Raw genomic sequence first — 57,671 nt, 5'->3', positions numbered from 1 at the left:
GTTAAAACAGTTCAAGTTCCAGGTTTCCGTAAAGGTAAAATGCCTCGTGCAATGTTTGAAAAACGTTTTGGTATAGAATCATTATATCAAGATGCAGTTGATATCGTACTTCCTAATGCCTATGTAAAAGCAGTTGAAGAATCTGGTATTGAGCCAATTGATCAACCGAGCATTGATATTGAAGAAATTGAAAGAGGTAAGGCTATCGTATTTACTGCAGATGTAACAGTTAAGCCCGAAGTAAAACTAGGTGAATACAAGGATCTAGAAGTTGAAGAACAAGACGTAACGGTAACTGATGAAGATGTAGATAATGAATTAAACCAATTAAGAGAGCGTCATGCTGAATTAGTTGTAAAAGAAGAGGGATCTGTAGAAGAAGGCGACACTGTTGTAATGGACTTTGAAGGCTTCTTAGATGGTGAAGCATTCGATGGTGGAAAAGGTGAAAATCATTCACTTGAAATTGGTTCAGGTCAATTTATTCCTGGATTTGAAGAAAAATTAGTTGGTAAAGAAGTGGGAGTTGAAACTGACATCCAAGTTACTTTCCCAGAAGATTATCATGCAGAAGAATTAGCTGGAAAAGAAGCTACTTTCAAAGTTACTATCCATGAAATTAAATCAAAAGAGCTACCTGAGCTTGATGATGAATTTGCAAAAGATGTGGATGATGAAGTAGAAACTCTAGATGCACTAAAAACTAAAAAGCGTGAGCAACTAGAATCTGAGAAAAAACAAAGTGCAGAAAATGCAAAGCGTGAAGAATTAATTAATAAAGCTACTGATAATGCTGAAGTTGAAGTTCCAGAAGTTATGGTTGATACAGAACTTGATCGCATGATGCGTGAATTCGAACAACGTTTACAAATGCAAGGAATGACTTTAGATCTTTACTACCAATTCTCTGGTCAAGACGAAGAAGCATTAAAGGAACAAATGCGTGAAGATGCAGGTAAGCGTGTGAAAACTAATCTTACTTTAGAAGCTATTGTTAAAGCAGAAAACCTTGACGTAACTGATGAGGATGTAAATGCTGAATTAGAAACAATGGCTGGTATGTATGGAACGGATACAGAACAATTAAAACAAATGCTTGGCGGTAATTTAGATGCTGTTAAAGAAGATCTATTATTCCGTAAAGCTATTGATTTCTTAGTAGACAACAGTAAAACAGTTGCATAATTAAATACAAAACTGTTACGATACAAAAAACAAGGTGCGAAATTTCGTACCTTGTTTTTTTACACGCAAGGTTTAAAAGAAATACTAATTTTTTGTGTACCGTGCATTTTACGAGACATTCAAAAAAGGGCAACAAATCAACCCTTTTCTTTAGTAATTTAAAGAATTTTTTAGTATGATTAAAAACAAAGTCCAGACTTGCGTGTTTCATTGTCAATTTTATTGGGCATAGTGACATATACTAAAATAAATTAGTAAAATACAAAATGAATTGGTTATCAAATACAATTAGATTGGAATACAAAGTAAAATAAACTAAAATAACAACCTCAGGGTAAATTATTTTGTTTTCAAAACACCTTCTGATATGATAACTATTATAACTTAACGTTTTGTGTTATTTGACCAGAAACTTTAGGGGTGAAATCTTATGTTTAAATTTAATGATGAAAAAGGGCAGCTAAAGTGTTCGTTTTGTGGAAAAAGCCAAGAACAAGTACGTAAATTAGTTGCTGGTCCTGGCGTTTATATATGTGATGAATGTATTGAACTTTGTACTGAAATCGTAGAAGAAGAGCTTGGAACAGAAGAGGAAATGGAATTTAAAGAAGTTCCAAAACCAAAGGAAATCTGTGAGATTTTAGATGATTATGTAATTGGACAAGAAAAAGCTAAAAAGAATCTTTCTGTTGCTGTATATAATCACTATAAGCGTATTAACTCACCAAAAAGTAATGATGATGTTGAATTATCAAAAAGTAACATTGCTATGATAGGACCAACAGGCAGTGGTAAGACATTACTAGCTCAAACCTTAGCTCGAATTCTAAATGTGCCTTTTGCAATGGCAGATGCTACATCTTTAACAGAAGCAGGATATGTTGGTGAAGATGTTGAAAATATTCTTCTAAAGCTTATTCAATCAGCTGATTATGATATAGAAAAAGCTGAAAAAGGTATTATTTATATTGATGAGATAGACAAGGTTGCTCGTAAATCAGAGAACCCGTCCATTACAAGAGATGTTTCTGGTGAAGGTGTACAACAAGCTCTTTTAAAAATCTTAGAAGGAACTGTTGCAAGTGTGCCTCCACAAGGTGGCCGTAAGCATCCGCATCAAGAGTTCATTCAAATCGATACAACAAATATCTTATTTATTTGTGGTGGAGCCTTTGATGGTAGTGAACAAATTATTAAAAGAAGACTTGGTAAAAAAGTTATTGGTTTTGGAGCAAATGAAAAGCAAGAAGAATTAAACAAAGGCCAACTGTTAGCTAAAGTATTACCTGAAGATTTACATCGATTTGGTTTGATCCCTGAATTTATTGGGAGACTACCAGTAATTGGTAGTCTAGAGCCATTAGATGAAGATGCATTGATAGAAATTTTAACAAAGCCTAAGAATGCTCTTGTAAAGCAGTATGAGAAGTTATTCCAAATTGATAATGTTGAGCTTGAATTTGAAGAGGAAGCACTGAAGGAAATTGCGAAAAAAGCAATTGAACGAAATACTGGTGCACGTGGTTTACGTTCCATCATTGAAACCATTATGCTCGATGTTATGTTTGAACTTCCATCAAGAGAAGATATTAATAAATGTGTGATTACAAAAGAAACTGTCATCAATGAAAATGGAAGTCCTAAGCTTTATTTTACTGATGGAACAGTTTCAGAAGAAATTACAAAGTTACCAAAAGAAAGTGCTTAAAATATTCAACTAACTTTAACCAAAGAGGCTGACTAGGATTCTTTGCTCCCAACCAGATGTACAATCTGAAGCGGAATTAAAGTCCCTAGTCAGCCCTTTTCTTTATGTGATTGTTTACCGTGAGGCAGTTTTGGTTTGAATTATTGTATTTGTTTGAAGTGCGCTAAGCATCCATAAAGTGATATAAGGAATTAGTTAAGAAATCAAAGGGTAAACTAACAAAGAATCTCATTTATTTTACAAACTAAAATCACTTCTATAGAATTTAAGAATAAATACATAATTCTTAAATGAAACTTTTCATGTTTGGAGGTACATACATATGACAAAAGAATTAAAACAAGTTCCCCTCCTTCCATTACGAGGTATATTAGTATTTCCAACAATGGTACTTCACTTAGACGTAGGTAGAGATAAATCTATTGCTGCAATAGAAAAAGCAATGGTAGATGATCAAATCATTTTTCTTGCAGCTCAAAAAAAGGTAAGCATCAATGAGCCAAGCCCTGAAGAAATATATCGAATAGGTACATTAGCAAAAGTAAAACAAATGCTTAAGCTCCCAAATGGAACATTCCGTGTACTTGTAGAAGGGTTAAAACGAGGAGAAATAATTAGATTTATTGATCAGGAAGAGGAATTCATAGTTGAAGTTCAAGATTTAGAGGAAGAATACGGTAATCCAATAGAAGAAGAGGCATTAATGCGAAACATATTGAAGCTTTTTGAACAATACGTTAAAGTCTCTAGAAAAGTTACTAAGGAAACCTTTACAACAGTAAGCGATATTGAGGAACCTGGTAGATTAGCTGATATAATTACTTCGCACCTTTCTCTCAAGTTAAAAGAAAAGCAAGATTTACTTGAGATGTTGAATACACAGGAAAGACTCCAACACTTAATCCAATTAATCTCAAATGAAAAGAAAGTGTTGGATTTAGAGAAGAAAATTGGACAACGTGTAAAGTCATCCATGGAGAAGACTCAGAAAGAGTATTATCTCCGTGAGCAAATGAAGGCCATTCAAAAAGAGCTTGGAGATAAGGATGGCAAGTCTGGTGAAGTAAGTGATTTACGAGAAAAGATTGATAAATCGGATATGCCTGATCGAATTAGGGAAGTAGCGTTAAAGGAATTAGCTCGTTATGATAAAGTCCCGCAATCCTCAGCTGAGAGTGCAGTTATTCGCAACTATCTAGAATGGCTATTATCCTTACCATGGACTGAAAAATCACAGGATACGATAGAAATTAAATATGCAGAAGAGATACTTGACCAAGATCATTATGGTCTTGATAAAGTAAAGGAAAGAATTATAGAATATCTTGCAGTTCAAAAGCTAACGAATTCTATTAAGGGACCAATTCTTTGCTTAGTGGGGCCTCCTGGGGTTGGGAAAACCTCTTTGGCTAAATCTATCGCAAAATCGGTCAATCGGAATTTTGTTCGTATCTCCTTAGGTGGGGTACGTGATGAAGCAGAGATTCGTGGCCATAGAAGAACCTATATTGGTGCTATGCCAGGTCGAATTATTCAAGGGATGCGTAAAGCTAAAACCGTTAATCCTGTTTTCTTATTAGATGAAATAGATAAAATGTCAAATGATTTCCGGGGTGATCCCTCTTCTGCCATGCTTGAGGTGTTAGATCCGGAGCAGAATAATAGTTTTAGTGATCATTTTATTGAAGAGCCATATGATTTATCAAATGTACTATTCATAGCAACGGCAAACTATGTGAATAATATACCGGGTCCACTTCTAGACCGTATGGAGCTTATTTCCCTTTCTGGTTATACCGAATTCGAAAAGCTTCATATAGCAAAAGAACATCTTGTTCTAAAACAATTAAAAGAAAATGGATTAAAGAAAGGCAATTTGCAAATTCGTGATGAGGCTTTATTAAAAGTAATACGGCTGTATACTAGGGAAGCTGGTGTACGTACACTTGAAAGACAAATTGCTAAAATCTGCCGAAAAGCGGCTAAATTAATTGTCTCAGATGAGAAAAAGCGTGTTGTTGTGACCGAGAAGAGTCTAGAAGAATTGTTAGGAAAGCCAATTTTTCGTTATGGACAGATGGAGACGGAAGACCAAATTGGTGCAGCGACTGGTCTTGCTTATACAACAGCAGGTGGTGATACTTTATCGATAGAGGTTTCCCACTATCCTGGTAAAGGTAAACTAACCTTAACTGGAAAATTAGGAGATGTTATGAGGGAGTCCGCACAAGCTGCTTTCAGTTATATTCGTTCCAGAGCAGAAGAACTTGGAATCAATCCTGATTTTCACGAGAAATATGATATTCATATTCATGTTCCTGAGGGAGCAACACCAAAAGATGGTCCATCCGCGGGGATAACAATGGCAACGGCTCTTGTTTCCGCACTTTCTAATCGGGCTGTTAAGAAGGAAGTTGCAATGACTGGAGAGATTACATTAAGAGGACGTGTTCTACCAATAGGTGGTTTAAAGGAAAAGTCATTAAGTGCCCATCGTGCGGGTATTACCACCATTATTTTCCCTGAAGAAAATAAAAAAGATTTAGATGATATACCAAAAAGTGTAATCAAAGATCTCACATTTATTCCGGTCAATCATTTGGACCAAGTCTTAAAGCATGCTTTAGTGGAGGAGTAACATGAAAGTAACAAATGCAGAAATTGTAATTAGTGCCGTAAGTAAAAAGCAATACCCTAATGACCAACTACCTGAAATTGCGCTAGCAGGTCGATCAAACGTTGGGAAATCATCTTTTATTAATAAGTTAATTAATCGTAAAGCATTGGCTAGAACATCATCAAAACCAGGTAAAACACAAACATTAAATTTTTATCGAATTAATGATGCTTTTTACTTTGTGGATGTTCCTGGTTATGGCTATGCCAAAGTATCCAAGACGGAACGTGAAAAATGGGGCAAGATGATGGAGGAATATTTCCAAACAAGAGATACGCTTAAAGCAGTCCTTCTAATTACGGATATTCGTCATGAGCCAACAAGGGATGACATTCAAATGTATGATTTCCTAAAGCATTTTGAACTTCCTGTCATTGTAGTAGCGACTAAAATGGATAAAATACCAAAAGGGAAACGTGCGAGTCATTTAAAAAGGACAATAAATACGTTACAAGTTGAAAAAGGTGATTTAGTATTACCGTTCTCATCTGAGACTGGTGAAGGTAAAGACGAAGCATGGGGCATACTGAAGAAATACTTATAATCAGTATTAGAGAAGATCAAATCATTACGATTTGGTCTTTTTTAGTTTTGAACCAATAAATTTAACCCGTAAATCCCCCTCAAAAAAAGTGAATATTTTCACTAATTTTGATGATTCCAGAGCCTAATGGAGTATCAACAAGTATTTATAAGGATTTTATAGTTATATAACTAATATGGGTCTAACCTCCGACATATTCTTACTAATCAAATTATTTGAAATTAGTTGTCATCTTAATATCTTGTTATACTTTTAAAGAAGGAAATGATATGCATCATTTTCAAAAAAATGAGGAGAGGAATTACATATCTTATGAGAAAACTGAAAATTAAACTTTTTTTCGTGTTGTTTATAGCGGTACTAGCTGCATGTGGAACGGAAGAATCTAAGGATGGTGATCCAATAGATAAAGCCGAAAACAGTGATGCCAATAATGCTGGTTCAGAATATGGCCTTATTGAAGAAGGAAAACTCATCTTTGCTGCATCTGGTGAGTTTAAACCGTTTAGTTATATGGAAGGAAATGAAATGATCGGCTACGATATTGCTGTCGCAGAAGCGATAGCTGAGAAGCTTGGACTTGAAGCAGTTCAACAAAAAGCAAAATTCTCTGGAATTGTGACTGGCGTAAATGAAGGACGTTATGATATTGCAGTTGCTAGTCATACGATTACAGATGAAAGACTTGAGAAGGTTAATTTTTCTGAAGCCTATTATTATTCCGGCCCTGTAATCTATACTAGACCAGATAGTGATATCCAATCAGTGGATGATTTGAAAGGGAAAGAAATATCCGTTTCTAGGGGTTCAACCTATGTAGAGATGGCAGGGAACTATACGGATAATATCCCACAGGTGGATAGTGATGTTGTAGCACTGCAGTCTTTAGCGAAAGGACATCATGATGCAGTAATTACGGACGATATTACAGGCCAAACGGCAATTCAAAATGGTCTAGAAATTGAAAATCGTGGACAATTAGGAGTAAGTGAACAAGCTATTGCAATCAATAAAGAAAATGAAGCTTTGCTAGAAGCAATTAATCAAGCACTTCAAGAGTTAAAAGATAGTGGTGAACTAGCTACACTGTCAGAAGAATGGATTGGTGTTGATATAACTCAGAAGCCAGAAGAACTAGAATAGGCATTTATATAAAAATGCATAAAACTTAAGGAGTTGTCACACGTTGTCCCACATTCTTGACGTATTTATCGAAAGCCTTCCATTGTTCATGGAAGGGCTAAAGATTACACTATACCTTTCTACAGCTTCATTGTTAATAGCTTTAATTATAGGATTGTTCTTTGCTATTCTTAAAATTTCTACTATCAAACCACTTGAATGGATTGCGGATGCTTATATTTGGATTATTAGGGGAACTCCATTAATCGTTCAGATTTTTGTGTTGTATTACGGAATAACTGAAATAGTACTTATCAACGCATTTTGGGCTGGTGCCATAGGATTAGCTGTCCACAGTGGAGCGTATATTGCAGAGATTATCCGGGGATCGATACAGTCAATTGAAAAAGGTCAAATGGAAGCAGGAAGATCACTTGGTATGACGAAGGTACAAACGATGAGGAAAATTATTCTACCACAGGCGTTTCGTAGAGCTGTTCCTTCTCTAGGGAACCAGTTCATCATTGGGATAAAAGACTCTTCTTTAGTTTCTTTTATCGGGGCTCAAGAATTATTTGGTGTCTCTAGCTCACTAGGATCAAATTCATTCGATTTCCTAACCTTCTATTCTGTTGCTGCTGTTTACTATTTATTTATTGTTCTAGTTCTTTCAGTCATTGTAAATAGAATTGAAAAAAGACTAGCGAGAAGTGACTAAGGAGGTCGTGTTATGGCTAATAAAGAAATGGTACGAGTAGAGAAATTAAATAAAGCTTTTGGGGAATTACATGTATTGAAAAATGTTGATTTACGGGTTGAGGAGAGTAATGTTGTTGTTCTCATTGGTGCAAGTGGTTCTGGAAAAAGCACACTATTACGTTGCTTAAATTTCCTTGAATTTAAAGATGATGGAAGAATATTTATTGAAGGGGAACAAGTTGAAAAAGAAACTCATAATTTAAATGAAATACGGCAAAGGGTTGGCATGGTATTTCAACATTTTAATCTTTTTCCTCATAAGACGGTGTTAGAAAATGTTATTGAAGCACCTATTATAGTAAAGAGAACACCTAAAAATAATGCGATTGAAGAAGGAAAAGCATTATTAAATAAGGTTGGACTTGGAGATAAGTATGATGCGTATCCATCAACATTGTCAGGTGGCCAAAAGCAGAGAGTGGCTATTGCAAGGTCACTAGCAATGAAACCTGAAGTTATGTTATTTGATGAACCAACTTCGGCTCTTGACCCTGAATTGGTTGGAGAAGTTTTAACTACAATGAAAGAATTGGCTGATGAAGGTATGACGATGGTTGTTGTAACACATGAGATGGGATTTGCTCGCGAGGTAGGAGATTGGGTTATGTACATGCACGATGGAAAAATTGTTGAATATGGAAGACCTCAAGAATTATTTGACCATCCGAAAGAACAACGAACAAAAGAATTTTTAGGTTCTATATTATAACGTGTTTTTTTAGGAGAAATCTCAACTATGTATTAGTTGGGATTTCTCCTTTTAGCTATTTCCGTTTATGTATAAACTGCGAAGTACCAGGGACTTTGTGTGAGCATCTAACTCCGCTCCGGAAATACACTCCGCGCATCCTAAGGCGGCTGGTGAGTCTCCTCGCGCTGAAAAGAGTGCGCCTGCGACTTCTAGTAACGCTTCGAAGCAGGCTTTCTCGGCGCAAGGGAACTAAGAAGCATATTCAAGTAGTGCCCTCACTATGGGGTCTCAGCTATGCCTATCCTCCCGCAGGACAAGGAATACTTCGGAAGCGATACATCGCACGAAGAAAAAGCGTTCTTCTTTTTAGAGGAGTCTCCGTGTATTTCCTAAAAAATTTAGCAGAAATGTAACTGCGAATTTTTCATCAACTATGTATTCTGATTCAAGCTACCCATAATTGCTACTCTTATATTAGTGTCCTTCATTCCGCCTGCAAAATGTTATGCTGTTACTTCTTTTTTTTCAGAAGATATATTCCAATTACAACCAAAACAATCGGCCAATATACATCAATGAAGTCGACAACATCATGTATCCAGTTAAACCAAGATGGAATATTAATGGAAAAAATGAAAATACATGAAAGAACTATTAAGATGAGTCCGGGGAATAATCCTTGTTTTGTTTTAACATAACGTACTAGAAATGCGGTACCAACAATGAGTGGATACATAGCCCAGTGATCAATCCAAAATCCATAATGTTTAATTCCATGGAAATGAATACCGAGACCAAAAAGAAGTGTACCACTAAATAATGAATTATAATCTTTTGCCTGAAAGCTATAGATTAACAGTGCAATGCCAATAATAATTAATATCGTTGGCCAAGAATAAAAGTCTGTAAAAATTGGAAGCTTTAATTGTCTAAGTAAAAAATAAAGTCCGATACCAATTAACAAATAGGCAGTTAATGTATTTTTATTTTTCATTGTTTTCACCTCTCGTATCTATAGAAATACCATATAGTAAAGTTTGCTTGCTTCTCATACTATGGTATGTTAGAGTACATCTGTATTTATATTTATAATAGCATATAGTTTCAAAATCTGTTCACAAAAGTAAAAAATGTAAAGATATTACTATGTTATAATAATAAGATACCGTTATTATGTTCAAACATAATTGAACCGCTTAACTTTTGGAGGAGAGATAAGGTGCATATTTTAAAAGTTGGTTTAAATTATAAAACAGCTCCTGTTGAAATTAGAGAAAAACTGACTTTCTCAGAAAACTCTCTTCAGGATGCTATGAGAGAATTAAAGAAACAAAAAAGTATTTTGGAAAACGTTATTGTTTCGACATGTAACCGTACAGAAGTCTATGCTGTAGTCGACCAAGTACATACAGGTCGTTATTATATTAAGCAATTTCTTGCTGATTGGTTCGGAACGGATAAAGAAGATTTTTCTTCCTTTTTGCGAATTACTGAAGATGATGGGGCTTTAGAGCATTTATTTAGAGTTTCATCAGGTCTTGATTCCATGGTACTTGGAGAAACACAGATCCTAGGTCAAGTGAAAAATGCTTTTTTAGCTTCTCAGGAGATAAAAGCAACAGGAACTGTTTTCAATGAATTATTTAAACAGGCAATTACGTTTGCAAAAAGAGCACAGAAAGAAACAGCTATAGGTGAAAATGCAGTTTCTGTTAGTTATGCTGCTGTCGAACTTGCGAAAAAAGTCTTTGGAACATTAGAAGATAAGCATGTTGTTATACTTGGAGCGGGTAAAATGGGTGAGTTAGCAGCGAAGAACTTACAAGGCTCAGGTGCAGCAAATATTACTGTGGTAAACCGTACACTAGAAAAAGCGAAGGATTTAGCAGAGCAATTTAATGCAAAAGCTGAACAACTTGATCATCTTACTCAGGTTTTAGTCCATACAGATATCTTAATTAGTTCAACTGGCTCAAAGGAATATGTTATTACCAATGAAATGTTGCAATCCATTCAGAAGAAGCGAAAAGGAAAAGCTCTATTTTTGGTTGACATAGCTGTTCCTAGGGATATAGATCCCGCAATTAGTAAGATGGATAATGTATTTCTTTATGATATTGATGACCTTCAACATATCGTTGATGAAAATCTAGAATCACGGAAAAAAGCTGCAGAACAAATTGAAATATTATTGGAAAAAGAAATTATTACGTTTAAAGAATGGTTAAAAACATTAGGGGTAGTTCCAGTAATTTCTGCCCTAAGAAATAAAGCTCTTTCTATTCAAGCGGAAACCATGAAAAGTATTGAAAGAAAGATGCCAGACTTAACAGACCGTGAGAAAAAAGTTCTGAGTAAACATACAAAAAGTATTATTAATCAATTGTTGAAAGAGCCAATCACACAAGCTAAAGAATTAGCTGGTTCAAGTAATCCAGCTGAAGCATTGCAACTATTTATCAATATATTTGGTATTGAAGAAGAAGTAAAAGAGGAATTTGCAAAACAAGTGGAAAAGAATGAAGTAATTTTACAATCTCTTAAAAATGAGATTCCTTTAGTAAGTAAGCTCGCTACGAATTAAATTAGTAAAGGATTTGTAGTATGGTCGATGTACGCTTTATCTATGAGGGAATATTATTTATTTATATATTAAGTCTTATTGGATTCTTTATTGATTTTCTACAACAAAACCGGAAGGCAAAAAAATTCGCCTTCTGGTTACTTTGTATGGTTTGGCTCTCGCAAACCTTTTTTTTGTTTCAACATGTCTTGATTGAAAAAAGTTTTCCTATTGCTACTATAGCGGATAGCCTTTATTTTTATGCATGGGTACTAGCGACTTTTTCAATATGGATGAATCGATTGTTTAAAATGAATTTTATTGTCTTTTTTATTAATCTCTTTGGATTTTTTATTTTTCTAATGCATGTTTCTCTCGTGGCACAGGCAGAAATAGACAAAAGCGGAATACAACTTGTTGATGAAATATTAATCGCACATATTTCATTTGCTATCATTTCATATGGATTTTTTACTATTTCTTTTCTTACCTCTTTAATGTACATGGTGCAATATCATTTCTTAAAAGAGAAAAAAGCTTTAAAATGGATGTGGCGATTGGGAGATTTAAATAGACTGGATCACTTTACCTATCGAACTATTTCCATCGGTGTCCCATTATTGTTTATTGGTATATTATTAGGTTTTGTATGGGCTTATACCGAGCAAGTGGAGTTTTATTGGTTCGATGTAAAAACATTGGGTTCCATTCTTGTTTTAATTGTATACATTATATATTTACTATTACGGATTGTGCGTAGGTTTTCAGGTAAAACCTTAGCTAAATATAATACCTACGCATTTCTGATATTAATAATTAATTTCTTTTTATTTACTAGTCTATCGAATTTTCATATTTAGGAGGATGTAAAATGCGGAAAATTATTGTTGGTTCCAGACAAAGTAATCTAGCGTTAACACAGACAAATTGGGTGATTAATGAATTAAAAAAAGCTGGGATACAAAACGAATTTGAAGTTAAAAAGATAATGACAAAAGGAGACCGTATCCTTGATGTTACATTGTCTAAAGTTGGTGGTAAAGGCTTATTTGTTAAAGAAATTGAAAAAGCATTATATGATAAGGAAATCGATTTCGCTGTTCATAGTATGAAAGATATGCCTGCAGTACTCCCAGAAGGGTTAGTTATTTCCTCTATACCAGGTCGTGAAGACCACCGTGATGCATTAATTTCGAACAATCATGTTTTGTTAAAGGATCTACCGAATGGTGCCATTGTTGGAACAAGTAGCCTACGTCGTGCAGCGCAAATTCTAGCTAACAGACCTGATATCGAAATAAAATGGATTCGGGGTAATATTGAGACTAGAATTCGTAAATTGCAGGAAGAGAATTACGATGCGATTATTCTAGCGGTTTCTGGCTTAAAACGTGTTGGATTAAGTGAAGAATTGATTACAGAATACTTAGATCCAGAGATATGTGTACCTGCTGTTGGACAAGGGGCATTAGCGATCGAATGTCGTGAAGATGATGAAGAGGTTCGAGCAATTTTAGCTAAAATTAATGATGATTACACAGCAAGAACGATTGCGGCAGAAAGAACTTATTTAAATCTTCTAGAAGGTGGATGTCAAATTCCAATTGGTGGTTTTGCTCACTTAGAGAATGAGGAAGTAGTATTAAATGTACTTGTAGGGACACCTGATGGAAAAACTATCTTAAAAGAGGTTGTTCGTGGAACGGATCCTGTACAAGTAGGAAAAGAAGCCGCTGAAAAACTTCTAAGCAAAGGTGCTAAGGAAATCATTGAACAAGTAAAAGAGGAGCTAAATAAGTAATGGAATTTCCATTATTCGGGAAGAATGTTTTGGTAACTCGGGAAGCGAGCCAAGCAAAGCTATTTACGGAGCAACTTCTTAAAAATGGGGCTGAGGTAGTTGAAGTCCCGTTATTAAAAATAGCTTGTAAGTGTTCCAAGGAAAATATCAAAGAACTTCGTCATTTAGACAAATTTAATTGGGTATTCTTTACAAGTGTAAATGGCGTAGATTGTTTTTTTGATATGCTAGAAAAAAATAGTATGCACATACCGAATGTAAAAATTGCTGTGGTAGGTCATAAAACGGAGGAAGCCTTAAATAGGTATGGTTACCAAGCCGAAATAGTTCCTTCCAGATATGATGGCGAAACGTTAGTTAAAGAATTTCTTGAAAAATATGAAGACATTGGTCAAGTGCTGTTAGTTCAAGGAAGTCGTTCACGTGATGTTATTGAAAAAGGGTTAAGTGAAGCGGGGATTATTTATCAAACATTAGTCGTCTACGAAACAATTTATAATATGGATGCAAGAGAACAGTTACAAAAAGTACTGGAGACGACAATGTTTGATTTTATTACCTTTACAAGTCCCTCAACAGTAGAAGCTTTCGCTAAGCTTTCTAATATTGAAATTCCAAATGATACAATTGTCGTTTGTATTGGAACAACAACCGAGGTACGTGCTAATCAACTAGGATTAACTAACGTGATTTCATCTAAATTATTTACAATAGAGGGCATGATTCGTGTTATGTGTGATATTACCAATAGAGAGGACCAGAAAACATGGAATTAAATACAAATTTTAAACGTCATCGTCGCCTACGTTCATCACATGCGATGAGACAGATGGTTAGGGAAAATCATTTAAGAGTAGAAGACTTTATTTATCCGATGTTTGTTGTAGAAGGAACGAATATAAAAAAAGAAGTACCATCTATGCCAGGAGTATTTCAAGTATCCATGGACCTATTGTTGGATGAGGTTAATGAAGTGGATGATTTAGGTATCAAGTCGATTATTTTATTTGGAGTTCCAAGTGACAAAGATGAAGTTGGAAGTGGAGCTTTTCATAATCATGGTATCGTACAGGAGGCAACTAGATTAGTTAAGAGTAAGTATCCTGAACTATTAATTGTTGCTGATACTTGTCTATGTGAATACACTTCTCATGGACATTGCGGGGTAATTAACAATCAAGATGTAGATAATGATGAATCATTAAAACTACTTGCAAAAACTGCTGTTTCCCAAGCAGAAGCTGGTGCTGATATTATTGCACCTTCTAATATGATGGATGGGTTTGTACGAGTAATTAGAGAAGCTTTGGACGAAGCTGGATATACAAATATTCCTATCATGTCATATGCTGTAAAATATGCTTCTGCATTCTACGGCCCATTCCGTGATGCTGCAGAAAGCACACCACAATTTGGAGACCGCAAAACATACCAAATGGATCCTGCTAACCGTTTAGAAGCATTAAGAGAAGCAGAATCCGACGTAGAAGAAGGAGCAGACTTCCTTATTGTAAAACCAGCATTGTCTTACTTAGATATTGTTCGTGATGTACGTAATCATTTTAATTTGCCAATTGTAGCTTATAATGTTAGTGGAGAATACTCCATGGTTAAAGCTGCAGCTCAAAATGGCTGGATCAATGAAAAAGAATTAGTTTTAGAAAAATTAACATCTATGAAGCGTGCAGGTGCAGATCTAATTATTTCATATTTTGCTAAAGATGTTGCAAAATGGCTAAAAGAAGCTAAATAGTGAGGTGGATAAATTGAAGCAATTTAATCAATCAATCGATGCATACAAGGAAGCGGTAGATTTAATGCCTGGTGGTGTTAATTCTCCAGTTAGAGCGTTTAAGTCTGTTGGAATGGACCCTATTTTCATGGAAAGTGGAAAAGGATCAAAAATAAGAGATATTGATGGAAATGAATATATTGATTATGTTTTAAGTTGGGGACCACTTATTTTAGGACATGCTGATGATAATGTTGTCGGAAAGTTACACGAAGTAATCGAAAATGGAACAAGCTTTGGCGCCCCTACTTTATTAGAAAATAAATTAGCTAAATTAGTTATTGAAAGAGTACCTTCTATTGAAGTTGTTCGAATGGTTAATTCTGGTACAGAGGCTACTATGAGTGCTTTAAGACTAGCGAGAGGGTTTACTGGTAAAGATTTAATCCTAAAGTTTGAAGGAAGCTATCATGGCCATGGGGATTCCCTCTTAATTAAGGCTGGTTCTGGTGTGGCGACACTTGGATTACCGGATAGTCCTGGAGTTCCCAAATCTATTGCTCAAAATACGATTACTGTTGCCTATAATGACCAAGAAGGAGTCCGTACTGCTTTTGAGAAGTATGGCGATAATATCGCAGCAGTAATTGCTGAGCCAGTTTGTGGGAATATGGGTGTTGTTCCACCTGTAAATGATTTCTTACCATTCTTAAGAAAGATAACAGAAGATTATGGCTCACTATTAATATTTGATGAAGTTATGACTGGGTTCCGAGTGGATTATAATTGTGCTCAAGGATATTATGACGTTACTCCAGATTTAACTTGTCTCGGTAAAGTTATAGGTGGGGGATTACCAGTAGGAGCGTATGGTGGAAAACGTGAAATTATGCAGCAAGTTGCTCCGGCAGGACCTATCTATCAAGCTGGAACCTTGTCTGGTAACCCATTAGCAATGACTGCTGGGTATGAGACATTACATGCGCTCACAAAAGATTCTTATGAAGAAATGAATAAGAGAGTGGATCAATTAGTGGAAGGCTATAAGAAAGCTGCAGAAGATTATAATATTCCACTTCAAATTAATCGTGCTGGATCAATGGTTGGAATCTTTTTCGCTGAAGAGCCAGTTACTACCTTTGCTACAGCGTCAAAATCAAATCTAGAACATTTTAATCACTATTACCGAACAATGATTGAAGAAGGTGTTTTCTTGCCACCATCTCAATTCGAAGGACTATTCCTTTCAACCACACACACAGAAGAAGATATTGAAAAAACTATTCAAGCAGCAAGAAAAGCATTTTCAACACTGAAATAAATTAATGATATAGAAAAAAGGCTGATTTTGAGATTTTTACTCAGGAATGGCCTTTTTTTATTATATAAAATAAGAAAAATGGTATTTTTATCGTGTATTTTCACCGTGGAGACTATAAGAGAGATTTAAAGAAAGTATTTTACAGAAGATATTTCCCTTACTTAGCATATCCTATAGCCTTGGCTCATATAGATAATTAATAGCTAAGCGCATATCGCATGCATGTTTTGAAGGGAGGAACTAACTTGTTAAGCGAAAATTCAGTATTTCGTTTTGAGCTAAATGAATCGCTTTATTTTGAAAAAGGCCAAGAAGTCGCTGAAATTATGGGGATTTCCCTAGAACCTGAAATTTCTATACAAGAGTTTTCCGATTATGTTTCTATTAGAGGAGTAGTAGAATTACAAGGTTCTTATCAAAAAAACGAAGAAGTAAGTAATGGAGATGATGAATCGTACTTAGAAGGGTATGATTCCAAGCGTTATATGGAGAGAGTGACAGATACTCAATTTGGTGGAGCTGAATTTATGCATCGATTCCCAGTGGAAATAACAGTCCCGTCCTATCGTGTGGAAAATTTAGATGATGTCACCGTGGTAATATCTGAATTTGATTATGAATTACCAGAGTCAGATCATCTCTATTTACGGTCCACAATTGAAATTCATGGCATTAATAGCCAAGTAGAGGAATTGGCAGAGGAAGAAGTAGAAAGTATTGAAAACGAAGAAGAAAGTTTGATGGATAGAAATACTGAGGATTCATTTGAATTTGAAGTTAAGCAAGAAGACGAATCTTCCAGTTACATAGAAGATTCTCCGGAACGACTTCCGACATTAGAATCTCCTGGCGAAGATCCGGAAAGTGATCGTTGGAAATTTATGCAAAAAACCCAGACTTTTGATGAATTCTTTCAAAAAGATACAGAGCCTGAGGTTGTAGATGTTATTGTGGACGATGTTGTGGATGAATCATCTTCCTTCTTAGGTGATGATTCACGTAGTTCGGATGAGAGCTATGAATCTAGAGCAGAAAAGGCAGATTTAACGTATCTTGCGGATATATTCCGCAACGCTGAAGAGGAATTTACCAAGCTTAAACTTTGCATTGTTCAAGAAAAAGATACATTAGAAACAATAGCTGCTAAATATGAAACCTCATCATTACACATTCGAAATCAAAACCGTTTAGAAGATGATGATTTAATAGAGGGGCAATTACTTTATATTCCAGTAAATAATTAAATGAATTATAATGATACCCCTTGTCAAATTGTCAAGGGGTATATTAATGGAGATGCTATAGGTGGTGGAGAATTTTGGAGAACATCAGGAGAGTACTAGAATCCTATCATGTTTATCCGGTAGATATTAATAAAGTTACGGAACGCCTTTTTTATATAAAAGGTAATAATCAGAGCTATGCTTTAAAAAAAGCATCCATACACGATGAGAAACTTCCTTTATGGCTTGAAGTATATAGAACTGCCCAAACACAAAACCTCCAAAATATATTACCTGTCTATCTTAATCCATCAGGTAATCTATATTCAATGGATGGGAATGATATCTATTATTTAACTCCTTGGATTGAATCAACTAATCGAACTCAGTCCATCGATAAAATCTATCAAAACATAGGATATATCCATGCAAAAACAAGAAAGGTTCAGTCTATTTCAAAAGAAATGCAGGATAGTTCACGTGAAAGTTTTCTCATTTATAAAAATAATATGTTGGAATTAAGAAAAAATCTCTTAAAATATGTTGAACACTTTGAAGCGCAGCATTTCATGTCACCAGTAGAATTGTTAGTTTGTACACAATATCGTGATCTAGTTCAAGTGTTTTATATATTGGAAAGAAGATTAAATCAATACCTGGATGCACTTGAAGAATTAACAGAGTGGAAAGTTAGTCTTTGCCACGGGAAACTAAAAGATTCCCATGTATTGCATGGGAACCAGTTTTATTTTACGAATTGGGAAAATGCTAGTTACGAACATCCAATATTGGATTTGACGACAATCATTCAAGATAAAACCTTATATCATGATACGGATAAACGATTATTGTTGGATAAATTAAAAGTATATACAGATGAAAATAAATTAGAAAGTCATGAATTAACATTACTAACAATATATTTACTTAATCCATCCAATTATCTTAGTACAATTGAGAGCTATGTTGAGGCTAGGTTAGAAAAGAGTACAATTGATTACGTAATTAAATTACAACGTTATCATCGTCAGCTAGTTTTTGGTGTAGCTTTTTCAGAATTTATAGAAGAAGAGTTTGAAATGGTACCATTAGATGAAAGTATAAGTGAAAGCTAAATCCACTTTAGATAAAATGCAATAAAAATGGTAGCTAATAATAACGTAAGTAAAACATCAAATGTAGTTGGTAAAAATATAGTGCGAATTAATTGGAATATGAGTAATGGTAGTGTAACTTGTTCGGCAATAAATAAGCATTTTCTTGCCCAAGGAGGTATACGGTAACGATAATATCTTGACATACAACTATCACCTCAATCTATTTTTGATTCACCAAAAAGAACTTTATTAATATAAATGAAGTAAACACTTAGTTGTCTAGTTTCAGGTGTCAGCGACTTGCGAGACTACTCTCACCTCCGTACGTCGCTAAGCAGGCACCTTACTTTTCTATAATATATGTATAAACCAAGCTTATTCGTGCAATAATCCATTTTATAGTTGATTTTCCCATTGATATTAGCTAAAATAAGAAAATAATACTATAGGTGAAGCAAGTGAGAGGGAAGAGTACAGAATAGTTGCTTTTAAGAGAAGAAAACATTTGGTGAGAGTTTTCTAGGTAAACTTTTTGGAAGGTCGCCCTTGATGCAGCAGCTCTGAAATTTTTAGTAGGAGTGTGCCGGTTAATAACCGATATCAAGCAATGAGTGTACAGGTATAGATTTAAACTGTAAACAAAGGTGGTACCACGGAAATAATACCCTTTTCGTCCTTTTCTTAGGATGAAAAGGGTTTTTTATTTTAGTAGGTAGGAAAGTATAAAAACTTTCCGCAGACATAAGAAAAATTACCACATTCGTTTAAGGACGAACGAAAGTGAGTTTTTCAAATAAAGGAGGCAAACATTTATGGAGGAAAACAAAACCGCATTAACCCCCAAGTATAATCATAAGGCAGTAGAAGAATCTCGTTACAAGTTTTGGTTGGATGGAAAATACTTTGAAGCAAAGGATGACCCAGAAAAGGAACCATTTTCTATCGTCATTCCTCCTCCAAACGTTACAGGACGTTTACACTTAGGCCATGCCTGGGATACAACGATGCAAGACACTATTTCCCGTATGAAAAGAATGCAGGGGTATGATGTTTTATGGCTACCAGGAATGGACCATGCAGGAATTGCAACCCAAGCAAAGGTAGAAGCACGATTAAAAGAAGAAGGAACAAACCGATATGAACTTGGTCGAGAAAAATTTCTTGCAAAAGCATGGGATTGGAAGGAAGAATATGCTTCATTTATTCGTTCTCAATGGGAGAAACTCGGTCTTGGTTTAGATTATTCTAGAGAACGATTCACACTTGATGAAGGTCTTTCAGAAGCAGTAAAAGAAGTATTTGTTACATTATATGAAAAAGGGCTAATCTATCGTGGTAAATACATCATTAACTGGGACCCACAAACCAAAACCGCTTTATCAGATATTGAAGTAATCTATAAAGAGGTTAAAGGTAATTTCTATCATATGATGTATCCAATCAAGGATAGTGATGAAACAATTGAAATTGCAACTACACGTCCCGAAACCATGTTAGGGGATACTGCAGTTGCGGTTCACCCTAAAGATGATCGCTATCAACATTTAATAGGAAAGACGGTTGTACTTCCAATTGTTGGGCGTGAAATTCAAATTGTTGCCGATGATTACGTAGATCGAGAGTTTGGCTCTGGTGCAGTTAAGATTACACCAGCACACGATCCTAACGACTTTGAAATCGGTAATCGTCACAACTTAGAACGAGTACTTGTGATGAATGAAGATGGAACAATGAATGAGAATGCCGGTAAATATGAAGGCATGGATCGTTTTGAGTGCCGTAAGCAAATAGTAAAAGACCTTCAGGATATGGGAGTACTATTTAAAATTGAGGAACATATCCATCAAGTAGGTCACTCCGAGCGTAGCGGCGCAGTTGTTGAACCATACCTTTCTACACAATGGTTTGTAAAAATGCAACCATTAGCAGATGCTGCATTAGAAATGCAAAATACGGAAGAAAAAATAAACTTTGTTCCTAATCGGTTTGAACAAACCTATTTCAATTGGATGGAAAATATTCGTGATTGGTGTATAAGCCGTCAGTTATGGTGGGGACATCGTATTCCGGCTTGGTACCATAAGGAAACTGGTGAAATCTATGTAGGTAAAAATGAACCAACTGATATAGAAAATTGGGTTCAAGATGAAGATGTATTAGATACATGGTTTTCAAGTGCTCTATGGCCATTTTCTACAATGGGCTGGCCAAATGAAGAAGCAGAGGACTTGAAACGATATTTTCCAACAGATGTGTTAATTACTGGTTATGATATCATCTTTTTCTGGGTTGCACGCATGGTATTCCAATCTAAAGAATTTACTGGTAAACGACCATTTAAAGATGTATTACTACACGGCTTAATTCGTGATGAACAAGGTCGTAAGTTTAGTAAATCATTAGGAAATGGTGTGGATCCAATGGATGTTATCGAGAAGTATGGTGCAGACTCCTTACGTTACTTCTTGCTAACCGGTACATCACCTGGTCAGGATATGCGTTTCTTCTGGGAAAAGGTTGAATCTACTTGGAACTTTGCCAATAAAATTTGGAATGCATCCCGTTTCTCATTAATGAACTTAGAAGGTTTTGCTTATGAGGATATTGACTTGTCAGGCGATCTAACGCTTGCAGATAAGTGGATTCTTACACGATTAAATGAAACTATAGAACAAGTAACTCGTAACAACGATAAGTATGAATTTGGTGAAGCGGGCCGTCATTTACACAACTTTATCTGGGATGAACTATGTGACTGGTATATCGAAATGGCGAAGCTTCCACTATATGGTGACGATGAACAAGCGAAGAAAACAACGCAATCCGTTTTGGCTTATGTTTTAGACCGTACAATGCGTCTATTACATCCATTCATGCCATTTATTACTGAAGAGATTTGGCAAAAGTTACCGCATGAAGGTGATTCAATTACCATTGCTGATTGGCCTGAGGTAAGAGAAGATTTCCATGATGAGAAAGCTTCGGCCGAAATGAAACGTCTAGTATCCATTATCAAATCAGTTCGTAATATCCGTGCAGAAGTCGATACACCAATGTCTAAGCAAATTAGTCTTTTAATTCAAGCGAAAGACGTTGCTATTGTTACGGAACTAGAAACAAATCGGGGTTATTTAGAACGTTTCTGTAATCCAAGTGAATTAGTGATTGCTACAAAAATAGATGTTCCAGAAAAAGCAATGACTTCCGTTGTAACAGGTGCAGAAATCTTCTTACCTCTTGAAGGATTAATTGATTTTGATAAAGAAATAGCTCGTCTGGAAAAGGAACTTGAAAAGTGGAACAAAGAGGTTGAACGTGTTCAGAAAAAGTTACAAAATCGAGGCTTTGTTTCTAAAGCGCCAGAAGCAGTTATTAAAGAAGAAAAGAATAAGGAAAAAGATTATTTAGAAAAACAAGCAGCAGTTACTGCACGTCTTGCTGAATTAAAAGGGTAATAAATAAACCAGGATTCGGGTCTTAGGAATCCTGGTTTATTATTGTTTTTATATAGGAAACATATTTTTCAACAAGATTAACATCACTAACTGCACTTAAGGTTCTTGAACCAGCAACATCCTCAATCTCATTAAACCTTAATTTATTATCGAATCCTATCAGAAAATCTATACCGACCATTCCAAAATCAAAATGATTGATAATCCTTTGAATGAGGGTTACTTCTGCTGTATTTAGTTCATACAATCTAGCAGAACCACCAAGTGTAAAATTAGCTCGAAAGTCGGTATTACTCTCTCTTAATACGGCACCTATAATTTCCTTACCAACTACAAATACTCTTAAATCCTTTCCTAATTTAACATTTGTGGATTGTGCAACATAATCAACCGTCCGTGCACTAGTTAGAAAGTTGCTCCATTCATCTACATTATTTATAAAATAAACTTGTTTACCACCACGACCCATGGCTTCTTTTATAACAAAAGGATATTGCATTGGGGCTACTTTGTTCAAATTTGTACCTTTTATAAAAAAAGTATTCATCATTGGAATTCCTAGTTGTGCGACTGTAAAATAAGTTTTCGCTTTATGATTACAAATCTCTGAAGTACGGAACGAATTAAATACTTTTATTCCTAGTTGTTCTAGCTGTAAATTTAGTAAAGGTTCAACAGTTCGGACAACTGCAAAATTAGGTAATTCTGTTTTCTTATTTTTATAAAGTAGCGTAAGATTATTCTCTAATACTCCAATTGTAATGTCTTCTCTAAGAACCAATTGTAGAATTAACTCCTGCTTCTTGGCTTCTTCTATAAACCAATCAATATATGCTTTATTTTCTATTGAATCCAGTTTACTATATATAAGCCAACCATTAATCATAGATCAATCCCTCAATTTGTTTAAAATATATTCTACCATTGCATCAGCTGCATTAATTCCTGTACAATCATACAAATTACGAATATGTGCATTGGAATTAACTTCACAAATAATAAATTCACCATCTTCTCCAAATAATAAATCAACGCCACAGAAATCAGCTCCTATAGCTTTTGATGCGGCAATAGCCGTTTCAATTGCTTTAGTAGGGGCTTTATATGCTTTCATTCGACCACCAGCAGTAATATTAGCTCTAAAATCATTGGAGGAGGTGCGTTTCATAGCTGCGATTACTTTATCACCGACAACTTGTAATCTAATATCTTTTCCAGAACTGGATTTAATAAATTCCTGAAACATAAAGGGCTTTCCGTAAAGCTCTTGTACTTTTTCATTCAATTCTTCACGGGTATGGACTAAGTAAACCTGTTCTCCAAATGAACCAAAGGCTTCCTTAATAATCATAGGTAAACGAATACTTTCAATAATTTTATCTAAATTGGGTAGAAGCTTTTCCTCCCGATTGTAGTACACTTTAGGTGCTACAATTGTTTTAGGGATAGGAAGGTTATGTTTTGCAAGGATTTGATAGGTTGCTATTTTATCATCACTAGTTTCGATTACATAAGAACTATTAAAAACAGGAATTCCTAACAGCTCAAGTTGTTTAGCTAAATAAATATCCTTATCTGTGAATATCACATAATCAGGTAGTGTTTTATCAGTTATTATTCCAAGATTATTAGAATCAAACGATGATAGTAAATCATTATTTTTCACTATTGTTGTTTGAGAATTTTGCTTAGCTGCTGATTCATGGAGCATCTCTGCAAAATCTAAAAATTTATTGCCTGGTAAATTGCCGTTATAGATTATCCAACCTGTTTTCAATTTACGATTTTCCTTTCTTCATATGCTATACTTTATTTCTAATTGATAAAAAGATGGTGATGTATATGTTTAGAAGTATTGAACAAGTAGAAACTTTTTTTTTAGAAAGAAGAACTTTAGGTATTAAACCTGGCCTTGACCGTATGTATATATTATTAGAATCTCAATTGAATCCTCAAAAAAAATTTAAAACCATCCATATAGCTGGGACAAATGGTAAAGGGTCAACTTTAACCTTTATTAAGGCTGCTTTATTAGCAAATAATTATAAAGTAGGTGTGTTCACTTCTCCGAGTTTGACTGGTTTTACAGGGCATATGCTAATTAATGATTTGCCAATAAGTGAAGAGCATTTTTTACTCTACTTTAATCAATTGTTGCCTACAATCGATGAACTTGATGTAGATAAAATGCATCCGACCGAATTCGAGATTATTACGGCAATTGCTTTTATGTATTTTGCCGAGAAAGTTGATATTGCCCTTATCGAAACTGGCATGGGCGGTCGGGAGGATACGACAAATTGTATCCAACCTATTTTATCTATTATAACAAATATCGCCATGGACCATGCTAATTTTTTAGGGGATACACTTGAAAAAATTGCCTATCAGAAGGCAGGAATAATAAAACCAAATATCCCTACGGTTGTTGGTGCTGTTGAACCTACTTGTCTACCTGTGATTTATAAGGAAGCTGCAGCTAAAAGCTCTCCTATCTATCAGTTAAACAAAGATTTCTTTTATGAGGAAAATACAAGTGTTATAGATAGACAAATCTTTAATTGGAATTACAAAGAGTTGGTATATCCGATTGAAATCGGAATGAGAGGATTACATCAAGTTGAAAACGCATCAACAGCCCTGATGGCATTAAAAATAATCAATGACCATAGTTTTTCATTAAATTGGGAGAACGTATTTACAGCGTTAAGCTTGGTACAACTTGCTGGAAGATTTGAGAAGGTCCACGAAAAACCAGAGATTATACTAGATGGTGCTCATAATCCAAATGGAATGGAAGCATTTCTAGATACGGTTCAGAGTTTATATGAAAATAAAAAGAAGCATCTGATTTTTGCTGGTTTTCGTGATAAAGAACTAGTTAAAATGTTAAAAATGGCTTTACCATATTTTAATACGGTTTCTGTAACTTCATTTGAAAATCCTAGAGCGGAAAAAGCAGAGAACCTGATGGAGTGCTTACCTTCTAATATGGTTAGACTTGGTAATTGGAAGCAGATAATCAAGGAAATTAAGCATCAGGATGACATCTATTTCTTTGCAGGTTCTCTCGCGTTTATTGGTTTAGTACGAGCTTTTATAAAAAACAAAAAGTTGTAGAGTTATTGCAATTTATGTTGAAATAAAAAGTGTTAAGCATGACAATATTCTCCTTACTTTTTAGTTTTATTATGCTAGAGTGGATTAAACTAATCTAGCAAAGTGGGGGACCCGTATGTCTGCAAAAAAGCCAATCGTTGTCAGGATTGATGGAAAACAGGCTAAGAAAAAAGCAAGTAAAGAAATAAGTCGCAATATAGATAAAATCGGGAAGGTAAATAGAGAACAGGCAGCTACAGTGGAAGAGTCTAGTGAAAACAAAATCCAAACTTTTGCTAGAGAGTATGATACACCCCTATCTCTTTCCAAATCTATTCCGAAGAATCGAAATTATTTTAATATGTTTAAACCAATTATTATTGCTATCATTTCTGCAATAACAATCGGTTCTATAATGGGCTTTGTGATGTTGAAAATAATTGTGAATTTTGATAATGATTTAAATGCGACTCCAGCATATTTAGTACCAGGACAAAATGAGGAAAATGATAATAAGGAAAAGGGTAGTGCTGGGGAGTCGACCAGTAATGGTTCTTTATTTCAAATCAGTGCAATGTCTGCATTTGTTTTACAAGGTGGGGTTTTTTCATCTGTAGCTAATGCGGAAGCTGAGTCGGCAAAATTTATTGAACAAGGCTATTCACCTGTTATTTGGGAGAAGGATAGTCAATACTTTCTACTAATTAGTTCAGGGATTTCAAAGGAAGATTTACAAGAGGATACAGATGCTCTAATGGATCATGGAATAGATGCATATGCAAAGGAATGGACAGTTGGTGAGAAAGAAATAAAACTAACAGAAAAAGAATATAACTGGTTTAGTTCTTTTCAAGATAACTGGAATATGGCTTTGGGGAAAGATAACATCGAGATTGAAACATGGAAAGGACTAGTGGGAGAGGCTCCTAAGGGTTCAGAAGCCTTTAATAGTTTCGTTGCGAATATAACTGAACAAATAAATAGTGTAAATGATAAAAATTCAGGGCAAGTTTTATTATCCATGTGGGAGTTATATGATTCTTTTTTAACGACAGAACAAATGAATCTTGAATAAAATATAAAATTCAGTTTTGGTTTATTAGCAGTATTGAAAGATTGTATTTTCAATACTGCATTTTTGTGTTTTCAAATGGATTTTCAATTATAAAAGTAATTTTTACTAATTTGTAAGGTAACTTTATCTAGGATATCCTATTTTTAGCAGTTAGAAGAGTGTACTTACTTACTGCCAATCTAGGAAAGACTAACACTTCTCTTAAGGACGAGTGAATGTGAGTGTTTCTAAAAGAAAGGAGGTTTATTCTATTGAAATCGACATCTATTATGATTAAAGACGTTCCAAAAGAGGATCGCCCAAGGGAGCGACTCCTTCATCTAGGTGCTAATCATTTATCCAATCAAGAATTATTAGCCATATTATTAGGAAGTGGAACTAGAGAGGAATCTGTTATGGCCTTAGCAAATCGATTGTTAATGCATTTTGAAGGGTTAAAGCTGTTAAAGGATGCAACAATTGAAGAATTAACAGCAATAAAGGGTATTGGTAGTGCAAAGGGAGTGCTAATTCTTTCTGCTTTAGAACTTGGCAAGAGACTAAGCCAATATAAGCCGAATGAACGATATGTCATTCGTTCCCCGGAGGATGGAGCTGATTATGTCATGGAGGAATTGCGAAATCTTAACCAGGAACATTTTGTCGTTCTTTTTCTTAATACTAAGAACCAGATTATCCATCGTCAAACCATCTTTATAGGTAGTCTAAATGCTTCTATTGTTCATCCTCGCGAAGTTTACCGTGAAGCTGTAAAACGCTCAGCAGCTTCTATAATTGTCGCGCATAACCACCCCTCCGGTGATCCCACTCCGTCCCAAGAAGACATTCATGTTACTAAAAGATTAGCAGAATCAGGAAAAATGATTGGGATTGAGTTACTTGATCATCTTATCATTGGTGATCGTAAATTTGTATCACTGAAGGAAAAAGGCTACTTATAGCACTATCAATTTTTATCTTTTTTTCGTATAATTATATAGATGGATACAATGCGCCATTTTCATTCTCTCTGAAAGTGGCGCTTATTAATTGAAACGAAGGTAATAATATTACATAACCGTTGTGGAAAATAGAGATATTAAGATTATATTGTAGGGAGCATCACATAAACTAAAATAAAGAGTCAAGCTCTATATAAAGAATTACTGGAGAGGGAGATATTATTGGGGATTTTTGGCTTTTCTCAAGATTTAGGTATTGATTTGGGTACAGCTAATACACTAGTATTTGTTAAAGGGAAAGGTGTAATTTTAAGAGAACCTACTGTGGTTGCCAAAAATGTAGAAACCGGAGAAATTGAAGCAGTAGGTAGTTCGGCAAAAAATATGATAGGTAGAAATCCTGGAACAATTTCTGTAATTAGACCAATGAAGGATGGGGTTATAGCTGATTATGATACTACCGCAACGATGATGCAGTATTATATAAAGCGAGCAATGAGAAGCCGTTCTTTTTTTGCAAAAAAACCTAATGTAATGATTTGTGTTCCATCGGGAATTACAATGGTTGAAGAGAGAGCAGTGATTGATGCATCTAAACAAGCTGGTGCTAAAGAGGCTTTCCCGATAGCAGAACCATTCGCAGCTGCAATCGGTGCCGGTCTTCCAGTATGGGAACCTACAGGAAGTATGATTGTTGATATCGGTGGTGGAACCACTGAAGTAGCGGTTATTTCTTTAGGTGGAATTGTTACAGCAAGGTCAATTCGTAATGCTGGTGATAACATGGATTTATCCATCATTAATCACATTCGTAAAACCTACAATCTAATGATCGGTGAGAGAACCTCGGAACAGATTAAATTTGAAATAGGTTCTGCAGGAGATAAAAATTTAGATAATAGTGAAATGGAAATTCGTGGTAGAGATTTGCTGACAGGATTACCAAAAACCATTACGATAAGTGGTAAGGAAGTTTCACTTGCATTACAGGACACAGTTAATGCTATAGTAGAAGCTGTAAAAACTACATTGGAAAAAACCCCACCGGAACTAGCTGCCGACATAATGGATCGAGGCATTGTGTTATCAGGGGGAGGGGCTTTATTGAAGAATTTAGATCGTGTATTAAGTGACGAGACAAAGATGCCAGTCTTTGTAACAGATGATCCGCTAGATAGTGTAGTTGTTGGAACAGGAAAATCTCTGGAATATATCCAACACTTTAAATCACAACCAAATGTATCAATTCGTCCCAGAGTAGAATAAGTAGGTGTTTTTATGTTGCGTAAAAAAAGATTATTTACAATACTGATTGGAATTATAATTTTAGTTGTTTTTATTGGATATTCATTAGGGAATCGGTCTAATTTAACTACAGGAGAACAATTTGTTAGTGACATAATTGGCATGGTCCAAAATGTAATTTCAACACCTGTAAAATATGTAACGAATATTTTTGATAATATTGATGATATTCGTAATACATATGATGAAAATCAACTGTTGAGAGAAAAACTAGCACAATATAAAGGTTTAATTTATGAAGTTCAAGAGATAAAAGAAGAAAACACGGAGCTTAGAGAAATAATAGACAAAGCAGATTCTATCCGTTCTTATAATCCAATCCATGCAACAGTTACTGCTAGATCACCTGAACGTTGGATTGAACAGGTTACAATTAATAAGGGTTCAATTGCTGGTGTTAAGGAGAATATGGCAGTAATTACAGCAGCAGGAATGGTTGGGAAAATTCAAAGTGTTTCCCAGTTAACTTCTACGGTACAGTTATTATCAGGATTTGATGAGTTTAATCGTATTTCGGCTACGATTTCTCGAAAAGAAGGAAATGATATTTTCGGTTTGATTGAGGAATATGATAAAAAGACAAATTCGCTATTGTTTAAAATTATTGAGGAATCCGACAAAGATTTGGAAGAAGGGGAACTCGTTGTTTCTTCAGGCATGGGTGGTGTATTTCCCGCTGGATTACCTATTGGTACCGTTAAAGAAGTTATTCCTGACGATTATGGGTTAACAAAAACTGCTTTAGTAGAACCAGCAGCTAATATGTATGAAATTAATAATGTTATCGTTGTAGATCGAGTATTAACAGGAGAAGAGGAGGAGGAGGAATGAGACATATATTCCTACCCCTTATTCTGCTGCTTTTAGTTGCACTAGAAGGAGTTGCGCTTGATATTTTGCCGAGTAGCCTAATTGATGGAGACATGATGATAACTCCACATTGGGTTCTAATGTTTTTAGTATTAATTGCAATCTTTTATGACCGAAATAACTCGTATCATTCTATTATTTACGCGGCGATATTTGGTTTGTTAATTGATATATCTTATACGGGTATATTAGGTGTTTACATGTTTACGTATACAGTGGTAATTTATATTATTCGTGAACTTAGAAATATATTGCATAGTAATATTTATTCCACGCTATTGTTTGGTATAATAAGTATAATGATTGCTGAATTAATTATTAATCTTATTTATTATGTTGTAGGCATAATAGATTTGATATGGATGGATTATTTGATGGAACGTTTATTACCATCTATTTTAGCTAATTTTATTTTCTTATTAATTTTATATCCATTATTTGCAAAACGACTTGAGAAATGGAAAAATAGTAAAGCAAAATAGAGCATATAAATCATAATATTTAACCCTACACGCTAAATTTGAAACAGGTATCAGAGGTGAGAACATGCAGGATACGAAGACAAAACAATATGTGACAATTAAAGGTACACGAGATGGGCTTACACTCTTCATTGATGATCGATGTTCCTTTGAGGATGTGTGTAGGGAGCTACAAGAGAAATTATCTATCAATTTACCTCAAAAAGATGAACAAGAAGTATCCGTTACCATTAAGCTAGGTAATCGGTATCTATATGAAGATCAAATGGAAGAATTGGAAAAGATTATTACAAATGAAAGTCAGTTTATCATACAAAGCCTTGAATCTAATGTCATATTAAGAAGTGATGCTCTAGCGATGTTAGAGGATACAGAAATAAAAATAGAAAATCGAATTGTTCGTTCAGGACAGGTTCTAGAGGTTAAAGGTGATTTATTACTTATAGGTGATGTCAATCCAGGTGGAAAAGTGATTTCTACTGGTAATATATATATCATGGGAAGCTTGCATGGAATTGCCCATGCAGGAGTTAAAGGTGATAAAAACGCAATTATAACCGCTTCTTATATGAATCCGAGTCAACTTCGAATAGCTGATTATATTAGTCGTGCTCCGGATTATGAATCAGATGGTGTATACATGGAATGTGGTCTCGTCGATGTAGAAAAAGATAAAATAATAATTGATAGATTACAAGTTTTAGCCCATAAACGTAAAAGTATAAGGGCATTCGAAAGGAGAATTACCAATGGGTGAGGCAATTGTTATAACATCTGGTAAAGGTGGAGTTGGAAAAACAACTACTACTGCAAATATCGGTACTGCTCTAGCGTTAATGGATAAAAAAGTTTGTTTAATTGATACGGATATTGGACTTAGAAATCTAGATGTAATTATGGGTCTAGAAAACCGAATTATTTATGACATTGTTGATGTCATTAATGGACGTTGTAAATTAAAACAAGCCCTTATTAAAGATAAACGATTTGATTACTTATCACTGCTACCGGCTGCGCAAACAAGTGATAAATCAGCTGTTACTACTGAAGGAATGCTTGAAATTATTAAAGAATTAAAGACAGAATATGACTATATAATCATTGACTGCCCGGCGGGTATTGAACAAGGATTTCAAAATGCCGTTGCTGGAGCAGATAGAGCGATAGTTGTAACAACACCAGAGAAATCTAGTGTTCGAGATGCTGATCGAATCATTGGTTTACTAGAAAAAAAGGAAATTGAACCTCCGACTCTAGTAATTAACCGCATTCGAAAGCACATGATGAAAAATGGAGACATGCTTGATATTGATGAAATTGTACAAGTTTTATCTATCGATCTAATCGGTATAGTCCTAGACGACGATGAAGTAATTAAAGCATCTAACTACGGTGAACCTGTAGCATTCCAACCAAATTCAAAAGCATCCATCGCATATCGTAATATCGCAAGAAGAATACTTGGCGAATCCGTACCTTTACAATCATTAGAAGATGAAACAGGTATGTTTAAAAAGGTTAAAAAGTTCTTTGGAATTAGAAGTTAATTAAATTCGTCTAACAGAATGAACAAGGAAGATAGTTTATTTCCTTCGTTCATTTTTTTTTTGCCTATGGTTAAGAGAAGTTAATTTAAAATTATTAAACTGATTGGCTTGAAGCGTTTAGTTGTGAGAAATTAATATCCATAAAATTGACCATTCATATCTTGTCCAAATCCTTCATACAATTGTATAAACAATGAATGAGGGAATGAAGAGAATGAAGAAAGATATCAAGGATGTTCGAAAATCAATTAACGATCGAAAAAAAATACGAGGTTTACCAACAAAAATTAACCGAAATAAAGTTAGTACAATCATGCCAACATTACCACAAGAAGAAGAAAAGCATGGATTCTATCCCAACTTTATTGACCCTTCAGCCACTAACCAATCAAGAAGCAACACAATTACTGGAATAATACTTAAAGGTATATTTTCTGTTATGTTATTTTTCTCCTTTGCTATCATTTGGCAAAACGATGCAGCCATTTTTGAAAAACCAAAACAATGGACAAATAGCGTATTAACAGAGGAATTTCCATTTGCTAGCGTATACCAGTGGTATAAGGACTCATTTGGAACACCTTTAGCGTTTTCACCAAGTGATGAATCAAAGGAAGTAGAAGATGTAGCACTCGCGTTACCAGTATCAGGAAGTGTCATTGAGACCTTTCAATCCAATGGTAAAGGAATTATGATTGCACCAGGAGAAACAACTTCTGTATCAGCCCTAAGAGAAGGTGTAGTAATTTTTTCTGGTAAAAAATCAGACACGAATAAAACGATTGTTGTTCAACATGCAGATAAGTCTACTACTACCTATGGTTTTTTAAGTGCAGTTGATGTGCATTTATATCAAATTATTGATGCAAACCAACGAATCGGTGAATTTACCCCAACCGAAGAAAATAAAATGGTCTATTTTGCTATTGAAAAAGATAATAAATTTGTCGACCCAGTACAGGTGGTTGAAGTTGATGACAATCCATAAGATTATTCCACCAATACATATTCATCCAATACTATTTGTGTTTATTATTATTTCATTCTTAACAGGTACATTTGTTGAAATGTTTGTTATCTTGACCATTGTATTATTTCATGAACTTGGTCATTATGTAGCAGCAGCATATTTTAAATGGAGAATTAATAAAGTGATGTTATGGATTTTTGGCGGTGTAATGGATACAGATGAGCATGGAAATAGGCCGGTTAAGGAAGAATTTATTGTAACTATAGCAGGTCCTTTTCAGCATGTGATTATTTATTTTCTTATGATTTTTGCTTCATTTTTTTCTCTATTGCCATCATCTATTATTGAGACTGTTAACATATACAATACGACAATTCTTATCTTTAATCTTTTGCCTATATGGCCACTTGATGGTGGTAAACTTTTGTTCTTTTTATTATCCAAAAGATTTTCATTCCAAAAAGCTTACCATATGATCATTATCTCATCGATGTATTTATGTCTTGTTATCCTTGGGGTGCAATTATTATTTTTTTCATTTACATTAAGTTCATTTTTAATTATAGTTTTTCTATTATTAGAAAATCATTCAGAATGGAAAAAAAGACATTTCGTATTTATTCGTTTTCTCTTAAATCGTTATAAAGGAAATAATTGGATTAAAACGGTAAAACCGATCATAGTGCCTTCGCACTCTTCACTAATGGAGGTCTTCTCACAGTTTAGAAGAGATATGAAGCATTCAATTTACATTCAAATGCCTAATAATACACGTCTTGCTATAGATGAATCGGATTGTTTGAAAACGTACTTTTTTGATAAAGGCTACTATAAAACAGTTGGTGAAGTTGTAACTATACCAACATAATCGAATTAACCTTGACAAAAGTATAGATTACGTGATAACATTTGTATGTTATTCATCGTAGCACCCGTGCTACAACCGCACAGAACAGGTATTAAAACTTACATAAGTTACCTGTATGGCGAGTCTGAGTTTAATAAGGAGGTGCAGTTATGTACGCAATTATCGAAACAGGTGGTAAGCAAGTTAAAGTTGAAGAAGGCCAAGTAGTTTACGTAGAAAAAGTTTTCGCAGACGTAGATGAAACGGTTACTTTTGACAAAGTACTTTTCGTAGGTGGAGAAGATGTAAAAGTTGGTGCTCCTTACGTTGAAGGTGCTACTGTTACGGCTAAAGTTGAAAAACATGGTCGTCAGAAAAAAGTTACTGTATTCAAATTTAAAGCTAAGAAAAACTACCACAAAAAACAAGGTCATCGTCAACCTTACACTAAATTAGTAATTGAAAAAATTAACCAATAAGGGTTTGTTCCATGATTAAGGTAACTGTTATCCGAGATAATAATCAAATAAAGTCCTTTGAATTATCTGGACATGCAGATAGTGGACCTTACGGATATGACTTGGTTTGTGCTGGAGTATCCTCAGTTTCTTTTGGTGCGGTGAATGCTGTACTGAAACTGACGGATATCAATTTAGCAATCGAACAAGGTAATGAAGGTGGATATCTTCATGTAACCATACCGGATTCTGTTGATACAGAATTAATGGAAAAGGTACAACTTCTGTTCGAAGGTATGATTGTTTCACTCGAAACTATTGAACGTGACTATAATCAATTTATAACGATACAAAGTAAATAGGAGGTGCTCTTATGCTACGTCTAGATTTACAGTTCTTCGCATCTAAAAAGGGTGTTGGTAGTACTAAGAACGGTCGTGACTCTGAGTCCAAACGTCTTGGTGCTAAACGTGCTGATGGTCAATTCGTAACTGGTGGATCTATTCTTTACCGTCAACGCGGTACAAAAATCTATCCAGGTGAAAACGTAGGCCGTGGTGGAGATGACACACTTTATGCAAAAATCGACGGTGTTGTAAAATTCGAACGCTATGGTCGTGACCGCAAAAAAGTTAGTGTTTATCCAGTTGCTCAAGAGGCATAATTAAACATAAAAAAACTCCAATCCTAAATAGTGGTTGGAGTTTTTTTAATGGAATGAATTCTATATTGCATGCAATATATGAAGTTCACAATAGATAGGCCTCATGCAACATTATAGGGAACTAAAAATAAAGCCATCATGAATAATAGATTTCTGATACTGAGATACACAATGTAAATACATCCAAATAATGAACTCATCGTTGTTTTCTGCTATAATTCAACATATTGGGGGAGGATAATGTGGAAGCAAAAGATGTTATTCAATTATTACGATTACAAAGACATGATTTAATGAATGATTTACAGATTATTCACGGCTATTTAAGTATGGGGAAAATAGACAAAGTAAAATCAAAAGTTAATGATATTATCGAAGCTTGTAATCAAGAAAGAGTGCTCATGAATATCAATTGCCCAAATTTTGCTTTATGGCTAATTCAGGTAAATTTACACCATAAACATATACAATTTACATATGATATACATACAGAAAATAGAAATTTACACGGTTATGATTGTGTTTTAACGGAGATAGGTAATGTAATCATTGATTGCATCTTAACTGATAATGTAGAAATAATAACTGGTGAGTTACAGTTAATAAACGTTAATAATTCTATTGAATTAACAGTTACATTAAGTGGACAAACAATCAATTGTAACGACTGGAAAAATAGAATGACCAAAAAGCTGAAAAATGTGTTGATACAAGTAGAGGAATTGGAATCCAATGTAATGTTTACCTTTTCGATTTCCTCTCCTGAATAGATGAGGTGAGTAGTATGTTTGTCGATCAAGTCAGTGTTTATGTGAAAGCTGGAGACGGTGGTAATGGTCTTGTAGCATATCGTAGAGAAAAATATATTCCATTAGGTGGACCTGCTGGTGGTGATGGTGGTAATGGTGGAGATGTTATATTTAGGGTAGATGAAGGCCTTAATACGCTGATGGATCTCCGTTATAATCGTCATTTTAAAGCTAAACGTGGGGAAAATGGAATGAGTAAGAACCAACATGGTAAAAACTCTAGCCCATTAATTGTATCTGTACCTCCAGGAACTACTATTATTGATGAGGATACAGAACAAGTAATTGCAGATCTTACCATGCATGGACAAGAAGCTGTGATTGCAAGAGGTGGTAGAGGAGGAAGAGGGAACTCCCGATTTGCTACTCCTCGTAATCCTGCTCCAGATTTTGCTGAAAATGGTGAACCAGGTGAAGAAAAAAATATAAAGGTTGAATTGAAGCTTATTGCTGATGTCGGACTTGTTGGATTTCCAAGTGTTGGAAAATCCACCTTTTTGTCAGTTGTCAGCGCTGCAAAGCCCAAAATTGCGGATTATCATTTTACAACATTAGCTCCGAATTTAGGTGTTGTGGATACAGCAGATAACCGTAGCTTTGTGCTAGCAGATTTACCAGGTCTAATTGAAGGTGCTCATACTGGGGTTGGTCTAGGTCACCAATTTTTACGACATGTCGAGAGAACTAGAGTAATTATTCATGTAATTGACATGGCGGGTACGGAAGGGCGTAATCCTTTCGAAGATTACCAAAAGATAAATAAGGAATTAAGCGAATATGATGAGAAATTAATGTCTAGACCTCAGATTATTGCTGCTAATAAAATGGATATGCCAGATGCTGAAGAAAATTTAAAACAATTTAAGGAAAAAATCGGATATGATATTCCTGTCTATCCTATCTCCGCCTTAACAAAAGATGGTTTGAGAGATCTTCTATTCGCTGTAGCTGATTTATTAGAAACAATTCCTAAAATTACCGAAGAAATAGAGGAAACAGATGAAACGGTAGTTTATCGTTATCAGAAAGAAGACAAAGGATTTGAAATTAATCGAGATGATGACGGTGCATTTGTCCTTTCAGGTCCAAAGATTGAAAAGTTATTTAAAATGACTGATTTCAATCGTGATGAAGCTATTCGTCGCTTTGCCCGTCAAATGCGTTCTATGGGTGTAGATGAAGAACTACGGAAAAGAGGAGCAGAAGACGGGGATACCATCCGTATATTACAATTTGAATTTGAATTTGTAGATTAAATAATTGTCGTTCTCCTAAACAGGGAACGGCTTTTTTAATGGGTTATTAAATACTTTTTAAAAGAAGGTTATATAACCACTAAATGAAGTTTCACTTTATGTTCAACATTTGGATTAATTTTGCATATCTTGATATAGAGTGATTAGCCCAGAATATAGAAGTGAAAGGAGTTCGATTTAACATTGAAGATTCATATTGTCCAAAAAGGAGATACATTATGGGAACTGTCTAAACAGTATGGGGTGGACTTCGAAGCATTAAAAGCTGCAAATTCACAACTTTCAAGTCCTGATATGATTATGCCAGGGATGAAGATTCGCATTCCAACAACAGCTAAATCGGTAAAAAAAGAAATGGTACAGAAAGAAGCACCTATAAAGGAACAAAAAGTAGAAACACCCTACAAGGATATTTCACCAAAACCAATGCCAGTGGTTAAAGAAGATGATCACAAACCACAGATGGAGCTAAAACCAGAAATGCCGATGCCACAAATGCCGCAAATTCCACAGATGACGATGCCCCTAGTGCAAGCTCCTACAATCGAACAAGATTTATATATGCAGTTTAATTTCCAAGAAGAAAAAGAAAAGGAAGTTCCAAAGGAAATACAACATGTGGAGCAACCACAACAACAGCCGATGGTCCAACAACCTATGTTCCAACCGGTTCAAATGATTCCTTGTTATCATGTACATCCATGCTGCTTTGGAATGCCACCACATGGTCATCATGTATTTCCAATGCATCATGCCCCTATGGTAGCACCTATGGGTCACCCAGGAATGATGATGCCCATGCAACAACAGCAAAATGATTGTGGTTGTGGTGGAGGAATGAATTACGAAGCTCCACAAATGGTTGAAATGCCTCAATTTAGTTTCGATGCAAATTTGAGTAACTTCCAAGCTTCTCAAGGAACGATGCCACAGATGGAACCAACTATGACATTTCCATCTATGTCTGGTTTCGACGCTAGCGGATTTCCAACCCCTCCAGGCTTTGGTGAAGTACGAATTGAGGAAGAATCATCTGATTGAGTTACAATCTAAGTAGAGACGATCAACGTTTTAATCGTCTCTCTTCTTTTTTACGTTGGGAGGGGAACTTAAGAGTAAAAAAGATTCATCCGATAAAACGTAATATTTATTATATTGAAGCCGAGTCAGGAGATAAATATGTTCTAAAGGGCCATTCTAATACCTCGAATATGAGACAACAATGGGATTTTTTTGAGCGAATACGGTCAAAAAGAGTAGTTCCGTTTGTTCGGTATCCAAATGGGAAAAAAGAAATTTCGAATGGAACCCATTTTAGTTGGACTATTGCACCGTATGTTTCAGGGAGAAAGTTGAACTATGAAGCGGATGTTGATAGAAGAAGAGCAGTTAATTTATTAAAAAAGTTTCATGCAGATGCAAGTCAGATTTATATAAAAAATTTGCTGAGAAAACAACAGTTTTACAAAAGATGGCATGCACGACTTTATAAATTTTCGGAGACCGAACAAATTTTTGAACGGAAAGGTTATAAAGCTTTGTATAACGATATAACGGTCCTAATGAAAAAATATCTGGAAGTTGTAGAAAACTATCCTTGGTATAGAGACCAGTTAAGTGCGGAAAGGAATGGACTGTGGGTACATGGCGACGTAGCCTCTCACAATTTTATCCAAAATGAAAATACGTATATGATTGATTTTGACCTTTTACATTGCTCACCTCAAAATTATGATTATATTCAACTAGGTCAACGATTTTTGCCACATATAAAATGGGACGTTGAACGATTACTAGGTTATCATATGGTCGAAGAAAATGAACTTGAAAAGTATTTATATTCCATTTTTATTCCAAGTGATTTAATCCGTGAATGGATACATTACCTGACAAGAAAACGTAGAATAAGTGTAGGAGATTACATGGAAACAATGGAGATAGAGTGGATAAGACGTAAAGATTTTTTAAATGCCTCAAAGTTAATTCTTAATAATTAATATTATTTTTGGTTTAATGCTTTAAAATCTTCGTACCCATTAAAGTAAAATGGATAATTTAATCGGTATTAAATAACCTCTCTTTTAACAAACTAGTTATAAGGGAGGTTATGTTATGCGAGGTAAGATTATAATTGTCATAACAAGTTTTTTTCTTGTTACAGCATGTGGGAATGAGCCTGAACAAGGACTGAATAACAAGGGAAATCAAATTCAAAATCAGAATAATACACAACCAATAAATTATGAAACAACAAATGAACAAAAGGAACGTTTAGGGGAAAGAGATAAGTCCATTGGAGAGTTAGGTGGATATAAACAAAGTGATCAGGAATATGTGAATGAAGGCGATAAAAACTTTAACGCAAAGAATGAGGATCAGTATACAAGTGAAAGGACCTATTTAATTTCGGAGTATTTATCTGAAAGAAAAGAAGTTGTTCAATCACAAATTGCAGAAACGGATGACCGTGTCATTGTTGCAGTGATGACGGGAAATAAGTACTATCCCGATTTACCTGAAATTATTAGAAGAGATGTTAAACAAATAATACCAGATAAAGAAGTGGTCGTATACACGGATGCTGCTTGGTGGGATCGAATGCGTAATTTGAATAGTAATCCAAACGATATGGATGATAATATCCAGAAAGATTTAGATGACTTCTTTAACAATGAATAAGCCTTTGATTTTCTAAAGGCTTTTTTTATTGTTTAGGAAATTATAAAAGTCTCTGCCTGTGGATAATTAATCAGGAATGGCCAGGTCCAGCTCCAGCACCCAGCGACTATTGGACTTCCTTCACCTCCGTACGATAAGTCAACATCGACTCTCTTCGTTCGTCGTGTTTCCTTTATCTCCTACGGGGAATGGACTGCTAAATCCCCCGCTTTGCGTGGCAACGCAGTCCCACCCTGCATGGCAGGGCGCGGTCCATACGTCGCTAACCGGGCGCTTGCGCTTTTGTTATGTTCTGCTACTTAGAACCCAAACCTATGCTCCCCTTCCATATTTGTGATAGAATAGGAAAAGGATTAAAATGGGGAGAAGATAATATGATTTCGTATTTACGTGGTAATTTAGTCTCGATTCAAGATGAGGCTGTTATTATAGACATTCATGGGGTAGGATATGAAGTGATTTGTCCAAATCCATTTGTTTTTCAGGATAGTTTAAATAACGAACTTCAAATACATACCTACTTCCATGTTCGGGAAGATGCACAAATCTTATATGGATTTAAAAACGAAGACCAAAAGTATTTGTTTAAAAGACTAATATCTGTGTCTGGAATCGGTCCAAAAGGCGCCTTAGCCATCCTTTCTGGTGTAAATATACCTGAGTTTGTATCTGCTGTCGAAAGAGAAGATGACAAGTTTTTGACTAGTTTTCCTGGTGTTGGAAAGAAAACAGCGAGACAAATTATTTTGGACTTAAAAGGAAAATTAATCGCTAACTTTAATATTACAAAAGAGGATATAGAAACAACAACTAAGTCATCAAGTCAATCAGCTGAATTAATCGAGGCAATCGAGGCATTAAAAGCATTAGGATATATGGAAAGAGAATTGAAAACAATCATACCAGAGCTTCAAAACAACATTAGTAATGAAACAAATACGGATGAAATAATTCGAAAAGGCTTAAGTTTATTAATTAAAAAATAGTAAGGGGGCAGGAGTAATATGGATGAGCGAATGGTTACCGGTCAATTACATGAAGAAGAATCCTATGTTGAGCTTAGTCTTCGCCCCACGACATTAAACCAATATATCGGTCAGGACAAGGTGAAAGAAAATCTAGATATTTTTATTCAAGCTGCAAAGATGAGAAACGAGCCACTAGATCATGTTTTGCTTTATGGTCCTCCAGGGCTCGGAAAAACTACACTCGCTGCGATAATAGCTAACGAAATGGGAGTGCAATTCCGTTCAACATCAGGCCCTGCAATAGATCGTGCTGGTGATTTAGCTGCTATTTTGACAACCTTGGAGGCAGGGGATGTTCTGTTTATAGATGAGGTACACCGGTTGCCTAGAGCGGTTGAAGAAGTATTATATTCAGCAATGGAGGATTTCTTTTTAGATATCGTAATTGGAACTGGCCCAAGTGCAAGGTCAGTCAGAATTGATTTACCACCTTTTACCCTTGTTGGTGCGACAACAAGAGCTGGTCTTTTATCAGCACCACTAAGAGACCGCTTTGGAGTATTATCGAGGTTAGAATATTACGAAACAAAGGATTTGTGCGCAATAGTGGAACGTACAGCAGAAATCTTTGATACTAAAATAGAGAAAAGTGCGGCAGTAGAAGTTGCTCGTCGTTCTCGAGGTACACCACGTATTGCTAATCGATTACTTCGCCGAATCCGTGATATTTCACAGGTTAAAGGTGAATCCGAAATTAGCTTAGAAACAACAGAAGTAGCTTTAGGTATGCTACAGGTTGATGATGTCGGTCTTGACCATATTGATCACAAGCTACTAAAAGGAATTATAGAAGGATTCCAAGGTGGACCAGTTGGATTAGACACCATTGCTGCAACCATTGGAGAGGAATCACAAACGATAGAAGATGTATATGAACCATATTTATTACAAATTGGTTTTATCCAACGTACTCCTAGGGGAAGAATAGTAACACCGAAGGCATATCAACATTTTGGATTAAAAATGAATGATGAAGCGTGAATTTAGGAAAGATGTTGATTATAATAGGCAGATAGGAAAGTGTATTTCGTTAAATTACTTGAAGGAGTAACATCATGAATATTGAAGACTTTGATTTTGATTTGCCAGAAAATCTAATAGCACAAACTCCATTAAAGGATCGCAGTGCTTCGAGGTTAATGGTTTTAAATAAAAATACAAAAGAGATAGAACATAACCATTTTACAGATATAAAAGGATATTTGAAAAAAGGGGATTGTTTAGTTTTAAATGATACAAAGGTACTTCCTGCCAGACTATATGGGGTTAAAGAAGATACCGGTGCAAAGGTGGAAGTTCTTCTTCTAAAACAGAATGAGGGAGATAACTGGGAAGTTCTTGCAAAGCCTGCCAAACGAATTAAAGTAGGTACTAAGCTGACTTTTGGTGATGGTAAGCTGAAAGCAACCTGTACCGATATTTTAGAGCATGGTGGTCGTATTTTTGATTTTGAATATGATGGTATTTTTTATGAAGTGTTAGAAGATTTAGGGGAGATGCCATTACCGCCATATATTAAGGAACAATTACCAGAGAAAGACCGTTATCAAACTGTCTATGCGAAAGAAGAAGGCTCTGCAGCAGCACCAACTGCTGGGTTACACTTTACAAAGGAATTACTTGAAGAGATTAAAGACATGGGTGTGACCATAGCATTTATAACTCTTCATGTTGGACTTGGGACATTTCGTCCAGTAAGTGTTGAAAACATTGATAATCATAAAATGCACTCTGAATTTTATATGATGTCGAAAGAAACAGCTGAAACATTAACGAAGATTCGAGAAAATGGTGGTAGAATTATATCTGTTGGTACAACCTCCACACGTACACTTGAAACGATTGCACGTGATCATAATGGACAATTCGCTGAGTCAAGCGGATGGACGGATATTTTTATTTTTCCAGGTTTTGAGTTTAAGGCTATTAATGGATTAATTACGAATTTCCATTTACCAAAATCCACATTAATTATGCTGGTTAGTGCTTTTAGTGATCGTGATTTTATTTTAAAAGCTTACAATGAAGCTGTAGCGGAAAAATATCGCTTCTTTAGTTTTGGAGATGCGATGTTTATTATTTAGTAAAGGAAAGATAGAATGAATTCACCAATACGTTATGAATTAATTAAAACAGATAAACAAACTGGAGCTAGACTTGGACGGGTACATACGCCACATGGATCTTTTGAAACCCCCATGTTTATGCCTGTTGGTACGCTTGCAACTGTAAAAACAATGAGCCCAGAAGATTTAGAGACAATGGGAGCTAAAATAATATTATCCAACACCTATCATTTATGGCTAAGGCCGGGAGAAGATATTATTAAAGAAGCGGGTGGCCTACACAAATTCATGAATTGGGATGGTGCGATATTAACTGATTCTGGTGGTTTTCAAGTATTTAGCTTAAGTGATATGAGAGAAATTACGGAAGAAGGGGTACATTTTCGTAATCATTTAAATGGGGATAAATTGTTTTTATCACCAGAGAAGGCAATGCAAATTCAAAATGCACTTGGTTCTGATATTATGATGGCATTTGATGAATGTCCACCTTATCCAGCTACACATGAATATATGAAGGCATCAGTAGAAAGAACTTCCAGATGGGCGGAAAGATGTTTGAATGCCCATGAGAGATCCGATGTTCAGGGCTTATTTGGAATTATTCAGGGAGGAGAGTTTGAGGACTTACGTAGATTAAGTGCTCAGGATTTAGTTTCTCTGGATTTCCCAGGATATGCGGTTGGAGGACTTTCCGTTGGTGAACCAAAGGATGTTATGAATCGTGTTCTTGATTTTACAACTCCGCTAATGCCGGCGAATAAGCCAAGGTACTTAATGGGGGTAGGTTCACCAGATTCATTAATTGATGGTGCTATCCGTGGAATAGACATGTTCGACTGTGTATTACCAACGAGAATCGCTCGTAATGGAACATGTATGACATCAAATGGTAGACTTGTCGTGAGAAATGCGAAGTTCGCTCGTGATTTTGGTCCAATTGATGAGAACTGTGATTGTCATGTATGTCGAAATTATTCCCGTGCATACATTAGACACCTACTAAAATGCAATGAAACATTTGGATTCAGACTTACCACTTATCATAACCTCTATTTTCTGTTAAAATTAATGGAGCAAGTACGAAACGCAATACGCGAAGATCGACTTGGTGACTTTAAAGAAGAATTCTTTGAACAGTACGGATTGAATAAACCGGATGCGAAGAATTTTTAAAGAACGTTTAGAAAAATATTTTTTTAAACGAATTGTCTGGAAAGGAGGGACAAGTACATGGAAGGATTTGCTACTTTATTACCGTTAATAGCAATGTTTGTTATTTTCTACTTCTTGTTAATTCGTCCGCAACAAAAGCGTCAAAAACAAGTAAGACAAATGCAGTCTGAACTTAAAAAAGGTGATTCTGTTGTAACGATTGGTGGTTTTCACGGTGTTATTCATGCTATAGATGAAGACACTATCGTGTTACAAGCAGGTGACGGTTCTAAGCTTACATACGATCGCTCTGCGATTCGTGATGTTAAATCTGTATAACTAGACCTAAACAAGAGGTAATCATAATTGATTACCTCTTTTTAAATTTTACATATTAAGAAAGAATTAGAAGTTTGTAACAACTTTTAAATCCTACTCGTGATTGGAAGCAATATTTACCCCCACTGCCCCACCGAATAGTGCTGCTAGAATATAAAATACATGATGAATGCTTTGTTGTAGACCAAATCCTTCTTGGAAACCTAGAAACTGAACTAGAAAAGTAAATACTGTAAAACCTAAACCTGTAAATGCTCCAATTACCCATCCCTTTTGTTTTCCTTTTCCACCAGCAACAGCTCCACCAATAAATAACGATATTAACCCTATAACAAGAGTTACCCAATCAAGTGCTGGCTCATTAAAACTTGAGAAACGTAATAGTAAAGCTAAAGCCATACTAGAAACAAGAATTAATCCAAATACTACAATCCATCCATAAAGTAATGCAGTAAATTGTTGATTACGCATAATAATCCCCCTCGAGTAAATAATCCTTTTATAGAATCATATTCTTGTCCTAACAAAAGTAGACGAGTTTTTTACTGTTTTTTTAAAAATATTCGGTCATGAACACAGACACATTTACTTTTGAGTTTAGAGTGAAAAGCTTGTAATTAATTACATAATTTGTATAAACTGAGCGCAGTAACAAGTTCTCTAGTTTCTTGAACAGGACACATGCGCCGGTTTGAAGGTCCCAAGTTTACCAAGAGTCGGGTGCATACTCTGGTTTACAGGGCTCAAGTTTTCCTGTATCGGGCGCATGTTTTGGTTGAAGGTCCCAAGTTTCCCAGAGTCGGGCGCATGTTTTGGTTACAGGGCTCAAGTTTTCCTGTATCGGGCGCATGTTTTGGTTGAAGGTCCCAAGTTTCCCTGAGTCGGGTGCATGTTTTGGTTGAAGGTCCCAAGTTTCCCTGAGTCGGGCTCATGCTCCGGTTTACAGGTCCCAAGTTTCCCTGAGTCGGACACATGCTCCGGTTTAAAGGGCTCTAGTTACTTCACATTTCCAATCAAAAACGAAAGTAAAAAGCAAAAAGTATGAAGGAAATGGCCATTACATAAAAACTCTATCGAATCCATTTTTGTAAAAACGGAATTTGTTCTAATTCATCCCTTGATATAAATTTCAATATGAAAAGTAGGATGATGTAGATTATAGTTAGAACAATCAATGACAAACCAAATAGTAAGATGTTTGGATCGTAGTTTACATAAATGTCATATATTAATTTACCTAGTCCCCATGTAATGAGAATTAATGCTACCATCTTAGCAATATCTTTAATTGGTATATAGAAATTAATTTCCTTCCGTAATGATGCTAAATGTAATAATGTAATAAGAATAACACCGATAGACATCGCAATAGCGACACCCATAATTCCAAAGCTTTCATTGGAAGCAAGAATAAATAAAACAATAAATTTTACAACAGCTCCAATCAGACTATTCCACATGGCTGGTTTAGCAAGGTCTAATGCTTGGAGTGCTGCTTGTAATGGAGATTGGATATAGAGTAAAATATAAAAAGGCGCCATAAATATTAGAATTGTACTTGCGTTTGACGTTCCATACATAAATGATAAAATCGGTACGGCAAAAATAGATAATATTACAGTAGCAATTGCACCTGAAGCAAATGAAATACGAATAGACTGGTGTATTCGGTAATGGATTAATTTCTTATTCTCTGTCGCTTCAGCTTCCGAGATATTTGGTACAAGTGCTATCGATAAAGATTGAGTGATAAAGGTTGGTAAAAATAATAATGGAAGGACAAATCCGGTTAGCTCCCCATACTGCCTTGTCACCATGACACTGGAGACTCCTGCAAGGGTAAGACTATGTGCAACAATAATAGGTTCTAAGAAATTTGAAAATGAACTTATCATTCTACTACCGGTACTTGGAAGGGCGATAGAGAATAGTTCTTTGATTGTTTGTTTGCTTGATTTAAGATAATTGAAGAAACGATGCCTGATACGTATGGTTTTCTTGCTTTTAAATTGATAAATCATATAAAGTAAGGAGACAAATTCGCCTAAAATAACACTAAACATTGCTCCGGCTGCGGCAAATTCCACACCATAAGGCAGTAATATATTTACAAATAAGGCAACACAACTGATGCGAACAATTTGTTCGATTACTTGTGAATAGCTTTGCGGTTTCATATTTTGCATTCCCTGAAAATAACCTCGTAATACAGAAGAGACGGCAACAATTGGGATAATTGGGCTTACTGCTATTATTGGATAAAGTGTTCGATCATCTGTTAGCAGTGTTGTCGCTATAAATGGGGCTGCAAAGATCATAACAACGGTGAAGAAAATACTTGAAATTGATGTTATGATAATAGAGACCACTAATATACGTTTTATTTTAGCTCTATCATTTCGTGCATCTGCTTCGGCCACTCGTTTTGAAATTGCTACAGGTAGTCCGAGTTGCGTAAGAGTCATAACTAAAAAGAGAGTAGGGAGGGCCATCATATATAAACCGATACCTTCCTCACCCATCAGTCTAGCAACCACTAAACGGTTAATAAACCCTAAAAACCTAGTAATCATACCAGCTAAAATTAAGATAAGTGTGCCTTGTAAGAAAGTTTGTTTAGACAACATCGATAACCTGCCTTCTCAAAAAATAAAATTTCATATACAATGATATATATGCAAGATTAGTGTCCAAGCATGACAACTTGTACTATGAAATGAATTCTTTCTTGAAGAGGTGAAGGTCTTGGAATTGGTAAAGGCTGTAGAATCATGGAAACAGGAATTATTACCAGTTTTAAAAAGTAAAGCTGAAGAATTACAATTGATGGGTTATCCTAAAGCGACTGATGAGGATATTTGGATGTGCCTTGTCAAAAAAGTGTGGAAAGGTAATCCTGAAAAAAGATTATATGAGGTTGTCCAAGACATATTTCACTTGAGTTCTAATATTTACATGAGTTATTTAACAATTGATGCGTATCAAGACGATGACTTATTGGCTTCCATCGCAGCGCTGACAGGGAAAAGTTAATTTCCTAACAAATGCATTTTTACATATTTGTATTTGATACAGTTTAAGGAGGAAAAGTTTTATGAAAAATAAAGGACGCATTATATCCTTTTTCCTAATAGTGATTGCATTAGGACTTATTATCGGATTATTTACACCTAAGATTGCAAATGATGTTAATCTTGGGCTAGATTTACAAGGTGGATTTGAGGTGCTATATAAGGTAGAACCTATTGACAAAACACAAGAAACGACCCGTGATTTATTAGAATCCACTGTTCAATTACTAAATGACAGGGTAAATAAACTTGGAATCAGTGAAGCTGTAATTGATATTGAAGGGGAAGACCGAATTCGAGTACAGCTAGCTGGTGTTGAGGACCAAACGCAAGCACGAGAAATGTTAGCAACTAGTGCAAGACTATCATTTCGTGATGTAAATGATAATGTGTTATTGGATGGGGCAGATATTAAAGAAGGAAGTGCCAAACAGGACTTCGATCCAACGACCAATGCTCCAATCGTTACACTACAAGTTAAAGATGCCAAGAAGTTAACAGAGGTGACTACGGAACTATCTAAGAAATATGTTAGTGATGCCATCCCTCCAACCGAGAGAGAGGACTTATTGGTTATTTGGATGGATTTCCAAGAAGGGGATTCGTTTAAAGCGGAGGCACTAAAAGAGGATCACAAGTATATTTCTGCACCAGGTGTTAAGAATCCAATTCCGGGTACAGATGTTATGATAAGTGGAAACTTTACCGTTGAATCTGCACAATACCTTGCAGATATTATCAATTCTGGATCATTACCTGCTGACATGGAGGAACTATTCTCTACTTCTGTTGGGGCACAATTTGGTGAGCAAGCGTTAAATGAAACTGTGATGGCTGGTATTATTGGTATTGCTATTATTTTCTTATTCATGATAGTTGTTTATCGTTTTTTAGGTGTAATTTCAGTTATTTCGTTAAGTGCTTACACATTTTTAGTAATAGTAATTTTTGAGGCTCTCAACGGTGTTCTTACTTTACCTGGAATAGCCGCTTTAATACTTGGAGTTGGTATGGCCGTAGACGCAAACGTCATAACATTTGAACGTATTAAGGAAGAGTTACGAGAAGGAAAATCACTACATGCATCATTTAAAGCAGGAACAAGTAACTCATTTAGAGCAATTCTAGATGCCAATATTACAACTATTCTAGCTGCTGCTGTGCTATTTGCTTTTGGGACAAGCTCCGTTAAAGGGTTTGCTACTATGTTGATTATTAGTATCCTTGTCAGTTTCTTAACAGCAGTATATGGTACAAAATGGTTACTTCAATTATGGCTAAAAGCTAAATTCCTGAAGAATAATCCAAGTTGGTTTGGTTTAAAAAGATCGGAAATTAAAGATATTAAAGATAAATCAGAGGTTCCAGCTAAATTCTTGAATAGAGAATGGAACTTTGTTGATAAACGTAAGAAATTCTTTATATTTACTATAATCCTACTTATTATTGGTGCTGTTTCTTTAGCTGTATTTAGATTAAATCCTGGAATTGACTTCACAAGTGGTTCAAGGGTACAAATTATTGCTGAGGAAAGCTTGAACGCGGAAGAAATTATGGCAGACCTTGAAAAACTAGGTTTAGAAGAAAAATCTCCTGTACTTTCAGGTGAGAATAATGAGATTGCGGTAATTCGCTATGATGATGTAATAGAGGAAGATAAAATTGCTGAATTAAAAGCATATTTCTTAGAAAAATATGATGTTGAACCTAGCGTAAGTGTAGTCTCATCAATTGTTGGAGAAGAGCTTATTAAAAATGCCATTTATGCACTTGCTATTGCATCTATAGGTATGATTATATATGTTGCTTTCCGCTTTGAGTTCTTCTTTGCGATAGCAGCAATAATTGCATTATTACATGATGTATTTATAATGCTAACAGTCTTTAGTATTTTTAGAATAGAATTTGACGTTACAATTGTTGCCGCAATTCTAACGATAATTGGTTATTCCATTAATGCAACCATTGTAACATTTGACCGAATACGGGAAAATATACAGAGAGAGAAAAAACCTGTTAAAACCTTTAAAGATCTTGCAAGTATAACTAATAAAAGTATTGTTCAAACTATGACTAGAACAATGAATACTACGATTACAACCTTAATAGCCGTACTAGCATTCTTATTCCTTGGAGCAGATCCAATTCAAGGATTTGGAATTGCCTTAGCTGTTGGCATTATTGCTGGACTTTACTCTTCACTATTCCTTGCTACTCAACTATGGTTAGTATGGCGTGGGAAGAATATTAAAGAAAAGCCACTTGATTTTAGAAAGAAAAAACGTGTGGAAGGACCACAGGTCTAATATAAAAATCCCCTGGGCTTGAGCCTAGGGGATTTTTTTTATTATGTTGTATAAAATATCATGTATATAAGGAGGAGTATTTAGTATGAAAGGACAAACTTTTGTCATTATCGCCATTATATTTATGATATTAGTAGCGATATTCGCGGTCACAAATGTTAATCCGGTTGAAGTAACTTATTTTTTCTGGGAACTAGAATCGCCCTTAATCCTTGTTATCCTTTTTTCAGTATTGATGGGAGGTATTATTACAGCAGCTGTAGGTATGGTACGTATGTTTAAGATGCAACGAGAAATTAAATTGTTAAAAAAAGAAAATCAAAAATTAACCCAGTTAGTAGATGAAACGGAATTAATAGGGACAGAAATTGTCTATCAACCAGAAGTGGAAAATCAATCAGATAAATCTAACTAGAATTTTAATTGCTACCCCTGACTGTATTTGTGTATAATAGATTAGTCAGGGGTGAATTTATGTTACGAAGCAAGTCGAATTGGAAATTTGCTAGCATACAAGATAATATAGATGATTGGATGGATGACTCAAGCGAATTATCTCCCGTGATAAAAGAATTGCTTTTACAACGTGGCTTGACAACAGCTGAAGAAATACAAAGTTTCTTGAAACCGTCCACTGATCTGTTAATTAATCCAAATAGAATGGCATCGATGACCGTAGCTAAAGATCGAGTGTTGCAAGCGATTGAAGCAAATGAAAAGATACTTGTTTTTGGCGATTATGATGCTGATGGTGTTAGTTCTACAACAATACTGATCAAGACACTAGAAGAACTAGGTGCGAATTGTGACTTTTATATACCAAATCGTTTTACTGAAGGTTATGGCCCTAATGAAACTGCTTTTAGACAGGCAAGTTCAGAAGGATTCAAACTAATTATTACAGTAGATACAGGAATTGCTTCTGTACATGAGGCAAAGGTGGCTAAAGAACTTGGAATTGATTTGATTATTACAGATCACCATGAACCACAAGAAGAACTACCTGATGCATTTGCAATTATACATCCTAAATGTTCACCCGATTATCCGTTTAAAGAATTAGCTGGAGCAGGGGTAGCATTCAAATTAGCCGAAGCCTTACTTGGGTATTTTCCAGATCATTTATTGGATTTAGTAGTAATAGGAACCATTGCAGATTTAGTGCCATTAGTTAATGAAAACCGTATATTAGCATATTTTGGTTTACTTAAATTATCCAACACGAAAAGAGAAGGCCTTATTGCCTTAAAAAAACTTTGCAATATAGAAGGAAAAACAACAGAAGAGGATATTGGCTTTCAAATAGGACCTCGTTTAAATGCTGTTGGCAGACTTCAAGATGCAGATTTAGCAGTGCATCTTCTAATGACCGATGACAGGCAAGAAGCTGAAGACCTTGCTAAAATGGTTGATCAGTTAAATCAAGAGCGTCAGAAGGTTGTAGCTTCTATTGTCAAAGAAGTGGAAGAATCAATTAGAATTGATTCTGAAAAGGGTGTAATTGTTGTTGCAAAAGAAGGATGGAATCAGGGAGTGCTGGGCATTGTTGCATCTAGGTTGGTAAGAAAATATGACCGACCAGCCATTGTGCTTGCGATTAATGAAGCAGATGGTACAGCAAAAGGATCTGCAAGAAGTATTCCTGCCTTTGACTTTTTCCAAAGTTGCATGCAAATAAAAGATATTTTCACTCATTTTGGAGGACATTCTCAAGCGGCTGGAATGACTTTGCCGATTGAAAATGTTCCGTTACTAGAAGAGAAACTTGATAATATTATTAGTCAAGAATTATCAAGTGAAGATTTTAAACAAGAAATACTAATTAGTAAAACACTTGAGCTTTCTGATGTTACGGAAGAACTTATTGATGATATAAGTCTGTTAGCTCCTTTTGGTATGGCTAATCCTAAGCCGAAATTTACTATCCATTCAAAGCCAGTAGATGTAAGGCAATTAGGTAACATGAAAAAACATCTAAAACTACTATTTAAAGATGATAAATATTCAATAGAAGGAATAGCCTTTGGTATGGGTGATCTATTCCATTGTATTTCTCCTAACGCAACAGTATCTATAGTAGGTGAATTAGGAATTAATGAATGGAATGGCATTCGAAAACCACAACTAGTCGTTGAGGATATGAGAATTAATGAGTGGCAATTATTTGACCATCGAGGAAAGAAACAGACAGACTTAACAAATTATCTTCACCAATTTGATAATCATATACTACTGTATAATGAAAATAGCCAGAACCATCATGCATTTCCAGAAGGTATTAGGGAAGTTACTTATGAGCAAGCGTTTGAATTAGTTGAGGAAGTAGAAGTATTATATCTATTTGATTTACCTCCTAATTTAGATGACTTAAAAGAATTTATTAATAAGGTTAAGCCTTTGTGTATTCATGCTTGTTTCTATGTGGAAAACAGTGCTTATTTATCTGCTTTTCCGACTAGAGAAGATTTTAAATGGTTATATTCTTTAATATGGAAAAGAAAAGAATTAGATATTCAAAAAGAATTAAATGCCATATTACACGCTAAGGGCTGGACTAAAGATACGGTTCGTTTTATGTTAAACGTGTTTTCTGAGTTAGAATTTGTTAATATAAATAATGGACTTATTTTATTAAATAGCACACCACAGAAAAAAGATTTGCAAGAAGCAAATGTTTACCAAGAAAGAGTGAAGCAAGCTGAAATTGAAAAAATCCTCTATTATGCAACCTATGATGAATTAATGAAATGGTTTCAAGATAGTATGGAACAGTTGGCTAAACCTAAGGAGGAAGTAACCCATGGATTATAAACAATATATTAAAATTGTAAAGGATTGGCCTAAAGAAGGTATTGAATTTAAAGATATTACGCCATTAATGGATAATGGAAAAGCCTTTAAATCTGCAGTTGATGAAATAGTTGAGTTTGCAAAAGATAAAAAAATTGATCTTGTAGTAGGTCCAGAAGCAAGAGGATTTATCGTTGGATGTCCAGTATCCTATGCTCTTGAGGTAGGGTTTGCACCTGTGAGAAAAGAAGGAAAATTACCACGTGAGGTTATCAAAGTAGATTACGGTTTAGAATATGGACAAAACGTGTTAACAATCCATAAAGATGCTATTAAGCCTGGACAACGCGTATTAATAACAGACGACTTGTTAGCAACCGGTGGTACTATCGAAGCAACAATCCAATTAGTAGAAGAACTAGGTGGTATCGTTGTTGGATGTGCATTCCTGATTGAGTTATCTTACCTAGACGGTTTAGATAAACTTAAAGGCTATGATGTGTTAACATTAATGAAATACTAATTATGATGATTAGGTCTGATGAGAAGAAGCTTTCATCAGACCTCTTCTAATACGTAAGTATAAATTTTTCTTTACATTTACGACAAACTTTTCGATACTAGTATGTAAGTATCTTCTACAATAAAAGGTGATAATATGGCAAAGAGTGACATTATAACAATTGAACAATTAATAGAGAAAGCACGTGGGTATCTTTCTGCAGAAGATGTGAGTTTTATTTATAGGGCTTTTGAATATGCAGAAAAAGCCCATAAGGATCAGTATCGTAAGTCTGGGGAAGCGTATATCATTCACCCTATTCAAGTTGCTGGGATCTTAGTAGATTTAAAAATGGATCCTGTGACAATAGCTGGCGGTTTTTTACATGATGTTGTAGAGGATACCGAAATTACACTTGAAATGATTGAGGAAGAGTTTAATAGAGAAGTTGCTATGCTTGTTGATGGTGTAACGAAACTAGGGAAAATTAAATATCAATCTAAAGAGGCACAACAAGCAGAAAATCACCGAAAAATGTTTGTTGCCATGGCAAAGGATATCCGTGTAATTCTAATTAAATTAGCAGATAGATTACACAATATGCGTACATTGAAGTTTTTACCTCCAGAAAAGCAGCGCCAAAAGGCAAATGAAACAATAGAAATTTTCGCTCCTTTAGCACATCGTCTAGGGATTTCCACGATTAAATGGGAACTTGAGGACATTTCTTTACGTTATTTAAATCCACAGCAATATTATCGTATTGTTCAACTAATGAAACAGAAACGTGAACAACGTGAATCGTATATTGAGGAAGTAATTGATGAAGTAACAAACCAACTAATCGATGTTAACATCGAAGCAGACATCTCGGGTAGGCCAAAGCATCTTTACAGTATTTATCAAAAGATGTATAAGCAAAATAAGCAATTTAATGAGATTTATGACTTATTGGCTGTTCGTATTCTGGTCAACAGTATTAAAGATTGTTATGCTGTGTTAGGAATTATCCATACTTGTTGGAAGCCGATGCCTGGTAGATTTAAAGATTATATCGCGATGCCAAAGCAAAATCTTTACCAGTCCTTGCATACGACTGTTATAGGTCCTAAGGGCGATCCATTAGAAGTACAAATTCGTACTAATGAAATGCATGAAATTGCAGAATATGGTATCGCTGCACACTGGGCCTATAAAGAAGGAAAGCAAGTAAATAAGGATAAGAAGTCTTTTGAAGAAAAATTAACCTGGTTTCGTGAAATATTAGATTGGCAAAGTGAAACACATGATGCAGAAGAATTTGTAGAATCATTAAAAGTTGATCTATTCTCTGATATGGTTTATGTATTTACACCAAAAGGAGATGTGATAGAACTTCCTTCTGGTTCTGTTCCACTTGACTTTGCTTATCGAATTCATACGGAAATTGGTAACCAAACCATTGGAGCAAAAATAAATGGTAAAATGGAGCCACTTGATTATGAATTGAAAAATGGCGATATAATTGAAGTTATGACGTCTAAGCATTCCTATGGACCTTCACAGGATTGGCTAAAGATTACCCAAACTTCACAAGCCAAAAACAAAATTAGAGCATTCTTTAAAAAACAACGTCGTGATGAAAACATTGCTAAGGGTAAGGAGTTAGTTGATAAAGAAATTCGATCCCTAGGTATAGAACCAAAAGAAGCATTAACGGAAGAAAACTTAAAACGAGTATATGAACGTTTTAACTTTATTTCTGATGAGGATCTATACGCTGCAGTTGGTTATCAAGGCATAACAGCTGCACTGGTTGCGACAAGGTTAACCGATAAAATTCGCCAGACTCGTCAAAAAGAACAAGATTTTGCTCAAACACTCGAAGGAGCGAAAAACGAGTATAAAGAAAAAGAAAAGAAAAAGTATAAAAAGGACTCTGGAGTTATTGTAGAAGGTGTAGATAACCTACTAGTTCGTCTTTCCAAATGCTGTAATCCTGTTCCGGGTGATGAAATAATTGGATATATTACAAAAGGACGTGGAGTTTCCGTTCACCGTTCCGATTGTCCGAATGTACTAACAGAAGAAGCAATGGAACGCCATTTACATGTTGAATGGGAAGAAGATCAAACACAGAAACATTATCATGTTGATTTAGATATTTCTGGCTACGATAGAAGAGGTCTTTTAAATGAAGTTCTACAAGCTGTCAATGAAACAAAAACAAATATTACCCATGTAAATGGTCGTTCTGACCGTAACAAGATGGCGATTATTCAGATTACAATTTTGATTCATAATACAGAGCACTTAAGAAAAATTGTTGAACGGATAAAACAAATTAAAGATGTTTATACCGTAACTAGAACAATACAATAGCCCCATTACTATTATGGGGTTTTTTACATATTGAAAAGGAGTTTTTTGAATGAGGGCTGTTGTTCAACGTGCAATAAATGCATCGGTTACCGTTAATAAAGATGTGGTTGGTAAAATTTCTAATGGATTTGTAGTATTATTAGGAGTTACTCATGAAGATACAATAGATGATGCAAAATATCTAGTTAATAAAATCGTTAATTTACGTATTTTTGAAGATGAAAACGAAAAAATGAACTTATCTTTAAAAGATGTGGACGGTGAAATCCTATCTGTCTCACAATTCACGTTGTATGGAGATACAAGAAAAGGTAGAAGACCGAACTTCATGCAAGCAGCGAAACCTGACAAGGCAAATGACCTGTATGAGCAATTTAATGATTTGATCCGTACGGAAGGAGTAATAGTAGAGACTGGAAAATTTGGTGCGATGATGGATGTTATGCTGACAAACGTTGGACCGGTTACTTTAATTTTAGATAGTAAAGATAGATGAGCATATTAGTATAATAATGATCATCAATTAGATGGTCGCTTTTTTAAAAAAAGTAACTGAATCAGCTTGGTTACTAGGACAAATCCAAAAAAGTCACCTGAATAGTGCTGCATCCCAAAAGTTAGAGTAAAAAATCTAACTTTTGGGATGCTTTTTGATTTTAAATTTGAAAACAGGATTATGGTTAGTAATGAACCAGATATGTCACTATTTTAGATTATTGAATGGAGAAATAACGCTGTAAACCATTAACAATACCTGAAACTAGCTTTTCTTGATAAACATTTGTTAATAATAATTGTTCAATTTCGGGATTCGATATAAAGCCAAGTTCTATTAAAACAGATGGCATTAAATTTTGACGAATAACTTGGAAATCACCGAAATCTACTCCACGATCACGATCGCCTGACTCCTTAATAATTTCTTCTTGAATGTAATTAGCCAAGGGCTCGTATTGTTCCTGGTGGTAATATGTACCAATTCCAGTCACATTTGGTAAATCAGGTACACTATTGTAGTGTAAGCTAATAAAAGCATCTGCATTTTCAACGTTGGAAAGTGTTGCTCTACTTTCAAGCGTCACGAATGTCTCCTGATCTCTTGTCATAATAACTTCAGCACCGAGCAGAATGAGTTCCTGTGCTAATATATCCGCAGTCTTATATGTTAAATCTTTTTCATAAATGCCATTATTGCCTAATGCGCCAGAATCATCACCGCCATGGCCAGGATCAATAACTATTGTTTTTCCTTTTACCCCGTCGGTTAATTCTTCGTTGCTTTCATCTACTAATTCTTTGAAAACATATCCTTCAGAATCATCTAGCTTTACTTTAAACCATTTATCAGTTTCCCCTATAACCTGAAGTTCTTCACCCTCTTTTACCAAGTTTATTATATCATGTTCAGTAGAGGGACCATTACGAATTTGTGTTTTGTTGTAAGGTATTTTAATTGTTTTTTGTACAGTACTTTCTTCTGTATTGGTTGAATCTGTTACTGTGTCGGTATCAGTTGAATCTTTATTATTGGTTGGAACTGTCGTATCAGAGAAATCTTCTTGTTTTGATACAAATTCAGAGGATACCCATGCTGTAAACCCCTCTAATTGTATTTCAACCCATCCTGATTGTTCCCCAACTTTTGTATATATATCACCCTTATGTACTTGTCCTAAATTTTCGTAATTAGTACCAGGGCCACTCCTCAGATTTAAATTATCTTCGTTAATGACAACTTCATTTGTACTAGCAGTTATCGGATAATTCCAACCAACAAGTGCCAGACAAAGCATTATTACCAATATTTTTCTTTTTCGCAAAAGACTTCCTCCTAATTCATCAATAACTATTTCTTTTCTATTCTAATAAATATTGTCGAAATAGGCAAAGCTAGTCTTATGAAAAAAACATTTTCTAAAGATTACTGTTAATTTAGCACAGATGGAATTAATGAATAGAAGATGGAAGCTGTGCGATAACTAATTATTTTTGCTGAGCAACGAACCCGCGGGGGAAATACACTCCGCTGATAGTGAATTAGAATTATTGTTCTAAATTACTAAAAAATGCGTTACAAACAATCCATAAATCGGAAGTTCTAACTAACACAGGCAGAATACGGAGACTCCTCGAAAATAAAAATCAATTTTCTTCGTGCGATGTCATGCTGCCGAAGCTTTCCTTGGGACTGCGATTACTCGCCCCACCGAAAACATTTGTCCTACGGGAATAGCACGTGTCCGAAGACCCCCGCAGCGGTGCTCTTTCCGCGAGGAGGCTGAGGCCGTGCCCGTGGAAAGCGAAGTATTCTGCCGGAGTGGTATCTTAGCAGTTACCTTTATTAAAATCATAGCCGAAGTTAAACAATAGTTACCGCACAGTCTAATCAAATAGTAACTAATTAAACAAAAAATGTTGATTATAAAATAGGAGGCTAATACTGTGAGAATGAATGAAAAACATTGGAGTTCCCATAATAACCGAGATATTTTTGGGGTGAATTTACATCGCTTTATTGAAATGCAAGACTCGTCAGGGCATATGGAAATTGCACAAGAACTTGGTATTTCATTAGGAGAGGTAAAAGCTTTAAAGAAAAAAATTAATCGTACTTGACATTCTACTTCTGAAACATTATGATAATATTCATTCACGTATGATGAACGAATTATATGAAACTCCGATGAGGGAAAAAGTAGCTAGAGTATGTATGTACAGAGACAAAATGCCTTAGGCTGTAAGCATTTTGCATAACAATCTGGTAAAAGACATTCCTTAGGATCTATATTGAACGGATTTCTTAGTAAATATAGACGTTTTGCAGGCGTTAACTGTGAAAGGTGGATGCACAATTTGCATCAACTAGGGTGGCAACGCGGGTTACTCTCGTCCCTTTTTTTTAGGGATGGGAGTTTTTTGTTGTTTTTACGTTCATTTACATAATAAAAGGAGGAGTAAAGAATGGAAATTAAGGCACCTAGGGGTACAGCTGACATTCTACCAAAGGATGCTAGAAAGTGGCAGTACGTTGAAAGTAATATTAAAGGAATTTGCGATAACTTCCATTATGAAGAAATTCGCACACCATTATTTGAGCATACAGAAGTTTTTGCACGTGGGGTTGGAGATACTACAGACATTGTTCAAAAGGAAATGTACACATTTGAGGACCG

Annotated in this window: 55 protein-coding genes and 3 other annotated features (2 of these 58 running past the window's edge); of the genes, 48 read left to right on the top strand and 7 right to left on the bottom strand. The window is 35.2% G+C overall.

The window, feature by feature from the left end; translation table 11 throughout:
* From tig to K332_RS0104355, 7 genes are all read left to right on the top strand, one after another.
* Positions 1 to 1,185, top strand: the 3' portion of a protein-coding gene (tig, locus tag K332_RS0104385) for a trigger factor (RefSeq protein WP_026906357.1). It extends 105 nt beyond the left edge of the window; the window shows 1,185 of its 1,290 coding nt (coding positions 106-1,290); its start codon lies beyond the left edge, outside the window; the stop codon is at positions 1,183 to 1,185.
* Positions 1,186 to 1,615: 430 nt separating this feature from the next.
* Positions 1,616 to 2,893, top strand: coding sequence for an ATP-dependent protease ATP-binding subunit ClpX (gene clpX / locus K332_RS0104380; RefSeq protein WP_026906356.1), 1,278 nt, complete (start codon positions 1,616 to 1,618; stop codon positions 2,891 to 2,893).
* A 322-nt stretch (positions 2,894 to 3,215) separates the two neighbouring features.
* Positions 3,216 to 5,531, top strand: coding sequence for an endopeptidase La (lon, locus tag K332_RS0104375; protein ID WP_026906355.1), 2,316 nt, complete (start codon positions 3,216 to 3,218; stop codon positions 5,529 to 5,531).
* Between the two features lies 1 nt (position 5,532).
* Positions 5,533 to 6,114 carry a ribosome biogenesis GTP-binding protein YihA/YsxC gene (yihA, locus tag K332_RS0104370; RefSeq protein ID WP_026906354.1) on the top strand — a complete coding sequence of 194 codons (582 nt, stop codon included), beginning with the start codon at positions 5,533 to 5,535 and terminating at the stop codon, positions 6,112 to 6,114.
* Positions 6,115 to 6,426: 312 nt separating this feature from the next.
* A complete protein-coding gene (locus K332_RS0104365; protein WP_026906353.1) occupies positions 6,427 to 7,257 on the top strand; it encodes a transporter substrate-binding domain-containing protein in 831 nt (276 codons plus the stop codon).
* A gap of 88 nt (positions 7,258 to 7,345) precedes the next feature.
* The gene (locus tag K332_RS0104360; protein ID WP_051359350.1) at positions 7,346 to 7,954 is read left to right on the top strand and encodes an amino acid ABC transporter permease; all 609 of its coding nucleotides are present in this window, start codon (positions 7,346 to 7,348) and stop codon (positions 7,952 to 7,954) included.
* A gap of 12 nt (positions 7,955 to 7,966) precedes the next feature.
* On the top strand, positions 7,967 to 8,704 hold the full coding sequence (locus K332_RS0104355) for an amino acid ABC transporter ATP-binding protein (RefSeq protein ID WP_026906351.1): 738 nt from the start codon (positions 7,967 to 7,969) through the stop codon (positions 8,702 to 8,704).
* Between the two features lie 493 nt (positions 8,705 to 9,197).
* Here K332_RS0104355 and K332_RS0104350 read toward each other — a convergent pair whose 3' ends face one another.
* Positions 9,198 to 9,680: a LiaI-LiaF-like domain-containing protein gene (locus K332_RS0104350; RefSeq protein WP_026906350.1), complete on the bottom strand. Its 483-nt coding sequence runs from the start codon at positions 9,678 to 9,680 to the stop codon at positions 9,198 to 9,200.
* A gap of 225 nt (positions 9,681 to 9,905) precedes the next feature.
* Here K332_RS0104350 and hemA point away from each other — a divergent pair, with 225 nt between their 5' ends.
* From hemA to K332_RS0104310, 8 genes are all read left to right on the top strand, one after another.
* Positions 9,906 to 11,270 carry a glutamyl-tRNA reductase gene (gene hemA / locus K332_RS0104345; protein WP_026906349.1) on the top strand — a complete coding sequence of 455 codons (1,365 nt, stop codon included), beginning with the start codon at positions 9,906 to 9,908 and terminating at the stop codon, positions 11,268 to 11,270.
* A gap of 20 nt (positions 11,271 to 11,290) precedes the next feature.
* Complete coding sequence (locus K332_RS0104340; protein WP_026906348.1) at positions 11,291 to 12,109, top strand: cytochrome C assembly family protein; 819 nt, start codon at positions 11,291 to 11,293, stop codon at positions 12,107 to 12,109.
* A gap of 11 nt (positions 12,110 to 12,120) precedes the next feature.
* Entirely contained in the window at positions 12,121 to 13,050 is a 930-nt protein-coding gene (hemC, locus tag K332_RS0104335; RefSeq protein ID WP_026906347.1) for a hydroxymethylbilane synthase, read from the top strand.
* Complete coding sequence (locus K332_RS0104330; RefSeq protein WP_026906346.1) at positions 13,050 to 13,826, top strand: uroporphyrinogen-III synthase; 777 nt, start codon at positions 13,050 to 13,052, stop codon at positions 13,824 to 13,826. Before hemC ends, K332_RS0104330 begins: the two co-directional genes overlap by 1 nt.
* Positions 13,817 to 14,803 carry a porphobilinogen synthase gene (gene hemB / locus K332_RS0104325; protein WP_026906345.1) on the top strand — a complete coding sequence of 329 codons (987 nt, stop codon included), beginning with the start codon at positions 13,817 to 13,819 and terminating at the stop codon, positions 14,801 to 14,803. Before K332_RS0104330 ends, hemB begins: the two co-directional genes overlap by 10 nt.
* 13 nt (positions 14,804 to 14,816) lie before the next feature.
* Positions 14,817 to 16,103 carry a glutamate-1-semialdehyde 2,1-aminomutase gene (gene hemL / locus K332_RS0104320; protein ID WP_026906344.1) on the top strand — a complete coding sequence of 429 codons (1,287 nt, stop codon included), beginning with the start codon at positions 14,817 to 14,819 and terminating at the stop codon, positions 16,101 to 16,103.
* Positions 16,104 to 16,348: 245 nt separating this feature from the next.
* On the top strand, positions 16,349 to 17,347 hold the full coding sequence (gene spoVID, locus K332_RS0104315) for a stage VI sporulation protein D (protein ID WP_026906343.1): 999 nt from the start codon (positions 16,349 to 16,351) through the stop codon (positions 17,345 to 17,347).
* A 74-nt stretch (positions 17,348 to 17,421) separates the two neighbouring features.
* Positions 17,422 to 18,441 (top strand): protein kinase family protein, encoded by a 1,020-nt coding sequence (locus K332_RS0104310; RefSeq protein WP_026906342.1) that lies wholly within the window; start codon positions 17,422 to 17,424, stop codon positions 18,439 to 18,441.
* Here K332_RS0104310 and K332_RS0104305 read toward each other — a convergent pair.
* Positions 18,438 to 18,626 carry a hypothetical protein gene (locus K332_RS0104305; RefSeq protein ID WP_026906341.1) on the bottom strand — a complete coding sequence of 63 codons (189 nt, stop codon included), beginning with the start codon at positions 18,624 to 18,626 and terminating at the stop codon, positions 18,438 to 18,440. The genes K332_RS0104310 and K332_RS0104305 overlap by 4 nt on opposite strands.
* A gap of 246 nt (positions 18,627 to 18,872) precedes the next feature.
* Positions 18,873 to 19,104 (top strand) — a binding site (T-box leader).
* 131 nt (positions 19,105 to 19,235) lie between these two features.
* Here K332_RS0104305 and K332_RS0104300 point away from each other — a divergent pair.
* On the top strand, positions 19,236 to 21,878 hold the full coding sequence (locus tag K332_RS0104300) for a valine--tRNA ligase (protein ID WP_026906340.1): 2,643 nt from the start codon (positions 19,236 to 19,238) through the stop codon (positions 21,876 to 21,878).
* Between the two features lie 22 nt (positions 21,879 to 21,900).
* On the opposite strand, the gene K332_RS0104295 is transcribed toward K332_RS0104300, so the two are convergent.
* Positions 21,901 to 22,764, bottom strand: coding sequence for an ATP-grasp domain-containing protein (locus tag K332_RS0104295; RefSeq protein ID WP_026906339.1), 864 nt, complete (start codon positions 22,762 to 22,764; stop codon positions 21,901 to 21,903).
* Between the two features lie 3 nt (positions 22,765 to 22,767).
* Positions 22,768 to 23,655 carry an ATP-grasp domain-containing protein gene (locus tag K332_RS0104290; RefSeq protein ID WP_026906338.1) on the bottom strand — a complete coding sequence of 296 codons (888 nt, stop codon included), beginning with the start codon at positions 23,653 to 23,655 and terminating at the stop codon, positions 22,768 to 22,770.
* 65 nt (positions 23,656 to 23,720) lie between these two features.
* Here K332_RS0104290 and K332_RS0104285 point away from each other — a divergent pair, with 65 nt between their 5' ends.
* From K332_RS0104285 to yajC, 23 genes are all read left to right on the top strand, one after another.
* Positions 23,721 to 24,998, top strand: a complete 1,278-nt coding sequence (locus tag K332_RS0104285; RefSeq protein WP_026906337.1) for a bifunctional folylpolyglutamate synthase/dihydrofolate synthase — start codon at positions 23,721 to 23,723, stop codon at positions 24,996 to 24,998.
* 115 nt (positions 24,999 to 25,113) lie between these two features.
* Positions 25,114 to 26,052, top strand: a complete 939-nt coding sequence (locus tag K332_RS0104280) for an SPOR domain-containing protein (RefSeq protein ID WP_026906336.1) — start codon at positions 25,114 to 25,116, stop codon at positions 26,050 to 26,052.
* A gap of 269 nt (positions 26,053 to 26,321) precedes the next feature.
* Entirely contained in the window at positions 26,322 to 26,993 is a 672-nt protein-coding gene (radC, locus tag K332_RS0104275; RefSeq protein ID WP_036688118.1) for a RadC family protein, read from the top strand.
* 222 nt (positions 26,994 to 27,215) lie between these two features.
* Positions 27,216 to 28,259 (top strand): rod shape-determining protein, encoded by a 1,044-nt coding sequence (locus K332_RS0104270; RefSeq protein WP_026906334.1) that lies wholly within the window; start codon positions 27,216 to 27,218, stop codon positions 28,257 to 28,259.
* 12 nt (positions 28,260 to 28,271) lie between these two features.
* Complete coding sequence (gene mreC / locus K332_RS0104265; RefSeq protein WP_026906333.1) at positions 28,272 to 29,129, top strand: rod shape-determining protein MreC; 858 nt, start codon at positions 28,272 to 28,274, stop codon at positions 29,127 to 29,129.
* Positions 29,126 to 29,650 carry a rod shape-determining protein MreD gene (gene mreD, locus K332_RS0104260; RefSeq protein ID WP_026906332.1) on the top strand — a complete coding sequence of 175 codons (525 nt, stop codon included), beginning with the start codon at positions 29,126 to 29,128 and terminating at the stop codon, positions 29,648 to 29,650. Before mreC ends, mreD begins: the two co-directional genes overlap by 4 nt.
* A 64-nt stretch (positions 29,651 to 29,714) precedes the next feature.
* On the top strand, positions 29,715 to 30,407 hold the full coding sequence (gene minC, locus K332_RS0104255) for a septum site-determining protein MinC (protein WP_026906331.1): 693 nt from the start codon (positions 29,715 to 29,717) through the stop codon (positions 30,405 to 30,407).
* Complete coding sequence (gene minD, locus K332_RS0104250) at positions 30,400 to 31,197, top strand: septum site-determining protein MinD (RefSeq protein ID WP_026906330.1); 798 nt, start codon at positions 30,400 to 30,402, stop codon at positions 31,195 to 31,197. Before minC ends, minD begins: the two co-directional genes overlap by 8 nt.
* 214 nt (positions 31,198 to 31,411) lie before the next feature.
* Positions 31,412 to 32,185 (top strand): M23 family metallopeptidase, encoded by a 774-nt coding sequence (locus tag K332_RS0104245; protein WP_026906329.1) that lies wholly within the window; start codon positions 31,412 to 31,414, stop codon positions 32,183 to 32,185.
* Positions 32,172 to 33,035: a M50 family metallopeptidase gene (locus K332_RS0104240; RefSeq protein ID WP_026906328.1), complete on the top strand. Its 864-nt coding sequence runs from the start codon at positions 32,172 to 32,174 to the stop codon at positions 33,033 to 33,035. The genes K332_RS0104245 and K332_RS0104240 overlap by 14 nt, the downstream gene beginning before the upstream one ends.
* Positions 33,036 to 33,098: 63 nt before the next feature.
* Positions 33,099 to 33,171 (top strand) — a sequence feature (ribosomal protein L21 leader region).
* A 13-nt stretch (positions 33,172 to 33,184) separates the two neighbouring features.
* A complete protein-coding gene (gene rplU, locus K332_RS0104235) occupies positions 33,185 to 33,493 on the top strand; it encodes a 50S ribosomal protein L21 (RefSeq protein ID WP_026906327.1) in 309 nt (102 codons plus the stop codon).
* An 11-nt stretch (positions 33,494 to 33,504) separates the two neighbouring features.
* Entirely contained in the window at positions 33,505 to 33,834 is a 330-nt protein-coding gene (locus K332_RS0104230; RefSeq protein WP_026906326.1) for a ribosomal-processing cysteine protease Prp, read from the top strand.
* Between the two features lie 11 nt (positions 33,835 to 33,845).
* Positions 33,846 to 34,136 carry a 50S ribosomal protein L27 gene (gene rpmA, locus K332_RS0104225; RefSeq protein ID WP_010098994.1) on the top strand — a complete coding sequence of 97 codons (291 nt, stop codon included), beginning with the start codon at positions 33,846 to 33,848 and terminating at the stop codon, positions 34,134 to 34,136.
* A gap of 242 nt (positions 34,137 to 34,378) precedes the next feature.
* Entirely contained in the window at positions 34,379 to 34,906 is a 528-nt protein-coding gene (locus K332_RS23185) for a Spo0B domain-containing protein (RefSeq protein ID WP_051359343.1), read from the top strand.
* Between the two features lie 14 nt (positions 34,907 to 34,920).
* Positions 34,921 to 36,201 (top strand): GTPase ObgE, encoded by a 1,281-nt coding sequence (gene obgE, locus K332_RS0104215; protein WP_026906325.1) that lies wholly within the window; start codon positions 34,921 to 34,923, stop codon positions 36,199 to 36,201.
* 183 nt (positions 36,202 to 36,384) lie between these two features.
* Positions 36,385 to 37,242: a SafA/ExsA family spore coat assembly protein gene (gene safA, locus K332_RS23180; protein WP_051359342.1), complete on the top strand. Its 858-nt coding sequence runs from the start codon at positions 36,385 to 36,387 to the stop codon at positions 37,240 to 37,242.
* Positions 37,239 to 38,198 (top strand): phosphotransferase, encoded by a 960-nt coding sequence (locus tag K332_RS0104205; RefSeq protein ID WP_026906324.1) that lies wholly within the window; start codon positions 37,239 to 37,241, stop codon positions 38,196 to 38,198. Before safA ends, K332_RS0104205 begins: the two co-directional genes overlap by 4 nt.
* A gap of 115 nt (positions 38,199 to 38,313) precedes the next feature.
* Positions 38,314 to 38,880 (top strand): YhcN/YlaJ family sporulation lipoprotein, encoded by a 567-nt coding sequence (locus tag K332_RS0104200; protein ID WP_026906323.1) that lies wholly within the window; start codon positions 38,314 to 38,316, stop codon positions 38,878 to 38,880.
* 374 nt (positions 38,881 to 39,254) lie between these two features.
* On the top strand, positions 39,255 to 39,866 hold the full coding sequence (gene ruvA, locus K332_RS0104195) for a Holliday junction branch migration protein RuvA (RefSeq protein ID WP_026906322.1): 612 nt from the start codon (positions 39,255 to 39,257) through the stop codon (positions 39,864 to 39,866).
* Between the two features lie 18 nt (positions 39,867 to 39,884).
* Positions 39,885 to 40,889 (top strand): Holliday junction branch migration DNA helicase RuvB, encoded by a 1,005-nt coding sequence (gene ruvB, locus K332_RS0104190; RefSeq protein WP_026906321.1) that lies wholly within the window; start codon positions 39,885 to 39,887, stop codon positions 40,887 to 40,889.
* Positions 40,890 to 40,963: 74 nt separating this feature from the next.
* Positions 40,964 to 41,992 carry a tRNA preQ1(34) S-adenosylmethionine ribosyltransferase-isomerase QueA gene (gene queA, locus K332_RS0104185; protein ID WP_026906320.1) on the top strand — a complete coding sequence of 343 codons (1,029 nt, stop codon included), beginning with the start codon at positions 40,964 to 40,966 and terminating at the stop codon, positions 41,990 to 41,992.
* A 15-nt stretch (positions 41,993 to 42,007) separates the two neighbouring features.
* Entirely contained in the window at positions 42,008 to 43,150 is a 1,143-nt protein-coding gene (gene tgt / locus K332_RS0104180; protein WP_026906319.1) for a tRNA guanosine(34) transglycosylase Tgt, read from the top strand.
* Between the two features lie 57 nt (positions 43,151 to 43,207).
* Positions 43,208 to 43,468: a preprotein translocase subunit YajC gene (gene yajC / locus K332_RS0104175; RefSeq protein WP_026906318.1), complete on the top strand. Its 261-nt coding sequence runs from the start codon at positions 43,208 to 43,210 to the stop codon at positions 43,466 to 43,468.
* A gap of 93 nt (positions 43,469 to 43,561) precedes the next feature.
* Here yajC and K332_RS0104170 read toward each other — a convergent pair whose 3' ends face one another.
* Both K332_RS0104170 and spoVB read right to left on the bottom strand, forming a co-directional pair.
* Positions 43,562 to 43,939, bottom strand: coding sequence for a TIGR04086 family membrane protein (locus tag K332_RS0104170; protein ID WP_026906317.1), 378 nt, complete (start codon positions 43,937 to 43,939; stop codon positions 43,562 to 43,564).
* A 599-nt stretch (positions 43,940 to 44,538) separates the two neighbouring features.
* Entirely contained in the window at positions 44,539 to 46,095 is a 1,557-nt protein-coding gene (gene spoVB / locus K332_RS0104165) for a stage V sporulation protein B (RefSeq protein WP_084287710.1), read from the bottom strand.
* A gap of 118 nt (positions 46,096 to 46,213) precedes the next feature.
* Here spoVB and K332_RS0104160 point away from each other — a divergent pair, with 118 nt between their 5' ends.
* The 7 genes from K332_RS0104160 (at position 46,214) to dtd (ending at position 54,994) form a co-directional block, all read left to right on the top strand.
* Complete coding sequence (locus K332_RS0104160) at positions 46,214 to 46,501, top strand: post-transcriptional regulator (protein WP_026906315.1); 288 nt, start codon at positions 46,214 to 46,216, stop codon at positions 46,499 to 46,501.
* A 61-nt stretch (positions 46,502 to 46,562) separates the two neighbouring features.
* Positions 46,563 to 48,845 carry a protein translocase subunit SecDF gene (secDF, locus tag K332_RS0104155; RefSeq protein ID WP_026906314.1) on the top strand — a complete coding sequence of 761 codons (2,283 nt, stop codon included), beginning with the start codon at positions 46,563 to 46,565 and terminating at the stop codon, positions 48,843 to 48,845.
* 85 nt (positions 48,846 to 48,930) lie between these two features.
* Positions 48,931 to 49,260: a LapA family protein gene (locus K332_RS0104150; RefSeq protein ID WP_026906313.1), complete on the top strand. Its 330-nt coding sequence runs from the start codon at positions 48,931 to 48,933 to the stop codon at positions 49,258 to 49,260.
* A 59-nt stretch (positions 49,261 to 49,319) separates the two neighbouring features.
* Positions 49,320 to 51,656 carry a single-stranded-DNA-specific exonuclease RecJ gene (gene recJ, locus K332_RS0104145; RefSeq protein ID WP_026906312.1) on the top strand — a complete coding sequence of 779 codons (2,337 nt, stop codon included), beginning with the start codon at positions 49,320 to 49,322 and terminating at the stop codon, positions 51,654 to 51,656.
* Entirely contained in the window at positions 51,646 to 52,158 is a 513-nt protein-coding gene (locus K332_RS0104140; protein WP_026906311.1) for an adenine phosphoribosyltransferase, read from the top strand. Before recJ ends, K332_RS0104140 begins: the two co-directional genes overlap by 11 nt.
* 135 nt (positions 52,159 to 52,293) lie before the next feature.
* Entirely contained in the window at positions 52,294 to 54,498 is a 2,205-nt protein-coding gene (locus K332_RS0104135; RefSeq protein ID WP_026906310.1) for a RelA/SpoT family protein, read from the top strand.
* A gap of 49 nt (positions 54,499 to 54,547) precedes the next feature.
* Positions 54,548 to 54,994: a D-aminoacyl-tRNA deacylase gene (dtd, locus tag K332_RS0104130; RefSeq protein WP_026906309.1), complete on the top strand. Its 447-nt coding sequence runs from the start codon at positions 54,548 to 54,550 to the stop codon at positions 54,992 to 54,994.
* Positions 54,995 to 55,211: 217 nt separating this feature from the next.
* Here dtd and K332_RS0104125 read toward each other — a convergent pair whose 3' ends face one another.
* Entirely contained in the window at positions 55,212 to 56,318 is a 1,107-nt protein-coding gene (locus tag K332_RS0104125; protein WP_026906308.1) for an N-acetylmuramoyl-L-alanine amidase family protein, read from the bottom strand.
* A gap of 622 nt (positions 56,319 to 56,940) precedes the next feature.
* On the opposite strand from K332_RS0104125, the gene K332_RS24155 reads away from it, so the two are divergent.
* Together K332_RS24155 and hisS are read left to right on the top strand one after the other, a co-directional pair.
* Positions 56,941 to 57,114, top strand: coding sequence for a hypothetical protein (locus tag K332_RS24155; RefSeq protein WP_169727345.1), 174 nt, complete (start codon positions 56,941 to 56,943; stop codon positions 57,112 to 57,114).
* Positions 57,115 to 57,172: 58 nt separating this feature from the next.
* Positions 57,173 to 57,395: a binding site (T-box leader), on the top strand.
* 64 nt (positions 57,396 to 57,459) lie between these two features.
* Positions 57,460 to 57,671: the beginning of a histidine--tRNA ligase gene (gene hisS, locus K332_RS0104110; protein ID WP_026906307.1), read on the top strand. Its footprint extends 1,069 nt past the window's final position; only the first 212 of its 1,281 coding nucleotides appear in the window; its start codon is at positions 57,460 to 57,462; its stop codon lies off the right edge, out of view.

Origin of the sequence: Paucisalibacillus globulus DSM 18846 (assembly GCF_000482485.1) — a bacterium.
In the GTDB taxonomy this organism is placed as follows: domain Bacteria; phylum Bacillota; class Bacilli; order Bacillales; family Amphibacillaceae; genus Ornithinibacillus; species Ornithinibacillus globulus.
The sequence above is the reverse complement of the archived record's forward strand: the minus strand, read 5'-3'. Positions and strand labels throughout refer to the sequence as shown.

Bases quoted from the DNA above. Each gene is read 5' to 3' on its own strand.
- dtd (WP_026906309.1), top strand. From the start codon at position 54,548: ATGAGGGCTGTTGTTCAACGTGCAATAAATGCATCGGTTACCGTTAAT.
- clpX (WP_026906356.1), top strand. From the start codon at position 1,616: ATGTTTAAATTTAATGATGAAAAAGGGCAGCTAAAGTGTTCGTTTTGT.
- minD (WP_026906330.1), top strand. From the start codon at position 30,400: ATGGGTGAGGCAATTGTTATAACATCTGGTAAAGGTGGAGTTGGAAAA.
- K332_RS0104365 (WP_026906353.1), top strand. From the start codon at position 6,427: ATGAGAAAACTGAAAATTAAACTTTTTTTCGTGTTGTTTATAGCGGTA.
- K332_RS0104150 (WP_026906313.1), top strand. From the start codon at position 48,931: ATGAAAGGACAAACTTTTGTCATTATCGCCATTATATTTATGATATTA.
- K332_RS0104330 (WP_026906346.1), top strand. From the start codon at position 13,050: ATGGAATTTCCATTATTCGGGAAGAATGTTTTGGTAACTCGGGAAGCG.
- recJ (WP_026906312.1), top strand. From the start codon at position 49,320: ATGTTACGAAGCAAGTCGAATTGGAAATTTGCTAGCATACAAGATAAT.
- queA (WP_026906320.1), top strand. From the start codon at position 40,964: ATGAATATTGAAGACTTTGATTTTGATTTGCCAGAAAATCTAATAGCA.
- tgt (WP_026906319.1), top strand. From the start codon at position 42,008: ATGAATTCACCAATACGTTATGAATTAATTAAAACAGATAAACAAACT.
- ruvB (WP_026906321.1), top strand. From the start codon at position 39,885: ATGGATGAGCGAATGGTTACCGGTCAATTACATGAAGAAGAATCCTAT.
- K332_RS0104200 (WP_026906323.1), top strand. From the start codon at position 38,314: ATGCGAGGTAAGATTATAATTGTCATAACAAGTTTTTTTCTTGTTACA.
- K332_RS0104240 (WP_026906328.1), top strand. From the start codon at position 32,172: ATGACAATCCATAAGATTATTCCACCAATACATATTCATCCAATACTA.
- ruvA (WP_026906322.1), top strand. From the start codon at position 39,255: ATGATTTCGTATTTACGTGGTAATTTAGTCTCGATTCAAGATGAGGCT.
- lon (WP_026906355.1), top strand. From the start codon at position 3,216: ATGACAAAAGAATTAAAACAAGTTCCCCTCCTTCCATTACGAGGTATA.
- K332_RS0104140 (WP_026906311.1), top strand. From the start codon at position 51,646: ATGGATTATAAACAATATATTAAAATTGTAAAGGATTGGCCTAAAGAA.
- K332_RS0104300 (WP_026906340.1), top strand. From the start codon at position 19,236: ATGGAGGAAAACAAAACCGCATTAACCCCCAAGTATAATCATAAGGCA.
- K332_RS0104135 (WP_026906310.1), top strand. From the start codon at position 52,294: ATGGCAAAGAGTGACATTATAACAATTGAACAATTAATAGAGAAAGCA.
- hemB (WP_026906345.1), top strand. From the start codon at position 13,817: ATGGAATTAAATACAAATTTTAAACGTCATCGTCGCCTACGTTCATCA.
- K332_RS0104355 (WP_026906351.1), top strand. From the start codon at position 7,967: ATGGCTAATAAAGAAATGGTACGAGTAGAGAAATTAAATAAAGCTTTT.
- rplU (WP_026906327.1), top strand. From the start codon at position 33,185: ATGTACGCAATTATCGAAACAGGTGGTAAGCAAGTTAAAGTTGAAGAA.
- K332_RS0104295 (WP_026906339.1), bottom strand. From the start codon at position 22,764: ATGATTAATGGTTGGCTTATATATAGTAAACTGGATTCAATAGAAAAT.
- K332_RS0104285 (WP_026906337.1), top strand. From the start codon at position 23,721: ATGTTTAGAAGTATTGAACAAGTAGAAACTTTTTTTTTAGAAAGAAGA.
- K332_RS0104280 (WP_026906336.1), top strand. From the start codon at position 25,114: ATGTCTGCAAAAAAGCCAATCGTTGTCAGGATTGATGGAAAACAGGCT.
- obgE (WP_026906325.1), top strand. From the start codon at position 34,921: ATGTTTGTCGATCAAGTCAGTGTTTATGTGAAAGCTGGAGACGGTGGT.
- yihA (WP_026906354.1), top strand. From the start codon at position 5,533: ATGAAAGTAACAAATGCAGAAATTGTAATTAGTGCCGTAAGTAAAAAG.
- rpmA (WP_010098994.1), top strand. From the start codon at position 33,846: ATGCTACGTCTAGATTTACAGTTCTTCGCATCTAAAAAGGGTGTTGGT.
- K332_RS0104340 (WP_026906348.1), top strand. From the start codon at position 11,291: ATGGTCGATGTACGCTTTATCTATGAGGGAATATTATTTATTTATATA.
- K332_RS0104170 (WP_026906317.1), bottom strand. From the start codon at position 43,939: ATGCGTAATCAACAATTTACTGCATTACTTTATGGATGGATTGTAGTA.
- K332_RS0104305 (WP_026906341.1), bottom strand. From the start codon at position 18,626: ATGTCAAGATATTATCGTTACCGTATACCTCCTTGGGCAAGAAAATGC.
- K332_RS0104360 (WP_051359350.1), top strand. From the start codon at position 7,346: ATGGAAGGGCTAAAGATTACACTATACCTTTCTACAGCTTCATTGTTA.
- mreD (WP_026906332.1), top strand. From the start codon at position 29,126: ATGAGACATATATTCCTACCCCTTATTCTGCTGCTTTTAGTTGCACTA.
- K332_RS0104350 (WP_026906350.1), bottom strand. From the start codon at position 9,680: ATGAAAAATAAAAATACATTAACTGCCTATTTGTTAATTGGTATCGGA.
- K332_RS0104245 (WP_026906329.1), top strand. From the start codon at position 31,412: ATGAAGAAAGATATCAAGGATGTTCGAAAATCAATTAACGATCGAAAA.
- minC (WP_026906331.1), top strand. From the start codon at position 29,715: ATGCAGGATACGAAGACAAAACAATATGTGACAATTAAAGGTACACGA.
- K332_RS0104230 (WP_026906326.1), top strand. From the start codon at position 33,505: ATGATTAAGGTAACTGTTATCCGAGATAATAATCAAATAAAGTCCTTT.
- spoVB (WP_084287710.1), bottom strand. From the start codon at position 46,095: ATGTTGTCTAAACAAACTTTCTTACAAGGCACACTTATCTTAATTTTA.
- mreC (WP_026906333.1), top strand. From the start codon at position 28,272: ATGTTGCGTAAAAAAAGATTATTTACAATACTGATTGGAATTATAATT.
- secDF (WP_026906314.1), top strand. From the start codon at position 46,563: ATGAAAAATAAAGGACGCATTATATCCTTTTTCCTAATAGTGATTGCA.
- hemC (WP_026906347.1), top strand. From the start codon at position 12,121: ATGCGGAAAATTATTGTTGGTTCCAGACAAAGTAATCTAGCGTTAACA.
- radC (WP_036688118.1), top strand. From the start codon at position 26,322: ATGATTAAAGACGTTCCAAAAGAGGATCGCCCAAGGGAGCGACTCCTT.
- yajC (WP_026906318.1), top strand. From the start codon at position 43,208: ATGGAAGGATTTGCTACTTTATTACCGTTAATAGCAATGTTTGTTATT.